Source organism: Myxococcus sp. AM010 (assembly GCF_013372585.1).
In the GTDB taxonomy this organism is placed as follows: domain Bacteria; phylum Myxococcota; class Myxococcia; order Myxococcales; family Myxococcaceae; genus Myxococcus; species Myxococcus vastator.
Genome location: NZ_JABXEO010000054.1, coordinates 1 through 56747 on the forward strand (window position 1 = coordinate 1; position 56747 = coordinate 56747).

Consider the following 56747-nt stretch of genomic DNA (forward strand, 5'->3'; position numbering starts at 1 on the left):
GGACGGTTGGGGCTCGAAAGAGGTGCCTCCCCGCCGGCGGGCTTGGGCAGGGGCACCTTGCTGCGCAGGGCGGACTCCACGTCCGCAGGGCGCCAGCCGAAGTGCTCGGCCACCGCGCTGAAGAGGGTGGCGCGCACCAGGCCCACGGGGACCTGGCCCACCACCGGCTTGAGCCGCTCGAGCGCTGCCATCTTCTCCTCGAAGCTCGCGGCCTTGCCCTCTGGGAGGAGCGAGGCGAACAGGTGGCTGGTGAGCGGGTGGGCGCCTTCCAGCAGCCGCTCCACGCCCTCCTGGCCCTCTCGACGCGCGAAGGTGTCGGGATCATCCCCTTGTGGCAGCAGGGCCACTCGCGCGGTCGCCCCCGCGGCGAGCAGGGGACCGGAGAGCCGTTCGACCGCGGCGAGGCCGGCCGAGTCTCCGTCCAGCAGCAGAATCAGCTCGCGGGCCTCGGCGCGCTTGAGCACCTGCATGTGCCCGGCGGTGAGGTTGGTGGAGCACAGCGCCACCGCGTGCCGCACGCCCACCTGGTGCAGGCCAATGGCGTCGAAGTAGCCCTCCACGAGCACGGCGGCCTTGCGCTTGCGCATCTCGTCGCGCGCCTGGTCCATGCCGAAGAGCGTCTCGCTCTTGTTGTAGAGCCGCGACTCGCGCGAGTTGAGGTACTTGGGCCCTTCGTCCGCGCCGACCAGCCGGCCACCGAAGGCGATGGGGCGGCCCTCCGGCGCGCGGATGGGCACCATCAGCCGGCTGCGGAAGAAGTCGTAGTAGCCGTCACCGCTGTTGCGCTTGAGGACCAGGCCGGCCTTCGCCGCCCACTCCAGCATGCCCAGCTTCTGGAAGCGCTCCGTCAGCGTGGCCCATTCGTGGGGCGCCCAGCCCAGGCCGAACGCCATGGCCGTCTCCTCGGAGACGCCGCGGCTGGCGACGTAGGCGCGGGCGGAGCGGCCCTCGTCCTGCTGCCACAGCATGGCGCGGAAGTGCTCGGCGGCCTGGTCCGTGGCCTCCTTGATTTGCTGCCGCTCCCGCATGCCGGGGTCCTGCTCGGCCTCCAGGTCCACGCCGAGCTCGCGGGCCAGATCCCGCACCGCGTCCAGGAACGTCTTGCCCAGGTAGCGCTGGACGAAGGACACCGCGTCACCGCTCGCGCGGCAGCCATGGCAGAAATAGAAGCGCTTCTCCGGCACCACGTAGAAGGAGGGCGTCTTCTCCTGATGGAAGGGACAGCAGGCCTTCCATTCGCGCCCGGCCTTCTTCAGGTCCACATGCCGGGAGATGAGCCCGACGAGGTCCACCCGGTCGAGGACCTCCTGGATCTTGTGCTCAGGAATCACGACGCCCACCCCCTGGCCCACCCCTGGGCGGGCCCAGCCCCTACATCCTGCCGGACAGGGCTGACGTCGCCTGCCCGCCGGCCGACCTGGCGGATCATCCCCAGGGGGGCGGAAGCCGGAGCGCTCGCGAGGGCAGGGGGTGGTTGCGGCATGGGGTGGACTCCTGAGGCCCCTGCGCGCGATTTTCCGCTGGGGTGAGCGGGCGCCGCGGCGGGACTGACCCAGGCACTTAATGACGGGGGGCCGAGGGAGCAAGTTTCCGCATCCCTGTCCAGCCCTTCAATGCAAAGGCGCCGCCGGTTTCCCGACAGCGCCAGCGCTGACCTCAAAACGGTGAATGGCTCAAGACAGCTTCGCGAGCTCCGCCTTCACGGCGTCGGAGATGGCGCGGCCTTCCGCCTTGCCGTGAATCCTGGCGTTGAGGTTCTTCATCACCGCGCCCATGTCCTTGGGACCCTTGGCGCCCGTCTCGGCGATGGCGGTGCGGACCTCGGCGGACAGCTCGTCGGCGGTCAGCTGCTTGGGCAGGTAGTTCTGGAGGATGCTGATTTCAGCCTCTTCCTTCTCCGCCAGCTCCGGGCGGCCGCCCGTCTTGAACTGCTCCACGGAGTCACGGCGCTGCTTGATGAGGCCGGCGATGACGGTGAGGATTCCCGCGTCATCCAGGGCGGAGGCGCCGGGCTCCACTTCCTTGTACTTCACCGCGCTCTTGAGCATCCGCAGCACGCTGAGCGTCAGCTCGTTCTTGGACCGCATCGCGTCCTTCAGGTCCGCGTCGATCCGCTCCTTCAGGGTGGCCATGGTCGCGACTCCGGAGGGTGAGACGTTGTTCAGGGGGACTTCGACGGCGGGAGCCAGGGCACCTGACAGCGGTGGGGCCCCGGCTCCTCGCGCGAGGCACGCGCCTAGAACGACTTGCGGGCCTTCTTCACAGCGCGCTTCTTGGCGGCGAGGGCCTTCTTCTTCCGCTTCACGGAAGGCTTCTCGTAGTGCTCGCGCTTACGGATCTCGGAAAGGATTCCAGCCTTCTCGGTGGCCTTCTTGAAACGCTTGAGAGCGCTCTCGATGGACTCTCCTTCCTTCACTCGGATACCGGGCATGCAGTCACCTCCTTCCGCCGTACGTAGATGTGGGTGTAGATCAAAAGGGGCAGCGGGTATGACCCACTGAGACGGAAAACGCAAGGCCGCTGGACGAAAACGCCAGGTCGGATGGACTACACTGTCCGCCTCGTGAGCCCGGCCCTCCTCCTGATGGTACTCCTGATGACTGGCCAGCAGCAGGGGGGGACGCCAACCCGTGAGTGCTGGATGTCCTGCCAGCGGCACGTGACGGACCCGGCCTTGCGCGCTCGGACCTGTCGCAGCTGCCTGCCGGGCGGCCAGGTGGATTCCTGGGTGCAGGGCCTGGCGGGGCAGCGGCCCATTCCCCGTGCGCCGCTCGTCTCCGCCATGAAGGATCCGGACTGGCGGGTGCGGTGGGCGGCGGTGCGCGCGGAGGCCAGGCGTCAGGGCGTCACGGAGCGCCGGGCGCTGGTGGATTGGGTCCTGGCGGAGCCGGTGTCGTCCAACCTGGACGCGTGTCTGACGGCGGCTCGCGCCGCGGCGGCCGCCGGGGCTTCCTCCGCGAGGTTCCTGCGGGAGGCGGGACCTCGGGGCGCCAACGCCGCGGCGCGTGTGTGGAGGCGCCGGGAGGCCATTCGCGAGGCGCTGGAGCTGGAGCTGTACGCGGAGGACCTGGCGGTTCGGAGTTCGGCGCTGGCCCACCTGGCCGGGTTCCTGGGCCGCAAGCCCGCACGCGTCGTCCTGGACGTCATGGCGACGCGGCCAGCGAGCTTGGATGCGGTCAGCGCCAGCGCGCTCAAGGTGGTGGCCGGGCGCAGCCGGTCGTCGGTGGGGCGGATGCTGCTGGACGAGGCGAAGCCCGCGGAGGAGGCGCGCATCAACCGGCTCTTCGCCGTGTATTCGGAGGAATTGGAGGGGATGCAGCCGGCGCTGACCGTGGCGGACCCCCTCCAGCGCCGGCGCGCGGTGGAGTCGCTGCGGGTGTACGGGCCGCTGGCGACGCGGGAGCTGGAGCGGGCGCTCGGGGATCCGGACCGGTGGGTGCGCCGGGACGCCGCGCGGGCGCTGGCCGAGGCGGAAGGCGTCCCGCTGCGAACGGTGGCGGAGCGGCACATCGAGTCGCGTGACGCGACCCACGCGCGGCCGTGGCTGGAGGCCATGGCGCGGGAGAAGGGGTGTGCGGCCTTCTTCCTGGGGACGGCCCGGGACAAGGCGCTGTCCGCGTCCGTCCGAGGGGCCGCGCTGGCACAGCTGGCGGACTGTAGCGAGGGGGCTCGGGACCGGGTGTCATCGGTGGAGTCGTTCCTGACAGATGCGCAGCCGCTGCTTCGCGCGGGGGCCGTGCGGGCCTTGAGCGGTTTGACGACGCGGCAACCGGGCGTGCCGGAGGCCACCTCGCGTGCGCTGAGGGACGGGGCTCCCGAGGTGGTGAGCGCCGCGCTGGAGTTGCTGACGCTTCAGCGGCAGACGTCCCGGGGCGATGACGCCGCGATGCTGCTGGAGTCGGACCATGCGGCGGTGCGCACCGCCGCCGCCGAGGCGCTCGAGCAGATCGGCCGCGCGTCCCATGTGAAGGCGCTGGCCGGGTGCCTGCGGGAGGACGCGGAGGCCGCGGTGCGGGTGGCCGCGGCCATGGCCCTGGGCCGGATCGGTGGCGCGCAGGCGGCGGCGGCGCTGTCGGACGCAGCGGCGCGCGACCCGGACTCCCATGTGAAGCACGTGTCGCGCGAGGCGCTGCGGCGGCTGGGCTTCGGCCCGTAGGCGCCGCGCCCGAAGCTCAGAGCCCGCTGACGGCCTTCGCGTCCACGCGGTTGCGGCCCGCGCGCTTGGCCCGGTACAGGTACTTGTCCGCCGCGGCGATGAGGTCCTCGGGCTGGGAGAAGTCCGAGTCCAGCAGCGTGGCCACGCCCAGGCTGATGGTCACCTTGATGGGCGTGCCACTGAAGACGAAGTCCGCCTTGTCCACGGCGTACCGGCAGCGCTCCGCGCACGCCAGGGCCTGGTCCTCGGCGGACTCGCGCAGCATCAGCGCGAACTCCTCGCCGCCGTAGCGCGCGAGCAGGTCCTCGGTGCGCACCGTGTCGCTCACCCGCTGGGCGATGCGCGTCAGCACGTAGTCACCGGCCGGGTGGCCATACGCGTCGTTGATCTTCTTGAAGTGGTCCACGTCGAAGAGGACCAGCGACAGCGGCACCCGGTGGCGCAGGCAGTAGCTGAACTCCTTGCGCACCGTCTCCAGGAAGTACTTCTTGTTGTAGACGCGGGTGAGGCCGTCACGCGTGGCGGACTCGTAGATGCTGCGCTGGTACTGCTCCTCCAGCGCGTCCTGGATGGAGAACTTGAGGACGGTGTTGGAGCCGATCTGGATCTTGTCGCCGTCGTAGAGCGGGGCGGCGTTGACCTTCAGGCCGTTGAGGTACGTCCCGTTGGTGCTGGCCAGGTCCACCAGCTGGAACCGGCCGTCTCCCAGCGCCACCACCTTGGCGTGCTTGCGGGAGATGCCGTCATCCTCGACCTGGAACTGCGCCTCGGAGCTGCGCCCCAGGACGACCTCGGAGCGGTCCAGCTTGAACATCCGCCCGATGCCCGCCGCGGACTTGGCGCTGATGACGATCAGATAGGCGCTCTGCTGCTGGGCGCTGCCCAGCAGGTCCGAAATCGAATGGACGGAAGTTTTCTCCTCGGACATCGCAGCACCCATCTTACGGGCCGCCTTTTCGCGGCGGCAAGCATACTGCCCGACTCTCCACTACTCTCCTCGGGGCCGCCGGGTGGCCGGGGACCTCCGGGGGGCCTCCGGGGCCACTGTCGGCCTCCCGACGGTCAACTCTCCGGCCACCGGCCCCTGGATGTAGCGCGCCAGGGCCCCGGACGCCCCGGAGTGGTAGGCCAGCCCCTGCATCAGCTTCACCAGGGCCGCCGACGGCGTCATGTCCGCGCCGCCCATCGCCCCGGCCTCCAGCGCCTCCGCTCCGGACTCATACAAGGAGAGGTCCACGCCATTCCGGTGCGCCTGGCTCACCACCACCACCGGGACGCCTCGCTCCCGCGCCTGGAGGAAGAGGGGCCTGAGCGAGCGCCCCTGCTCCGGATCGATGGGGAAGTTGCCTGCCCCATAGGCCTCCAGGACCAGTCCTCGGACGTGCGGCAGCAGCTGGAGCGGCAACGCCGGGTCCAGTCCCGGGTACACCTTGAGGAGGAAGACCTTGGGGTCCAGCCGCTCATGGAGGCGGAAGGCGCCGCGGGGCTTGAGGCCCGGCTCGAAGGTGGCGTCCACGCCCAGGGTGCCCAGCACGGGGAAGTTGGGGCTGTCGAAGGCGTCGTACTCGGAGACCTTCACCTTGCGCGCCCGGTTGCCCCGGTACAGGCGCGAGTCGAAGCAGATGGTGACCTCGCGAGGGCCGTGCAGCGCGGACAGCACCGCGTCGATGAGGTTGAGCCGCGCGTCCGAGCGAATCTTGCCCAACGGGCGCTGGGAGCCCGTCAACACCACGGGGCAGGGCGGGTTGCGCAGCATGAAGGAGAGGGCGCTCGCGGTGTAGGCGAGCGTGTCCGTGCCATGGGTCACCACGGCCCCGTCGAAGTGGGGAAGGCGCGCGTGGAGGTGCGCGGCCATCCGGCTCCAGAGCTCCGGCTGCATCTCCGAGCTGTCCAGGTTGCTGAACAGCTCCAGCTCGATGTCAGCCAGCTCGAACAGCTCCGGCGCGCGGGCCTTGAGCGTCTTGAAGAAGGCCGCGGGCTTCAGGGCGGACGGGCGGCCCCCGGCCATTCCGAGCGTACCCCCGGTATGCAGCAGCAGGACTCTGGGCATGATGAACAGGGGCTTCCCTGCCAAGGCTGGCGTTGCTTTACAAGCCCCGCGCGCGTCGCTAAGACCCGCCGCGTGCTCCTTTCCTGCTGGAAGCGTGTCGTTCCCCTGCTGGCCGCCGCGGTCCTGACGGCCCCGGGGTGCAAGAATCCCGAGAGCGCGGCCCCGACCGGAGGGCAGCCGGCGTCGTCCGCCCCGGCCCCGCAGGCTCCCGCCGCTCCGGCGCCTTCCGAGCCCGTCGCCGCGCCCGTGGACCCGGTCGCCGCGGTGTCGGGCATCCCGGGCATGGACTTCTCCTCGCTGTCGCCCACGGCGAAGCGGGAGCTGGCCACCGTCTTCAATGACGAGTTCTGCTACTGCGGCTGCCCCCACACGCTGGGCGCCTGTCTGAAGTCGCACACCCCCTGCAAGCACGCCCGGCGCATGGCGCAGCAGGCCGCGCGGATGGTGTCCGAGGGCAGCCCGGCCACCGAGGTCATCCTCTCCCTGTCGACGTACTACGCCGCCTTCCGCGACCCGCGGGCGCAGTTCAAGGTGGATGACCGGATGTGCATGGGCCCGCTCAGCGCGCCGGTGACGGTGGTGGAGTTCTCCGACTTCGAGTGCCCGTACTGCGCCAAGGCTCGCCCGGTGCTGGAGGCCTTCGCCAAGAAGCACGCGCAGCAGGTGCGCTTCTGCTACCTGCCGTTCCCCCTGTCCATGCACCCCAACGCGAGGCAGGCCGCCCAGGCGGCGCTGTGGGCGAGGGACCAGGGCAAGTTCTGGCAGATGCACGACGCCCTCTTCGAGCACCAGTCCAACCTCAAGCCGGAGGCAATTGCCGCCCTGGCGACGTCGCTGGGCCTGGACGGCGCGAAGCTGGCGGCGCTGCTGAAGACGGACGCGTACAAGGAGGAGCTGGACGGCTACCGCGGCCAGGGCCGCGCGGCGGGCATCAGCGGCACGCCCGCCGTGTACTTCAACGGACGCGCGCTGGACCTGTCCTTCGTGGAGGCGCAGATGCTGACGCACAGCCTGGAAGACGAGCTGGAGTGGTCCGCCAACAAGAACGCCTGGGCGGCTGACTGACGCCGCCATGACACCCCGCTTCCGCATCGACGCGTCGGCGCAGCTCGTCCCCGAGGACCGGCACGTGCCCTCACCGCTGGCGGGGCGCTCGGGGACGTACGCGCTGATGGCGACGGCGCCCGACCTGCTGGTGTTCTCCCGCACGCCCGCGGAGGGCGGCTCCATCCCGGTGCCGCGCGTGGTGCTGGCGGGGGACGCGGGCGGCTTCCCGCTGTCGGACCTCATCGCCTTCCTCAGCCAGTCGCGCTGGAGCGGCGTGGTGCGCGTCCACTCGCCGGGCGGAGAGCGCTCGGTCACCCTGCGCGAGGGCGAGGTGCGCGGCGCCTCCTCCGACGACCCGGCCGACCGGCTGGGCGAGGTGCTGGTGCGGATGGGCTACGTGGAGCGCGCCCAGGTGGAGGCGGCGCTGCGCGAGCAACCGCCCTCCAAGGTGGGGCGCTCACTGGTGGAGAAGGGGCTGCTCAAGTCGCACGACCTCTTCAAGTGCGTCACCCACCAGGTGAGCGAAATCTTCCACGCCATCGTCCTGTGCCGGGAGGGGAACTTCTTCCTCATCGACCAGTCAGTGGAGGACAAGTCCGGTCACATCATCCAGCTGTCCACGCAGAGCCTGCTGATGGACAGCATCCGGAAGATTGACGAGATGGCGCACTTCCGCAAGCGCATCCCCCACGGTCGGCTGTACGTGACGCGCAAGCGCGCCTCGGACGGCAAGCTGGAGGAGGACGAGGACCGGGTGCTGGGCCTGCTCGACGGCCGGCGCACCATCCTGGAGCTGGGGCACGCCGCGCGCCTGTCGGAGTTCGACGTCACCAAGGTCGTCTTCCGCCTGCTGGAGGGCGGCTTCGCCTCGGTGACGGACAAGCCGCTGATGGTGCCGGGCCCGGGCGTCCCGACGCCGATTCCCCAGCCGCCCGAGCGCACGACGCAGGCCGCGGCGCCGGCCCGCACGCCCGCGCGCGCGGTGGTGACGGTGGACCCGCGCCCGGTGGCCCGCGTCTTCAACTTCATCTTCCGGGAGATTCGCGACGAGGTGGCCAAGCAGGGCATGGACCGCGAGTTCATCGCCGCGGCCAACGCGGCCCTCTCCGGTCAGGGCCTGACGTCGTCGCCGGTGCTGGAGGGGCTGGCCTTCGCTCCGGACGGCAGCCTCCCGGAGAGCAAGCTCATGGAGAGCTTCGAGCGCCACCGCGCCCAGCTGGGCAGCGAGCCCCTGGCGACCTTCCGGCAGGCGCTCAGCGACATGATGTTCTTCCTGCTCTTCCAGGCCGGTGAGTTGCTGGAGTCACGCGCGGACGAGGACCTGGCCCGCCGCGTGAAAGAACTGCTGTCCACGCTCGAGGCATCGTGACGGATTCAGGTTGGCCGCGTCTGACGGCGGAGGTGCCCGGCTGTGGGGGCGCCTTCAAGCTGGTGCCCGAGGACTTCGAGGTGGAGGAGGTCCCCGCCTACCTGCCTTCCGGCGAGGGCGAGCACCTCTACCTCTGGGTGGAGAAGCGGGGCCGTGACACGCGCGAGCTGGTGCGCGCGCTGGCCGCGTCGCTGGGCGTGTCCGAGGACGACATCGGCGTGGCGGGGATGAAGGACCGGCACGCCATCACCCGTCAGCTGGTGTCCGTGCCCGCGCGCGCCGAGCCGAAGGTGCCGGAGTTCGCCCTGGACGGCGTCCAGGTGCTGTGGACGAAGCGCCACGGCAACAAGCTCCGCACCGGGCACCTGCGGGGCAACCGGTTCCGCCTGCGCCTGCGCGGCGTGAAGGACTCCGGCGCGGCGCGGGAGAGTTTCTCCCGGCTGGTGGCGCAGGGCGTGCCCAACTACTTCGGCGAGCAGCGCTTCGGCCGGGCAGGGGACAACGCCGACCTGGGCCGGCTGCTGGTGCTGGGCCAGCGGTTGCCGAAGCGGCCGGACCGTTTCCAGCGCAAGCTGTACCTGTCCGCCTTCCAGTCGCGCCTGTTCAACCAGGCGCTGGCGGCGCGGCTGCGCGCGGGGACGCTGGCCACCGCGCTCGCTGGCGACGTGCTGCGCAAGGAGGAGACAGGTGGCCTCTTCGTGTGCGAGTCACCCGAGGTGGACGGGCCCCGCGTGGACGCCTTCGAGGTGAGCCCGGCCGGGCCGCTCTTCGGACCGAAGATGACGGCGTCCGCCGGCGCCGTGGCCGAGCTCGAGGCGCGGCTGCTGACGGAAGCGGGCGTCACGCCGGACGACTTCAAGCGCGGTGGTGGTGAGACGGAAGGCAGCCGCCGGCCCTACCGCGTCCGCCTGGGCTCGCCCGAGCTGACCGCGGAGCAGACGGCGGACGGCGAGGACCTCTGGCTCACCTTCGAGCTGGCTCGGGGCGCGTATGCCACCGAGGTCCTCCACGAGCTGCTCAAGGACGGCTGAGCCCCCGAAACGACGACGCCCCCGTGGGCGCGAGGCCCCGGAGGCGTCGGGTGCGTCGGGCCCCGGCCAGGTGCGGCCGGGGCAGGGCGGCTGTTATTCCGCCACCTTGAACTCGGTCCGGCGGTTCATCGCGCGGCCCGTCTTGGTGCTGTTGGGGGCAATGGGCTGCGTCTCGCCAAAGCCCACGGCCTTGATGCGGCCCGGGTCGATGCCGCGGCGGATGAGCTGCGCCATGACCGAGTCCGCGCGGCGCTGGGACAGGCGCAGGTTGGACGCGTCGTTGCCCAGCGAGTCGGTGTGGCCTTCGATGCGGATGCGCTTGATCCACGGCGCGTCGCGCAGGGCCTGCGCCACGTCGTCGAGCACCGCGGTGCTCTGCTTGCCGTAGATTTTGTGCGAGCCGGAGCTGAAGAGGATCTGCTTCTTGATTTCAATCCGGTCGCGCTTGATGACGACCATCTTGTACTGCTTGGCGCAGCCGCGCTCCTCCTGGACGCCCGGCTCCTCGGGGCACGCATCCAGCCGGTCCACGATGCCGTCTCCGTCGGTGTCCTTGTCCGCGCAGCCGCCATTCTCCGCCGGGCCGGCCTCGCCCGGGCACTTGTCCTGGACGTCCGGCGTGCCGTCGCCGTCGTTGTCCAGGTCGGGGCAGCCGTCCTCGTCCTGGAAGCCGTCCTTGTCCTCCGGCTCGTCCGGGCACTTGTCGTCCACGTCGAGGACGCCGTCACCGTCCTTGTCGACGATGGGGCAGCCCAGGTTCTGCATGGGGCCGGCCTCGTCGGGGCACTTGTCGGCCGTGTCGACGATGCCGTCGTTGTCGTTGTCCAGGTCGGGGCAGCCGTCCTCGTCCTGGAAGCCGTCCTTGTCCTCGGCCTGGTCGGCGCACTTGTCCTCGTTGTCGGGGATGCCGTCGCCGTCGCGGTCCTTGGGCGCCTCGGCCGGGCAGCCCTGGTTCTCCGGCACGCCGGGGGTGAGCGGGCACTTGTCGTTGCCGTCCAGCACGCCGTCGTTGTCGTTGTCCGGGTCGGGGCAGCCGTCCTCGTCCTGGAACCCGTCCATGTCCTCGGTCTGGTCGGGGCAGGGGTCGTCCTTGTCCAGGATGCCGTCGCCGTCGCTGTCCGTCTCCTCGATGCGGACCACCACCTGCGGCTGTTGCGGTTGCTGGGGTTGCTGCGGCTGCGGGGCCTCCGGCCGCTCGCGGACCAGCACCTGGCGCGGGCCACAGCTCTTGGAGCGTTCCAGCGCGCGGTTCACCGCGGCGTCGGCGGTGCGCGCGTGGGTGTCGGCGCGGCCGCTGTTGCCCTGGCTCAGCTCGCCACGGGCGAAGTCGAGGTGGGCCTCCGCGGTGGCCAGCTCCACGGGCGCGCAGCGCAGGGCGCCGCTACGGCGGGCGCGCTCCACGTTGGCCGCGAGCACCTCCGTGTCCGCGCGAATCTTGCTGCCGCTGACACAGGAGAGGGAGAAGAGGAGGGGAAGCAGCGTGACGAGGAAAGGACGCGTCATCGGGGAGCGCTCGGTCATCACGGGTTCGGAGTGCGGCCGCCGGGCTCGTTGCCGCCGGCCACGGCCATGGCCTTCTCGCGGGCCTCGTTGGCGTAGCGGGAGGCCTTCACGGCGAAGTCAACGCCCGCTTGATAGTCGGAGTACCCCACCTCCTCGCGGGCCTTGCCGATGTACAGGTTGGCGGCGGTCCACTCGTAGGGAGCGAGCTTCTCCGCCCCGGCGGTGCGCGCGGCCTGAATCTGCACTTCAGCGTCGAGGATGTTCGCGGTGGACTTCACGGGGCCGCACGCGGTGAGCGTCCCCGACACCGCCACCAACGCCATCAGCTTCTTCATAGGGTGGCGCCTTGAGAGAGAGGTGAAACCTGACGGTCGTATCAATCGCCCTCGGGAGGGTCAAGAATCGGGCAGACGCGCCGGCCGGGGGGCCGGGCATGTGGTGGGACTTTGACGGCTGGCTCCGCCCTTGCCATCGTCGGGGGCCCGTGCCTTCGTCCGTCCGCCTCGTCCTCCTCCTCTCGCTGCTCCTCCCCTGGACCGCCCTGTCTGGACCGGCGTCCGCCGCCAAGCGGAACTCCCGGCGCGCGGACACGGACGCGGTCATCCAGACCGTGGTGCGGGGTGGCGCCGTCCCCGCGGCCATCTCCCGCCTGCGCTTCCTGCGCGAGGAGGCCTACGCGGCCCGGGAAATCGCCTCCACGCTGCGCACCGTCCACGAGGAGCGGCTGCGCCGCAACCTCGCCGCGGTGCTGGCGGGGCTGGGAACGCGCGCCGCCGAGCCCACCCTGGCGGGCCTGGCGTCGGACGAGGACAGCGCGGTGCGGATGTACGCGGCGCAGGGTCTGGCGAAGCTCCACAGCCGGCTCACCCAGGTGCTGGTGCCGCTGCTGGAGGACAAGAGCAGCGGGGTGCGCCGCGAGGCGGCGCGGGCCCTGGGCGCCTCGCGCAATCCGAAGATGGGCGCCTTGCTGGTGAAGACCGCCCGGAAGGAGCCGGAGCTGGAGGTGCGCGCGGCCCTGCTCGCCGCCGTGGGGGAGGCGGGGGACGCCAAACAGGGGCCGGCCCTCAAGGAGTTCCTCGCCAGCGATTCGGAGAGCACCCGCTTCGCGGCGGCGCGAGGCCTGTGCCGGCTGGGCTCTCCGGACGGCTTCGCCTTCGCGGGCAAGCTGCTGGGCTCCGACGACCGCTTCGTGCGCCGGCAGGGCCTGGAGCTCTACGAAGGTGTCAGCGCGAAGAAGGCCGCGCCCGCGCTCAAGCCGCTGCTGGAGGACAAGGACCGCGTGCTGGCCGCCAGCGCCGCCCGCATCCTCCACGAGGGCGGGGACGCGTCGATGCTGGAGTGGCTGGTGCTGGCGTCGTGGAACGCGAAGTCCGACGAGAAGCTCGCGTACGAGCGGGAGCTGGAGACGCTCCAGCTGCGTGACGACCGGCGCAAGGCCATCCTCCGCAAGGCGGGTGTCGCGCAATGAAGGTCGCCGCGGTCCTGGCCGCGGCCCTGCTGTCGCAGGCGCCCGCGGTCTCCACGCCCTCGGAGGACGTGGGCGCCCGGCCGGTGAAGCCCAATGGCTGGGTGGGGCTGGGCGCACAGGCGCGCGCCGCGCTCGTGTCGGAGGACGCGGACGCGCCGCTGGCCGGGCGGCTGCTGCGGATGAGCGAGCGCTTCATCAACACGCCCTATGTCCTGTCGCCGCTGGGCGAGGGCCAGGGCGTGGACCCCGACCCCACCTTCCGGCTGGACGCGGTGGACTGCCTCACCTTCGTGGAGCAGTCGATGGCGCTGAGCCTCGCGGGCAGCGAGGACGAGGTGGCGCCGCTGCTCGAGCGCATCCGCTACGCGAGCGCGCCCACCTATGAGGACCGCAACCACCTCATGGAGGCGCAGTGGCTGCCCAACAACATCCGAAAGGGCTTCCTGTCGGACGTGACGCGGCGCTACGCGGGCAATGACGCCGTCAAGGTGACGAAGTCGCTGACGGAGCGCACCTGGCAGTCGCGCTCGTCGCAGGCGCTGGGCCTGCCCAAGGCGCGGCAGGTGGTGGGCACGTACTCCTTGAACATGCTGCCCCTGGAGCGGGTGATGGCGCACGCGCGCGACATCCCCTCGGGCACCATCCTGGTGGTGCTGCGGGAGGACCTGCCGCTGAAGGCCACCCGCATCACCCACCTGGGCTTCGTGGTGCAGCGCAAGAAGCGCACGTACCTGCGCCACGCCTCGCGCGGGGGCTACAACCGCGTGGTGGACGAGGACCTGGAGACGTTCCTGGCCCGCAACGGCCGCTATTCGAAGTGGAGGGTGACGGGCGTCAGCCTCTTCGAGCCCCGCCGCCCCGCTGTGCCGAGCGGCGGCTCGGTGTCGCGCCCGGTGCCCTGAGCGCCGTTCAGGAGGCCGGTGGCGGCGCGGCGGCGGGGGACTCGCTCTCCCGCTCCTCGGCCTCCGCGGCGGCCGCGGCCTCGTCGTTCGTGGCCAGCTCCCGCAGGCGCTCCTGCTCAATCAGCGTCGCGGCCCGGACCTGCAGGTCGGCGGGGACGTGGATTTCCCACCAGGGCAGCACGTTGCCGGTGGTCAGCTTGTCCACGACGCCCGAGCGGCCAGCGCGCACCAGGACGGGGATGTTCGCGTCCTGGAGGAGCTGCGCGTAGGCCTCTGCGGTGAAGGGGTCCTCCGCGGAGCCGGCCCGGACGAAGACGCGGGTATCCAGCTCATGCGGGAGCGGCAGCCCCCTGCTGCGCATCTCCTCCGCGCTCACGAGGAGCGGGTTGCCTGGACAGTCAGCGCACGCGTTGACGCCGTCCTGATACTCGGAGCCGCACCTGGCACAGTATTTCATCGCCGTCCCTCCAGCCCGTGGGTGTCTGGAGGAAAATAGTAGGTCCGCGACGCGTGGACGGCACCCGGGGCCCGTCACTTCGTTCAGTGCCGCGCCTCGTCGCCCAGCCTGCACACCGCGGCGCTGAGGCGCTCCACGTCGATGGGCTTGCGCAGCACCACGTCACAGTGTTCAGAGCCCTGCACCTGGGTGTAACCGGACACGAGGATGACGCGGGCCCGGGGTTCGCGCTCCTTGACCTTCTGCGCGAGCTCGGTGCCGCACATGCCCGGGAGCGATTCGTCCGTGACGACCACGTCGGGGTGCTCGGCCTCGAACATCTCGAGGCCGGCCAGGCCATCGGTGGCCGTCTTCACGTCGAACTCCGACTCCAGGAGCTCCGCCAGCAGCTCCCGGCTGTCCCCGTCGTCCTCGACCAGCAAGATCTTGATTCGCTCGGCGCCCATGCCCTTGAGAAACCCGCGCCGCGGCGGGATTCGTCCTCCCCGGGTACGGGCGCTCCGCTGCCCAGCCGCCCGGGGAGCAGGGGGGCGTCACGGGGGCTCCACGAATGGACAGGGGGTGGCTCACCACCGGGCGTCAGGCTGCCCATCTTTGGGCTCGGAGGAAATGCCATGAAGGTGTTGCTGCGTGGAGTGCACCTGGACCTGTCGGATGCTCTCAAGTCGTATGTCGACGAACACCTGGTGCGCCATATCGAACGGTTCGCGGATGACGAGGCGGCGGAAATCGACATCTCGCTGGTGGACACCAACGGGCCCAAGGGGGGCGTGGACAAGGAGTGCCGGGTCACGGTGCGAATGCCCGGGCTCTCCTCGGTGCATGTGACGGAGACGGCGGACTCGTTGTTCCCCGCCATCGACGCAACGCGTGACCGGTTGGAGAAGAGCCTCAAGCGCATGCTGGGGAAGCGGCGCGATGTCCACACCAACGGCCTGCCCGAGGACGTGGCGGCCGACGTTCCCACCTACTAGTCGCGGTTGGCGGCGGCATGAGCCCGGCCTCCCAGGTTGTACACCTGGCGGCCGGGCTTGTCTTGTCCAGTGCCCGAATCTTGCTGGGGCCGAACGGTGAACGCTATAAGCGGAACCCTTCAACCTCGGGCTAAAAGGACGGCGATGGTCCGCCTCAAGTTCCTCGTCTTCGCATTCCTGGTCATCGGACTGGGCGTTGCTCATCTGCCGATGCTGTCGGGACCGCTGCGCGAGCGCGCCGTCGCCGGTGCATCGGCCCAATCTTCCGCGGGCGCCGCCGAGGTGGCGCGCCGTGTGGATTCTCGTCGTGCCGAGGTGCAGTCGCTGGCGCTGAAGCTCGCGGCCATGCCGGAAGTGGTGTCCGCCGCCGCGCCGCCGCTTCCTGAACAGCCCGCGCCGCGCAGCCAGCGCGAGCGTGAGCGCGCCGAGGCGGAAGCCGCCGCCGCCCGCGTCTTCACCGCCGAGCGCTTCGCCGCGGTGCGCGGCGCCGTCGAGGCCTTGGTGCCCCCGGAGCTCAAGGGCGCGGTGGTGGCCGTGGTCTCCCAGGACACGCAGTTCCACGCGGTGGCCGGGGCCGAGCCGTCCTCGGACGCGGCGAAGCTGGACGTGGTGAGCCTCGTCAAGTCCGGGGCCAGCGTGGTGGATGCCTTCGGTGCGCCGCATGCGTTCGCCGCGGTGCCGCTGTCGTGGCACGCCGGGGCGCCCGCGGTGACGCTGGTGCTGGGCGCGCCGCTGCTGGACGAGGGCGGGCTGGAGGCCGCCGTCCAGGCGTCGGGCGTGGCCGCGCTGGCGCTGGTGAAGGGCGACGCGCTGGCGGGCGTCGCCGGTCCGCAGAAGCTGCTGGCGGAGGGCTCGCTGTCGAAGGTCGCCGCGGAGGCCTCGGGGGTGGTGCTGAGCACCGGCAAGCTCCTGGAGCTGGGCCCGGTGGCGCTGCCCGTCTTCACCCAGGGTGACCCCCTGGGCGGGAGCGCGCCGTTGATGGTGGGCTCGCGCCGCGCGCTGGCCAGCACGCCGCTGGAGGTGCTCGCCATCGCCAGCACGGAGCCGGTGCTGGGCGCGCTGGCCGCGTATCAGCAGAACGCGCTGTTCTCCCTGGCGGGCCTGCTGGGCCTGAGCCTCCTCTGGACGCTGATGATGGGCTCCGGCCGCAAGGCGGGTGACGCGGAGACGTCCAGTGGCAGCTCCGACACGCTGAGCCTGTCGGCCGCCATGGCCTCGGCGCCCGCTCCGGCCGCCGTCACGCAGCCTCCGGCCCCCGCGCCCGCGGCGGACCCGTTCGCCTTCGCGCCGCCGCCGGCCGCTCCGGCGCCCGCGGCGGACCCGTTCGCCTTCGCGCCGCCGCCGGCCGCTCCGGCGCCCGAGGCGGACCCGTTCGCCTTCGCGCCACCTCCCGCGGCTCCGGCGCCCGCCGCCGACCCGTTCGCCTTTGCTCCTCCGGCCCCCGTGCCCGCGGCGGACCCGTTCGCGCAGCAGGCGCCGCCGCCTTCGGGAGACCCGTTCGCGATGTCGCCCCCGGCGCAGGCGCCCGTGGGAGACCCGTTCGCGTTCGCCCCGCCGGCTCCGCCTCCTGCTCCCGCGGCGGCCCCGTTCGCCTTTGCCCCTCCGGCGCCCGCGCCCGCGGCGGACCCCTTCGGCTCGGCCGAGGCGTTCCCGTTCCCCGCGCCGCCGCAGCAGCCGCCCGCGCACGCGGGGGCGATGCCGTTTGAGCCCTCGCCCGAGGCCTTTGGTGGCCCCGAGGCGCTGTCGCCCGCGTCCCCTCGCCGGGGTGCGTTCGCCTTCGAGGACCAGCCCACGGCGGCGTACTCGCTGCAGCAGGCGGCGGACCCCTTCGCCCTGGCGGCCTCGCAGGCCGCGCCGGACAGCCCGGAGACGACGCGCGTGGCGGCGATTCCGCGCGAGCTGCTCCAGGCCAGCGCGCGGCCTTCGACGTCGGACGCCATCCCCATGCCGCCGCCGCGCTCCGCCCCTCAGCCCGCCGCGATTCCGCTGCCGGGCCTGGGCAACTCCGCGGTGGCGCTCACCGACGAGCAGCACTTCCAGGATGTCTTCCGCGAGTTCCTCACCACCCGTGAGCGGTGTGGCGAGGCGGCGGACGGCCTGACGTACGACAAGTTCGTGCAGAAGCTCCGCAAGAACAAGGAGCAGCTCGTCCAGAAGTACGCGTGCAAGACGGTGCGCTTCCAGGTCTACGTGAAGGAAGGCAAGGCGGCCCTCAAGGCCACGCCCGTCAAGGACTGAGCCCGCGCGCGGCCCTGGCCGCTGCTGAAGCGCGGAAGGCCCGTGGTCTCCTCGAGAGGCCGCGGGCCTTCTCGTTTCGGACGTTCGCGTTGGCCGCCTTCGGAGCCAGTGGTTATAGAGGCCCGCGGAGGCGGTTCATGCACAACGCGGTCTATCTGGGGATTGCCATCGTCGCCGAGGTGGTGGCGACCTCGGCGCTCAAGAGCTCCAATGGCTTCACGCGGCTGGGTCCGTCCCTCCTCGTGGTGCTGGGCTATGGCGTGGCCTTCTTCTGCCTGTCCTTCGCGTTGAGGACCATCCCCACGGGCATCGCCTACGCCATCTGGTCCGGGGCGGGAATCGTCCTCGTCTCCGGCGTGGCGTGGCTCCTTCACGGCCAGCGTTTGGACGTCCCCGCGCTCGTGGGCATCGGGCTCATCCTGGCGGGCGTCATCGTCATCAACACCTTCTCCAGGTCGGCGGCGCACTGAGGCGCCTGGCGGAGTTCGCCCGGGAGACGTCGTTGATGTCAGGAGGGGACGATGCAGACGCGGTACGTACCGAACCTGACGGGGATTCCGGAGACGATGCTCTGGACGCTGCACTGCCGGGCAGGGGAGGCGAAGCGGCCGGACGGCGTCCTGAAGGACGCGGAGGCGCTGCGCATCTACGGCGCCATCGACTACGACTTCGAGAAGTCCTTTGGCCGCGCGGAGCCGTCCCTCGCGATTCGCGCGGTGGCGATGGACCGGTGCATCCGCGCGTGGCTGGCCACGCACCCTGACGGCTTCGTGGTGTCGCTGGGAGAAGGGTTGGAGACGCAGGCGCAGCGGCTGGACAACGGGCAGCTGCGCTGGCTGAGCGTGGACCTTCCGGAAGCCGTGGCCATCCGGGAGCGCTTCCTCACGCCGAACGAGCGGCTGATGCACTTCCCGGTGAGCGCGCTGGACCGCGCATGGATGGACCGCGTGGACGCCAGCAAGGGCGTGTTCATCGTCGCGCAGGGCCTCTTCATGTACTTCGAGGAAGACGACGTCCGTCGGCTCATCGTGGACATCGCAGAGCGCTTCCCGGGCGCCGAGCTCCTCTTCGACACGATTCCCCGCTGGTTCTCGCGGTGCACGCTCAAGGGGCTGCGTCGCACTCGCGCGTACCAGGTGCCACCCATGCCCTGGGGCATCAACCGTGACGTGCTGGAGGCGACGCTGCGGCGGTGGGCGCCGCGAATCCGCCAGGTGGAATTGAAGCCCTACAGCTTCCCGCGGGGCTTCTTCCGGTACGGTTACAGCGGTCTCAACATGCTGCCCTGGGTGAAGGAACGGTTGCCCGCGCTGGTCCACGTCCGCTTCGCGGAGCGCAGCGTCTGAGTCAGGCCGTGCGCGGCAGCACGAGGCTGAAGCGCGCGCCGTGGCCGGGCTCTCCGCCCACCTCCAGCTTGCCGCCGTGCTCCTGGAGGATGCGCGAGGCGATGGCCAACCCCAGGCCGGTGCCGCCGTCCTTGGTGGTGAAGTAGGGCTCGAAGATCCGGGCGCGGTGCTCCAGGGGGATGCCGGGGCCGGTGTCCTCCACCTCGACGATGGCGTCGGCTTCGGTGGAGCGTACGCGCACGCGCAGGGTGCCGCCCGTGGACGTCATGGCCTCCTCGGCGTTCTTCACCAGGTTCACCAGCACCTGGGTGAGCTGGTCGCGGTCCGCCCGCGCCACCACGCCCGTCTGGAGCGTGGGCAGAATCTGGATGCCGGCTGGAGGCGTGGCGTACAGCGCCAGCACGCTCTGCGCCAGCTCGCCCAGGTCCACCGGCGCCAGCTGCGGCTTGGGCATCCGCGCGAAGTGGCTGAACTCGTCGACGATGCGGCGCAGCCGGTCCACTTCCTCCAGCACCACGCCCGCGCTCTCCTTGAACATGTCCGGGAAGCGCGGGTGCTTCGCCTCCTGCGCGGCCTGGAGCGTCTCCAGCGACATGCGGATGGGCGTCAGCGGGTTCTTGATTTCGTGCGCCAGCCGCCGCGCCACTTCCTGCCACGCGGCGATGCGCTCGCTGGCCATCAGCCGCTCGGTGGTGGCCTTCAGCTCGGACGTCATGCGGTTGAACGTCCGCACCAGCTCGCCCACCTCGCCGCTGGCCTTCACCGTCACCTGGGACTCCAGCGCGCCTTCGGCCACGCGGCGGGCGCCCTCGGTGAGGGCCTCCACGGGCCGCGTCATCCACCGCGACACCAGCAGCCCCAGCAGCACCGCGAAGGTGCCGCCCAGCGCCGCCAGCAGGAGAAAGGCGCGCATGACGCCCTGCTCCGCTTCCCGCGCCGCCGCGCGGCTGAAGACGAGCCGCACCGTGGCCGCTTCCCCCAGCGGCAGCGACTTCGTCACCGTCGGCGGTTCGGCGGTGCCCGCGCTGGCCAGGGGCGTGTCACCCACCAGCAGCGCCACCTGCGTCTGGGTGAGGCGGGCCAGGTGCTGCGCCAGGCCCTCATCGAGCAGCACGCCGCCCACGGCCCACAGCCGCAGGTCCCCGAAGTCCACCGGGCGCGCGGTGACGAGCGCTGGGAGCTGACGCAAGCCGGAGGCCGTGCGCACCTCCACGCGCACCGGCACGGGCCGGGGGGACTTCTCCCGCGTGACGGCGAAGAGGGCCGGGTCCGGGTCTCCCCGGCGCGCGGGCAGGTGGCCGGAGGAGAGCACCCGGCCGTCGCGGTCGAAGAGAGCCAGCACGCTCAGGCCGCGGCTCTTCATCAGGCCCTCGGCGGTGCCGGCCTGGATGGCGCGGGTGGGGCGCTCCCGGGCCTCGCGGGCCAGGTCCTCCATGATGGTGCTGTCCACCAGCTCCTCCACCGCGCGGCGGGCGGTGGCACCGGAGCGCTCCAGGGACTCCTGCGCGGAGGCGGTGGCGGCCTCCATGCGCGCGTCCAGCTCGCGCGACAACGTGTCGCGCAAGCGCGTGAGGGTGAGCGGCACGACGACCGCGAGTGGAACCAGGGCCAGCAGGGCGAAGGCGAGCGCCAGCCGCGTCCTCAAACGCATGCCGTTCTCCTCAAGGACGTCCTCCCATCGCCGTCCCCTCCGCTGGAAGCACGTGCAGTCCGTCCAGCGAGGGCAGGCCTTGTGCGTCCATCATCACCCCGCCCACGTCTGGCGCGAAGCGCATTCCCAGCCCCTGCGCGTACAGGGGGACCAGGGGCACGGACGCGGCCAGGGCCAGGGCCCGCTCGCGCGCCCGCGCGTCCCGCGCCGCGGAGGACGCAAGCGCGCCGATGGCGGGCAGCTCCACGCCCAGCAAGTCCTTGCGCCCACCCGCGTCCAGCACCACCGCCAGCGCGGGCCCGGGGATGGGCGGCAGCAGCAGCGCGTGCAGCATCAGCTCGAAGTCGCCCTGGGCCCAGCGGGCGCGCAGGGCCGCGCGGGGGAGCGCCTCCAGCGCCACGGTGTAGCCGCGCTCGTGCAGCTTCACCTGGATGCGCTCCGCCACCGCGCGCTGGTCCTCCACCGAGGCGTCGTAGCGCAGCGTCACCGTCCTCGCGGGCCTCGCCGACGGCGCGGCAGGCCGAGGGCGCGCGGGCGCGTCCAGCATCGCTGGCGGGAGCAGGTGCGGCATGGGCTGCGCGGGCGCCTGGACGAAGAGGCGGGTCAGGTCCTCGCGGTCGATGGCGCTCTCCACGGCCTGCCGGAAGTCCGGGGGCAGCCGCCGCGGGGAGAAGGCCAGGAAGGTGGCGTAGAGCGGCGCGCCGGCCGTGGTGTCCGTCTCCGCCGCGACGCCCAGCTCCACCTGGACCTGCCGGGACGACCACAGCCGGGAGAGGCCGCGCTGGTCCGTGGCGGTGAGCAGCAGCCGGTCCAGGTACGGGCGCCCCTGGGGCCAGGCCGTCTGCGCTTCCAGGGCTCCGCGCCCCGCGGCGGTGAAGGGGCCCAGGGCGTTGGCGGAGGCGGGCGGCGCCAGCGCCGGGTGGCACAACGCGCGCTCGAGGTCCGGCCAGGGGTAGGCCAGCGTCAGCTCCAGGGTGGCGCCCCGCGGCGTCACCTGCCGCGCCTCACCGCGCAGCGGATGGAGGAGGGCCCGGTACGGGGATGCGCCGTCGCTGCTCGCCAGCCGCATCCATGCCCGCGCGAGTGCGGTGGCGGACGCGGGGTCAGGCAGGGCGATGCGCAGGGACTGGGGTGTGGGGCGCGACAGCTCCCGCGCGAGCGCGGGCTCGAAGCCGCCGTCCCGCGTGGCCCGGCACACCGGGGGGGACAGCAGCCCCAGCAGGGTGGCTTCCAGGGGCGTGTCGGCCAGCGCGGGCTCGGCCACTTCCGGCGGGCCGTCATGGGCGACGCGCAGCTCGCCCCCGAAACGAGGACGGCCGGCCGCCTGCGCGGACGCGGACGCGAGCAACGCCAGGCAGGCCAGGGTGGAGCGGAGTCTCATGGCGCCCCCTGGCGCAGGAGGAACAGCTCGCTGGTGCCGTCCGGCTTCCAGAGGCCCACGATGACGTCGCGGCGCTGGTCGCCGTCCAGCCGGGCCGTCACCACGTACAGCGCGCGGCCCGTGGGCAGGGCGCCCTGCCACAGCGGTTCCTGCGTGCCGGGGTCGTCCCTGGAGGCGCCGTGCACGCGCAGCACGTCGGGGGAGGGCGCGAGCTGGGTCGAGGTGGTGATGAGCTCCGGCACGCCGTCCCCATCCAGGTCTCCCAGTGCGCTGCCGGCGCCCAGGTTTGTCCATCGTGCGGGGGCCGCGCCGGCGTGCGCGTAGAAAGCCGCGGTGCCATCCGGGTGGACGAACAGCATCCGCTGGCCATCCAGGCTCGCGGTGGTGAAGGGCGCGGGCACCGTCAGCGGGCGGCCCTCCGCCAGCTTCACGGTGGGCGCGAAGGCCGTCTGTCCCGGAACGAAGGTGCCTCGCTCGGTCGCGCCCAGCGGCGCCGTGTCCAGCGTCCCCACGGCGCGCAGGGTGGCGCGGGCCTTGTCCAGCGCCAGCAGCTCGCCGTGCGCATGGCGGGTGCTCCACGCGGCCAGCCGGGGGGGCCCCGGCAGGAACGCCAACGCGCCAAAGGGCTCCCGGGTGGTGGCGCTTCCAGCGGGCAGGGTGTCCAGCGCCTTGCGCGCGACGAGCCGCCCCTCCGCGTCGAAGACGGAGACGTCATGCTCCGTGAGGGCCACCACTTCATCGCGGCCATCGCCGTCCAGGTCCCCGGCGGCGAGCGCCGCCAGGGGATTCTCCAGCCGCGCCAGCGCCGCGCCCAGCAGCCGGATGCCGCGAGGGCCCGTTTCCGGGGGGGAGGTGGGCGGAGCGCCTCCACTCTCCAACGCGAGCGCCAACACGGTCGGGTCCGCGGGCACCGTCTCCACCAACGTGGCGGCGGGCTTGGGCGAACGCGTGGGCGTGCGGCCGGACCAGAAGTTCACCCAGGTGCCAATCAAATCCCCCCGGGCGCGCAGCTCGCCACCCTCCACGTCCAGCGAGAGCCGCACTAGCGTCCGGGCACCGCCCGCGCGCGCCAGCGTCTCGGCGGCCTCGGCCGTGGGCGCATCCAGCACCACGGGCGACAGGCCCGCGGAGGCGAGCTGCGAGGCGAGCACCGTGCTCACCGCGCGGCGAAGCTCGGCCGAGCCGCCCGTGACATTCACGGCCACCGGCGCCTCCACGCCACGCTGCGCACGCACGGCCCCCGTCACCTGCCGGGCGAGCCGGGGAATGGCGGCGGTGGTGTCGGCCGCGGGCGCCGCGAGCGCGGCCAGCGCGGGGGCGAGCAGCAGGGCTCGGGCAGGGCTCACAATCCCCGCCTGTTGCCTTCGTCGAGGAAGAACTGGTCGGTGGTCACCTGCCCCGGCGGTGGCGCCTCCGCGGTGGGCTGCGTGCCTTCGAGGAATGGCTCCAGCCGGCCCGGGACGGAGTTGCCCGCCAGCAGTCCGCTGATGGGGTCGATGCGCACCTGCACGACGCCAGGGGGCACCTCGAACTCCCGCGTGGGCAGCCCTTCGTGGGCCACGCGCATGAACTGGAGCCAGATGGGCAGCGCGGCGCGGCCACCCGTCTCACTGCCGCCCAGCGGCGCGTTGTTGTCGAAGCCCACCCACGCGCTGGCCACCCAGTCCGCCGTGTAGCCGGAGAACCACGTGTCACGGGACTGCTGCGTGGTGCCCGTCTTGCCAGCGGCGGGGCGCTCCAGCGCGAGCACGGCCCGGCCCGAGCCGTCCTCCACCACGCTGCGCATCAGCGACGTGGTGAGGTAGGCCACCGCGGGCGGCAGCGTCTCCTCGAAGGCCGGCTGGTGCTCCTCCAGCACCTTTCCGCGCGCGTCGCGCACGCGCAGCAGCATCAAGGGCTCCGCGTAGCGGCCACTGGCCTGGAGCGTGGCGTAGGCGTTGGCGGCCTCCAGCATCGTCACCTCGCCGGTGCCCAGGGCCAGCGTGAGGTTCTCCGGCAGCGGGGAGTGGATGCCCGCCCGGCGCGCGAAGTCGATGGTGGTGGCCGGGGTGAGCGCCTCGATGAGGCGCACGGACACCGTGTTCTTCGACTTGGTGAGCGCCTCGCGCAGCGTCATCGGCCCCTGGAACTGACGGTCGTAGTTCTGCGGCTTCCACGTCTTGCCCGTGTACGGGTCGCGGACGGCTTCGGGGGCGTCATTGACCTTGGACAGCGGCGTGTAGCGGCCACTGCCCATGGCGGCGGCGTAGAGGAACGGCTTGAACGACGAGCCCGGCTGCCGCTTCGCCTGTGTGGCGCGGTTGAAGGACGAGCGCTCCGCGTCATAGCCGCCCACCAGCGCCACCACGTGCCGGTTCTCCGGGCGAATGACGACCAGCCCGCCCTGCACCTCGGGCACCTGGTCCAGCGTCGCTTCCACGAAGGCCGGCGCGGGCGGCGCCTTGAGCACGCGCACGAAGACGAGCTCTCCCTCCGTGAAGACGTCGGAAATCTTCTTCGGCGCGCCCTTGCCCTTCCGCCGCGCCCAGGTGACGGACGCGAAGGAGACCTCGGCGGTGCGGCCCACCAGGTCCACGCGCGCCACCTTGCGCTTGTCGTCCACCTGCATGACGTAGCCCGTGAGGCGCAGGCCTTCCTCCATGGGCTTGAGGCGCACCGACTGCGCCAGGAGCTGGTCCGCGGAGAGCGGCGCCTCGTCCTCGGGCGTCAGGTCCGGCCGCTGCTCCTCGGTGCCTTCCTCTTCCAGCGGGTCCAGGGGCGCTCCCGCAAGCTCGGGCGCCTTCGGTGCTTCCTTCTCCACCTTCGCCAGCGAGGACAGGTCCGCGACGTAGCCCTGGTCCTTCTGCCGGCGGCCCGCCTCCTCGATGCGCGTGGCGATGAGGGCCCGGTAGCGCTCCCACTGGCCCTGCTCCAGCGCGCCACGGGGGCCGCGGTAGCCCTGGCGCCGGTCCACCGCCTCCAGCCCGTCGCGCACCGACTGCTCCGCCGCGAGCTGGAGCTTGGGCACCATGGCGATGTCCACGCGCAGCCCGCCCTCCATCACCACCTGCTCTCCGTAGCGCGCGATGAGCGTGCGGCGAATCTCCTCCGTGTAATACGGCCCCGCCACCTTGCCCCGCCGGGGCGCCAGGACAATGGGCTTCTCCTTCTCCGCCTCCACCACGTCCGCGGACACGAAGCCGTTGCGCGCCATCTGGTCCAGCACGTAGCGCTGACGCGACTTCGCCCGCGTCATGTTCGTCACCGGGTTGATGCGGTGCGGGAGCTGCACCGTGCCCGCGAGCACGGCGGCCTCGCCCACGTTCAAGTCCTTGGCGTGCTTGCCGAAGTAGAAGAGGGCCGCCTCCTCCATGCCGTAGCGGCGCTGCCCGTAATAGGACTGGTTGATGTAGAGCGAGAGAATCTGGTCCTTGGTGAGCGCCTCCTCCACGCGCGGCGTGAGAATCCATTCGCGCGCCTTGCGGGAGAACGTGCGTTCGGGGGACAGCAGCAGGTTCTTCACCACCTGCTGGGTGATGGTGGACGCGCCGGACTTGCGGCTGTTGGGGATGAGGTTCTTGATGGCCGCGCGGGTGATGCCGAAGAAGTCCAGGCCCTCGTGCTTGTAGAAGTCCGCGTCCTCGGCGGCCAGGAAGGCGTTGCGGACGTGGGGCGGCAGGTCCTCCACGCGAATCAACGTGCGCCGCTCGCGCGCGAACTCGGCGCAGAGCGTGCCGTCACCGCACGTCACCTTCGTCACCTGCGGCGGCTGGTAGTTGCGCAGCGCGTCCACGGAGGGCAGGTCCTGGCTGTAGTACGCGTAGCCGCCCGCCACGGTGATGGCGCCGAGCACCAGGCACACGACGCCGGTGATGAGCAGCCGCTTCGTCCAGCGCCACAGCCGGGCACCGAACCCCGGTCGCGGAGGCGGCGCGGGGGGAGTGGGTGTGGAGGAATCGGGCGAAGAGGGCATCTGGGGAGCCGTGCTCATTGCGTTGGAAGGAAAGTCCGCAGGTTAGACCGGGGGACACTGAACGGGAACCGCGCTGGAGGCCCGCCCGGCGCAGGGCCTCCAGGCAGGAAGGCGCTACCGGGGAGCAGGCGCCTCACCCTGGGTGGGGCGCGCCTGCCGACGCTCCGTCCGGGCGCCGGCCAGGTCCGCGTGGGCCGTGCGGCGCATCCGGTCCGCGTTGACGCGGGCCTGGACGTAGCGCGGGGACAGGTGCATGGCGGCGGCGTAGGCGGCCCGGGCCTCCTCCACCTGTCCGAGCCGCTCGTGGGCCACGCCCAGGTTGTTGTGCACATAGGCGACGTGCGGGAGCAGCGCCGCCGCCCGGACGAGCACGTCCGTGGCCTTCCGGGCCTCCCCGGCACGCAGATAGGTGAGGCCCAGGTTGTTGAGCGCGTAGCCATGCTCCGGGTGGAGGTGGACGGCCTGCTCGAAGCGCAGCATCGCTTTCGCCAGCGCGTCCTGCGCCAGGTGGGCGCGCCCGAGCACTTGATAGGCCTCCACGTACTCGGGATTGCGCAGCACGGCCTCCTCGCCCACGGACACCGCTTCGGCGTGGCGGCCCAGGGACACCAGCAGCCGCGCCTGACGCACCAAGGGGCGGGCATCCAGGGGCAGCAGGCGGCCGAGCTGGGCATGGGCACGCACGGCCAGGTCCGTTCGGCCCGTGCGCCCGGCGAGCTCCGCCGCCAGCGCCAGGGCGGCCACGTCGTCAGGGGCGTCATGAATCGCCCGGCGGCACTCCGTGAGCGCGCCCGCGAGGTCGTCCCAGTCGCGCAACAGGTGGGCCCGGCTCAGGTGGTCCACGCGCCGCCCATGGCCGTGTGGCAACGCGAGCTCGGCGTCCGGCGTGATGTCCGAACCCTCCAACGCGGCGCCGACGTGCGCGATGCCGAGGTCTCCACGCGTCGCGCGCCGCTCGAAGGCAGGCGGGAACCCAGCGGCGTCACCCCGAGGGCTGGCTGCATCCGGTGCCGCGGCGTCCGCGTTGGACGTGGACTGCTCCTCCGTGGCCAGCCACGCGCGCAGCACCGGTGGCAACGGCACCTCCGCCCACGCCAGGGTCAGTCCGAGCGTCACGAGGCTTGCCAGCACCAGCGCGCGCCGCACCGAGGTCGTCGGGCGGAAGCCGGTGGGGGACGTGGGCTTCGTGTGGTTGCGGCGCATGGCGGCGACCTCGGCTGCTGGCGGAGCGCCCGGGACGGGGGCTCCGGGGCGCCGTGTGCCGGGCTCCCACCCGGCGTCTTTGCGACTGGCGTGCCACGCGTCCTCCCAGAGGGACGGAGGGGGCTGTGTGGCCCTGTGGCCACAGGGCTCGGGAAAAGCATGGCGGGGGGCGCGGGCGGCATGCGACGGTCCGCGCGATGAAGATCGCCACCTGGAACGTGAACTCGGTGCGGGCCCGTCAGGAACGGCTGCTCGCCTGGTTGAAGAAGGCCCAGCCGGACGTCCTCTGCCTGCAGGAGCTCAAGTGCGTGGACGAGGACTTCCCCATGGAGGCCGTGCGCGAGCTGGGCTACCACGCCGCCGTCCACGGGCAGAAGACGTACAACGGCGTCGCCATCCTCGCGAAGGAGGAGCCGAAGGACGTCGTGAAGGGCCTGTCCGACGGCGTGGATGACTCGCATGCGCGCCTCATCGCGGCGACCGTGGGCGGCATCCGCGTGGTGAGCGCGTACGTGCCCAATGGCCAGTCGGTGGACTCGCCGCAGTACCAGTACAAGCTGGAGTGGTACGGCCGGCTGCGGCGCTACCTGGACACCCGGCACAAGCCCGACGAGCCCCTGGTGCTGGGCGGGGACTGGAACGTGGCGCCCGACGACATCGACACCTATGACGCGAAGCTTTGGGAGGGCCAGACGCTCTTCACGCTGAAGGAGCGGGACGCCCTGCGGCACCTGGGCGCCTTCGGGCTCGCGGATGCCTTCCGCAAGCTGCACCCCGGCGTGCAGAAGTTCACCTGGTGGGACTACCGCATGCTCGGCTTCCCGAAGAACCTGGGCCTGCGCATCGACCACCTCTACGTGACGGCGCCCGTGGCCGAGCGGCTGGCCGTCGTGGACGTGGACCGCGAGGAGCGCAAGGGCAAGCAGCCCTCGGACCACGCTCCGGTGTGGCTCGAGCTGCGCGATTGACGCCCCCGCCCGAAGCGCCGCCGTTCCCCGACAGCCTCTGTCACCGCTGCGCCGCGCCGCCTCGCTACGTCCAGTCGAGGACGACGACCTTCATCCTCTGCCCGTTGCTGCCCGGGAAGTACCCGCCGCAGCCGGTCCGTGCGTGCGCGCTCTTCACGCCGAAGCCGCCGCAGACGCCCCCGGTGCCACGTTGAGAATGGGCCTGATATCCAGAGATTGTTGGGTTCATCCCGAATGCCGGGCGCCTCGACTCCCGGCAGGGTAGATTCCGCGCCGTGTCCGAGGAGAAAGACCGGAGTTCGCCACCCGAGGGGACCGATGCGACGGTGCTGTCGCCGCTCCCGCGTCCCGCCATCACCGACGTGACGGAGCGCGCGCTGTTCGCCGGGCGCTACCTCCTGGAGGAGCTGGCCGGGCGCGGTGGAATGGGCGCGGTGTACCGGGCGCGAGACACGCTGGTGGGCGACGTGGTGGCGTTGAAGCTTTTGGAGCTGGGCGCTTCGCCGGCGCCGGAGTGGCTGGAGCGCTTCCGCCGCGAGGTCCGCTTGGCCCGGCGCATCACCCACCGGCACGTGGCGCGGACCTTCGACCTGGGCGAGCACTCCGGCCGCCTCTACCTGACCATGGAGTACGTGGAGGGGGAGAGCCTGCAGTCGCTGATGGAGCGCGAGCACGCGGTGCCTCCCGCGCGGGCGGCGCGGCTGGTCCTGGCGCTCTGTGAGGGCCTGGCGGCGGCGCACGCCGCGGGCGTCGTGCACCGGGACCTGAAGCCGGCCAACGTGCTGGTGGAGGCCCGTGGCCGCGTGGTGCTCACCGACTTCGGCATCGCCCGGGCCATGGCGGGCGAGGGGGCCTCGCGCACGCAGGGCCTGGTGGGCACGCCCATGTACATGGCGCCCGAGCAGCTGGAGAGCGGCGAGGTGGACGCGCGCGCCGACCTCTACGCCACGGGCCTGGTGCTCTATCAGTTGCTCACCGGCGCGCCTCCGTTCGCCGGTGATTCGCCCATGGCCGTGGCCGTGGCCCGCTTGAGGCAGCCGCCGCCCGACCCGCGCCTGCTGGCGGCGGTGCCGGATGCGCTGGCGGAGCTGGTGCTCGCGTGCTTGTCGCGTGAGCCCTCCGGACGTCCGCGGGACGCGGCCTGTGTGGCGGAGGCGCTGAGGCAGTGGCTCGGCTCCGTCGGCGAACCCATCGAGCCCGAACATGCCCATGGCGCGCACCTCGGGACGAGAGGACCCGCCGCGGGCGGCGACAGGGGGCCTCCGGGGTGGGCGCTCACGGCACGTCCACGCCGCGGCCTGGCGGCTTCGGCCATGACGCGGTGTCCTCGGGCGCGCTGGCCTCCCGGACGCCGTTGCGCCCGGGCGAGCAGTCGTTGGCGGTGCTTCCGCTGCGCTTCCTGGGCGCTTCGGACCAGGCGTTCCTGGGCGACGGCGTGACGGAGGCGCTCATCGATGTGCTGTCCAGGACGCGCGGCCTCCGGGTGCAGAGCAGCGGGGCCACGGAGCGGTTCCGGCAGGAGCGGGACCCGCGCGCCGCGGCGCGGGAGCTGGGCGTGGAGCTGCTGGTGGATGGGACGCTCCAGGCCGCCGGCAAGTCGGTGCGCGTGACGCTCCGGGTGGTGGAGGGCGCGTCGGGCACGCAACTATGGAGCGGCCGCTTCGACGACGCGGATGACGACCCGTTCCAGCTCCAGGACCGGCTGGGACAGCGGCTGGCGGAGGCCCTGCGCGGCGAGCTGGCCATCCTGGCCTACCGCGCCACGGTGCCCGCGGAGGCCCTGGCCCTCTACCGGCAGGTGGTCTCCCGGATGCTCGCGCACTCGATGACGCGGGAGCTGAAGGAGGAGGTCATCACGCCGCTCGAACAGCTTCGCGACTCGGTGCCTGGCTTCTCGCACGCGGCGGCGCAGCATGCGGTGGCGACGCTCCGGGCGGGCTTCCTCCGCACCATGGCGGACGAGGTCGACTGGGAGGCCCTGGCGCGGACGAGCCTGGAGCGTGCCCGGCAGTTGGCGCCGGAGCTCGTGGAGACGAGGCTGGCACAGGCCATCCTGGCCACCCGGGAAGGCCGGTGGCGGGACGCGGTGGTGGCCTTGCGCACGGCGCTCGATGCGGCCCCCACGTTCGCGCCCGCGCTCCAGCTCCTCGGCAATCTCCAGTGTGAGGCCGGCCGCGCGGACGAAGGCATGCCGCGCTTGAAGCTGGCCTATGCGCTGGAGCCGGGCATGGCCATCTGCCTGGTCGAAGTGGCGCGTTGCAGCGCCCTGCGCGGCGACGAGGCGACCTATCAGTGGTGCATGGCTCGCCTGAGCAGTCAGCCCCTGTTCGGCATGGTGGTCCTCATCCTCCGCATGCGTGTCGCGGCCTGGAAGGGCGACCTGGACGACCTCCGCCAGTGCCGGGCCGCGCTGTTCGAAGACCCGAACCACATGGCCTCCCACGTGGCCACCTATTGCTCGGCGGCGCTGGGTGAGCTGACGGTGGCGGAGACGGGGGCCAGCCTGGACGGCATGCTCACCTGGCAGGTGAACTCGCGCTTCGCGTCGATGGTGTGTCAGCTCGCGGCGGAGCTGATGTGCCTCCGGGGCGCGTCCGCCGAGGCGATGCGTTATCTCCAGCAGGCGGCGGACCTGGCGCTCATCGACCTGGAGTGGATGGACCGCTGCCCGGCGCTGGCGCCCCTGCGCGCGCAGCCCGGGTTCGCGGAGGCGCGGCGCAAGGTGCGCTCCCGCGTGGAGGCCATCTGGTCCGCGTGAGGCGCCCCATGACGCCGCGCGCACGTTGAACGGCCAATCCCGCGCAAGGCCGGCTAAAGCTGCATTTTGCGCTTAGTCTGCCTTATTTGTTATGTCTGTTCTCGGTGAGGCGCTTGTCCGTGCTGCCCGAAGCCGCCGCCTCGCCAGGAGAACGTCCCCCATGATTCGACGCCTCACCCTAGCCATCGCCGTGTGCGCGACCGCGTGCGCACCGGAAGACAGTCCCCCGGAGGTCGTGGAGAGCGAAGTGCTCGGCCAGCAGTCGCAGGCCGCCGAGCCACTGGACACTCCCTCCGAGGCGAATGCCGTCCGCTTCCTCGAACAGGCCACCTTCGGACCGAAGCTCGCGGCCGGAGCGAGCCCCCTGCCCATCGACTCGGTGGAGTATGTGGTGGCGCAGGGCATCACCGACGCCATCAGCGCGCAGCTCAGCGCCCCCCGCTCCACCTACAGCGGCGCGCTGGGGACGCGGGACATCGGCTCCCAGTTCTTCACGAACGCCATCCAGGGGAGTGACCAGCTGCGGCAGCGCGTGGCGTTCGCGCTGAGCCAGATTTTCGTCGTCTCGCAGTCGGGCATCCCCAACCTGATGTCCACGCCGGAGTCGGAGCCGAAGCTGGCCATGGCCGGCTATCTCAACCGGCTGTCCACGAATGCCTTCGGCAACTTCCGCACGCTGCTGGAGGCGATGACGCTGGACCCCGCCATGGGCACGTACCTGGACATGGCGAACAACAAGGCCTTCAAGACGAACGGCGAGCCCGTCGCGCCCAACGAGAACTACGCGCGGGAGATGCTCCAGCTCTTCACGCTGGGCCTCCACAAGCTCAACGATGACGGCACGGAGAAGGTGGACGCGCAGGGCGCGCCGATTCCCGCGTACACGGAGGCGCACGTCCAGGCCTTCGCCCATGCGCTCTCCGGGTGGACGTATGCCAGCGACACCGGCTGCCCGACGGTGGGGCGCTCGAACCCGGCCAGCTACGCGCAGAAGATGATTGGCTGCAACGTGAATCACGACTCGACGTCACGCGTGCTGCTGCGCGGCGTGTCCACCACGGCCGGCGGGGGCGCGGCGGCGCACCTGAAGCAGGCGCTGGACAACGTCTTCGCGGACCCGAACGTGCCGCCGTTCATCTGCAAGCAGCTCATCCAGCACCTGGTCACCAGCAACCCGCGTCCGGCCTATGTCCGGCGCGTGGTGAACGTCTTCAAGGACAACGGCAGCGGCGTCCGGGGCGACTTGCGCGCCGTGGTCCGCGCGATTCTGGAGGACGTCGACGCGCGCGGTCCGCAGGTCCCGCTGGCGCAGTACGCCAGCTACGGCCACCTGCGCCCGCCGGCGCTGTTCGTCACCACCCTGGTTCGCTGGCTCAACGGCACGCTGGACACGGTGGGCGGCACCAAGGACCCGGGCGCGAAGCTGGCTTCCTGGAGCAGCGCCATGGGCCAGTCCGTGCCCCGTCCGCCGTCCGTCTTCAGCTACTACCCACCCAACGCGCCTGTGCCTGGGGGCAACGGCCTGCTCGGCCCCGAGTTCGCCATCCTCGACACGGCCACCGTCACGGCGCGCGCCAACTTCGTGCATGAGCTGCTGTTTTCGACCGCGCCGGCCAACGCGGGCGTCCTGGTGGACGTGAGCGCGCTCCCGGCCGACTCGAATGACCTGACGGTGTGGCTGGGCCGCTACTGGCTCCACCACACGATGTCCTCGGACCTCCAGCTCACCGTCTTCAACGCCATCACCGATTCACGCGTGGGGAACTCGACGCGCAAGCGGAAGCTGGCCGTCTATCTCACGTCGCTCTCCCCCGAGTTCCAGGTCCAGAGGTAGCCCATGTCCTTCTCGAGACGACAGTTCCTTCGTGGTACGTCCAGCGGACTGGGCCTGCTCGCCGCGTCGTCCGCGCTGCCGCGCTGGCTGGTGGGCGAGGCCGAAGCCGCCACCCTCGGCGGTTACGCGGGCTACCGCGCCGCCGTCAGCGTGTTCCTGCTGGGAGGCAATGACGCCAACAACCTCCTGGTGCCGCGCGGCGCCACGCCCTATGCGCAGTACAGCGCGGCGCGGCCGAACATCGGCATCCCCCTGGCGGACCTGCTGCCCATCAGCCCGGCGGGGCAGGCCGCCAACGCCTACGGGCTGCACCCCGCGCTCAAGAAGGTGCAGGCGCTGTTCGGCCAGCAGCGCGCCGCGCTCGTGTGCAACGTGGGGCCGCTGGTGGTCCCCATGCGCAAGGCGGACTACACCAGCGGCGCCACCGCCCGGCCTGACAACCTGTACTCCCACAGCGACCAGCAGGACGCGTGGGCCAGCGCCATCGCCAATCCCTCCACCGCGCCGGTGCCCTTCGAGCTGGTCGGCAAGACGACGGGGTGGGGCGGGCGGACGGCGGACAAGCTCCATGGCCTCAACCCGGGCGGGTATCCAGAGGTGGTCTCCTTCGGAGGCAAGCCGCTGTTCGCCGCGGGGGCCGTGCGCCAGCCGATGATGGTGTCGCCCAGCGGCACGCTCGCGTTCCGCCAGACGTCCGACGCCGACTTCAACGCGCTCCAGACGCAGGCGCTCGCCGACGTGATGGAGCACACGAACGGCGTCACGCTGGAGGCCTCCTACGGCGGCATCTTCACGCAGGCGCAGACCTTCGCCACGGCCCGCGCCGAGGCGCGAGAGGCGGCGTGGCTCGCGCTCCCGGCGGCCACGCGTGTCGCCATCGACGCGCTGTTCGTCCCGCCCACCGGCATCACCAACTGGACGCTGCACACGCAGCTCTACCAGGTGCTGCGGGACCTCGTCGCGGGGGCGACGGCCACGGCCCAGGGAGGCCTGGGCCTGAGGCGCCAGGAGTTCTCGGTGGGCCTGGGCGGCTTCGACACACACGTGGGACAGTTGCCCACGCACAACGCGCTGCTCACCCAGCTCGACTTCGCGCTGGACGCCTTCTACCAGGCGTTGGCGTTGCTGCGCGCGTCGGGGGCGTTTGGCGCCGCCCCACCGCAGGCCACGCTCTTCACCATGAGCGACTTCAGCCGGACGCTGGTGGAGAACTCGGATAGGGGCACGGACCACGCCTGGGGCGGCCACGCCATTGTCATTGGGGAGCGCGTCCAGGGCGGCCGACTCTACGGCACGTACCCGGACCTGGACCTGGCCGCCAACGGCGTGAACAACCTGGACACCACGGACTCGCGGGGCCGCTGGATTCCCACCCTGTCGGTGGACCAGTACGCCCATTCGCTGGCGCACTGGCTGGGCCTGTCGACCGCCGCCGAGCGCGAGTACGTGTTCCCCAACCTCGCCGGCTACATCACCGCGGCGACGGCGGGCGGCTTCCCCTCCTCCGCGCGCTCGAATCGCATCGCGTTCATGCTGGCGGACGCGTAGTCCCGCCGGGAGCCCCGGTGCGTGTCTCGCGCCGGGGCTTCGGCCCTTCGCTGCCGGGTGGAGGAGGTGGCGCCGCGAGTGTATCAGTTCGCCATGTTTACACGGAGTGGGGGTCTAAATTGATTTCATCCGTTTACATGGAGAGGTGATTGCCCTGCGCTTCACGCTCGGGCACGCTTTGCGTTCATTCGCCAGCGTCGCTCGGAGGAAGCCCGTGTCTGTTCAGATTCCAGGAGCGCCGATCCGGCCCACGGCACAGATGCTGGAGGGCGCGATTGGCGCGGCGGTCGCCGCACTGGAACAGCTTCCCGGCGCGGAGCTGCTGGCCGCCACGGGCGCGGGTGTTCATCCGGTAGACTCCCCGGCGGCGGCGACGTTGGCCCTCCTCGCGTTGGCCGAGTGTGAGGCCCATGGGCGTGCGCAGGTGGAGGCCTGTGTGCGGCGGCTGCGCTCCAGCCGTGATGCGACGGGCTGCTGGCGCTTCTCCCCTGAGTTGAAGCTGCCGGGGGCGGGGGAGTCGGCCCGGGCGCTGGTGGCCTTGACGCAATGGAACATCCCGCTGGAGCCGTCCTCGGCGCTCGATGCGCTCCTGGCCCGCGACGCGGCGCGAGGGCATGGCCAGACAGGGCGCGAGCCGGGAGCTGTCTCCAGCGAGGGTGTCCCTCCTGACGTGGACGTCGTCACCCACGCGGACCTCCTGCTCCTGGCGGCGCACGAAGGGCGGTCGCTTCCGGGCCGTGCCGCGTTTGTCGCCGAGCAACTCCGTACCCGGGGGCTCCTGTCGTGCGTGCGCGGTCCGCCCGCTGCCGAGGCCTCTCCGCTCCTGTTGGGCTACCTGCTGACGCGCTGGGTTCGACGCGCGGGTGACCACTGGCAGCTCGCGGTCCCCCTTCGGGATGAGCTCATTTCGCTCTGGGAGAAGGGGGAGGTGCGGGGAGCGGTGAATGTCGCACTCGCCATGAGCGCCCTGATGAACCTGGGGCGGCCTACGGACGTCAACCTCTTCGAGCGGACGTTGGACTCCATGGCGTCCCTGCTGCTGAGCGGGCAGAGCGAGGAAGGCCTCTGGCCGGTGGCCCCGCTGTACGAGGCCGGGGACGTCGTCCATGGCTCGCTGGAAGCATCGGCGGCGCTGTGTGTCGAAGCGCTCGTCCGTTACCTCCGAATCGCCCGCATCGCGGCGGACCGGACCGACAACTTCCTCCCCGGTGCGCTCCCGTCCCGGCCGGGCACCTGGAAGGAGACGCTGGCCGCCTTCGATGATGACTATCCGCCCGCGTTGTTTGCTCCCGAGTCGCGGGCCCGCCTGCGCGAGCTGGGTGAATGGCTGCCGGCGGCGCTGGAGGGCGATGGGGGCTTCGAGGTCCGGCTGCTGGACGGGGCGCCGCGGGTGGACTTCATCCTGGGCATCAAACACGACGGACAGGCGCTGCTTGCTGGCAGGCATCCCCACGCCGAGCTCCCAGCGCCATTGTTCGCCGCGCCCGAGTGGCGGCGCATTCGCGACTTCGCGCGAGGGTGGTCCGAGCCGGGCGGGCTGCTCGACAGGGAGGTCGACGCGTTCTGGCTGGAGTTCGACCTGGATGCGCCAGTCGCCTCGCCGCCGCTGCCCATCGTGTTTCTCTGCACGCGGGACCAGCCCGTCGCCATCAACGAAGCGCTGCATCGACGGAAGTCGGACACCTACCGCGCGACGCTCCACGCGGGGCTCCCGCTCTTGCGTGGGGACGAGGCGCCGCTCACGCCGGAGCTCCAGCGGGAGATGGACGTCTGCATCGAGGCGCTGCCTCCTGGCGCCCACCTCTATGCGGCCTGTGTGATGATGTCGCGGCGCAGCAAGAACCTGCGCTTCACGCTCAAGAACGTGCCGCCAGAGCGCATCGTGGCCTACCTGGAGGCCGTGGCGTGGCCAGGGGACTTCCAGCAGCTTCGGGACACCCTCGCGTGGGTCCTCCCGCTCGGCGTCAATCGCTTCATGCTCAACCTGGACCTGGCGCCCCGGTTGTTGCCGACGCTGGGGCTTGAATGCTCGTTTCAAGGGCGTGCGCAGCCCGCCGAGGAGCCCCGGTGGCAATTGCTGCTCGACGAGCTCGTGAAGCGGGGGCTCTGCGCGCCCTCACGGCGTGACGCGCTGCTTGCCTGGCCCGGGCGGACGCAAGTCAGCCTGCCCGACGGCGCGGCCGTGCGGGAGAGCGTCTTCGATAAGCGGCTCGCGCACGTCAAGCTGGGCTTGACGGGGGCTCCGCTGATTGAAGCCAAGGCCTATCTGGCCACGCACCGTACGTCCGAGCTCCTCAGCCCACGCTGAGCCATCATTCCCGGGGCATGGATTGACGCTCGGGGATGTGAGTTGATACGTTGAATTCTGAATATTCAGAACAGGCATGCTGTGCAGACTTTTATCGAGCACCTGGGCCACACTTCTTTTGTCATTCACCGCGGTCCTCTGAGGGTTCTCATCGATCCGGTGCTCGTGCTGCGGGAGCTGGAGTTCCGGCAGCCCGCGTGCCCCGCGTGGTTCTTCGATGACCTGTCGTCGGTGGACGCGGTCTTCTTCTCCCACGCGCACGACGACCATCTCCATCCCCCCAGCCTGTTGGGGCTGCGCGAGGACGTCGCGCTCTACTTCCTCGACAAGCCGAAGCCGGGCGCGGCGCCCGAGTCGAGCGCTCGCGCGATTCTCACGGCGCTGGGCTTCCGCAATCTCCACCCCTTCCTGGAGGGGGACGTCGTCGAGCTGGCCCAGGACGTGCGTATCCACATCCTGCCCGCGCAGTGTTCCGGGGAGGGCGAGGAGCAATGTGCCCTGCTGGTGGAGACGCCGGAGGTGCTGGCGCTGGACGCGGTGGACGTGACGGATTCGCCCCGGACTCGCGAAGCGCTGGAGGCCTTCCGGGGCCGGATTGATGTCGCCTTCGTTCCCACGGGGGCCTCGGTCCAGTGGCAGGGCTTCTGGAATCAGATGGACGCCGTGGGCGCGCTCGCGTTCTGCGACTGGTTGAAGCCCGCGCGGATCGCGACCTGTGGGGGCACGCTGTCCATGGCGGGGCGGCCGCGGGAAGACCGCCTGGAGCGCTATCCGGTCGACCGGGCGCATTGGATGGCCGCCGCGGTGACGCGCGCGCATGACTCCGTGCTCCTGCCCTGGAAGCCCCCGTACCGGCTCGTCTACGACAAGCACGACCTGGAGCGCTGCTCGCTGCTGCAGCCCGGCCGTCGCTTCGAGCCGGCGCGGGGGCCGCAGCGTCCTCAGGCCCTGCTGACGACCTTCTTCACGGGCTATCACCCGAGCAAGCCCATTCAGCGTTGGGGATGGGGAGACAACAACGACCTCGCGCGGTGGCTGGAGCCGTTCGAGGCCATCCGGGAGGTGGTGCGCGCCTCCACTCGCGACCTGCGCTACCTGCTGGAGCGTTGCCAGTCGTCCGTCAACAAGACCCCCGCGGCGGTCCTGGTGCCCCGGACGCTCCGCTGCCTCGTGGAGGCCAGGGCCTTCGAGCTCGCGGCGCGGCTGGTCTCGCTCCTCCCGTCGAAGATTGCGGAGCCCGCCGACATGGACGCTGGTTACTTCGCCGCTGTCGAGGCCCTGCTCCAAGGCGAGCCAGCGCTCGCGGCGCCGCTGCGGGAGGACCTGGCGGCCTGCCAGTGGATGGACCGGGGTCTGTTCCACCTTCAGTGCATGTCCCGCCGGATGAAGGAGCTGGTCCGCCGGGACGAGCGCACCGAGGCGCTTCGCTCGAGCCACCTGTCCGTGCTTCGTGACAGCCTCCTCCAGCGCCGCCCGGTGTTGGGGCCCTACCACCTGCGCGTCACTCAGGAGTTGGCGCGGCTGCTGGACGCGCGCCCGCTGTCGCCGGAGACGTCCGAGGTGCTCTGTTACGCGAGCCCGGGGGGCATCCGCTACCAGCCGCTGTCGACGCTCGAGTCGCTCCTGCTGGAGCAATGTGACGGACGCACGGTCGCCGAGATGGTCGGCGACGTGAGCGCGGCCCTCTCCCTGCCTCAAGACGACGTCCGGTCGGCCCTCTTCACGTTCCTGTCCCACCTGACGCACGAGTCGCCGTTGGTGCTCGACTGGAGTCACTGATGCAATTCCAAGAGGCCTTCACCTTCCCGACGCCGTTGTCCCCCGACGCGGAAGCCTCGGCGCGGGAGCTGCTGCGGGCGCAGCAGATGGGGCAGCTCGACTTGCTCATGGGCTGGCTCCAGCAGCCGGAGCGGCTCGGGAAGCTGGGGGACTGTGCCGCGGAGCTCCAGTCCCTCCTCTCCGAGGCGTTCGAGCTCGTCGAGCGCGCGCCTGCGCTGGCGCGTGAGTTCCTGGAGCACTGGAGCACGACGGTGCTGCTCGGCCGCTTGCTGGGGCCCGCCGTCGTCGGGCCCGGATTGACCCAGCGCTTGCTGGGCAACCTCGCGTCGCTGCTCATCGTCCAGCGGCTGCGAGGAGAGGTCACCCACGGCGAAGCCCTCTTCGTGACGCCGCGGACCCTCTACTGCCTGCCTCGGGGTGAGCGGCTCGACGTGCGCGGCCCCGGCGAGGGGCGCCTCTTTTGGCGCTTCTCTGGCGCGGAGTGCCTGCTCTCCGCGGAGGGGCACGCCGGCCCCCAGCTTCGCATCCCGCTGCCGTTGGCGGGCGATGCGCCCGTGAGCCTCCAGCCGCTGCCCTGGTCCGAGACGTGGAACGTTCCGGTGCTGGACGACAGCGAGATGCTCGGCATCACCGGCCGGAGAGAGCGCGCGGGCATCCCGGATGATGGGAGCACGGGCACCTGGCGGCCCATGCCCCTGCTGCGCAGCGCGGAGGAGGCCTTCCACATTCTTGGGGAGCTGTGGCCCGAGGTGCTCGACTGGGCCCGCGTGTTGCTCCCCGCGCTCGTCGACATGGGGGGCCCGGAGAACCGGAGCGTGCGTTGCTCGTCCTCCTATGGGGCGGGCACGCCCATCTTCCTCACGCGCGTGGCCCACGGCCTGGAGCATGCGGAGGACCTGGTCCATGAGCTGCAACACGAGCGCATGTACCTGCTGCTCGACTCGCGCGCCTTCGGGCGGTGGGACGACGCACGTCCCGAGTTCGTCTCCGCCTACCGCACCGACCCGCGCCCCCTCCGGGGCTTGCATCTGGGCCTGCACTCCTTCCTGGCGGTGAACCGGCTCCGGCTGCTGGCGCTGGACAGGCCCGAGTTCAAGCAGCGGGAGTGGCGCTTCCAGTTGCTCAAATCTCACCGCTGCAACCTGCTCTCCTTCCGGACCCTCATGGACTTCGAGCGCCCCACGCCCGAAGGGCGCGTGCTCCTGGCGCAGATGGCCCAGGCCCTGAGTGAGCAGCACCCGCTCATCGAGCGGGTCGCGGATGCGGACATGGACCAGGCCTTCGAGGCATGGATGAAGCAGCACTTCTCGCGGGTGGCCGCCAGCGGCCCCGTGGTGAATGACGCAGAGACATACATGGACTGGCGCGAGGCGGCAGTGCTCGCGGCCCACTATTCCCAGCACGCCGGAGGTGCGTCATGAGGGTTCCAGGGTTGCGCTATCGCGACGAGTGGCTGCCCAACTTCTTCCCCGCGAAGCAGGTGGGCCCCGACCACTTCGTGCGGCTGTCCCGGACGGGCGCCATGCAGCTGCTGTCCAGCGCGGAGAACGCCCAGCTCGACGAAATCTCCATGGATGAGGCCCTGTTCGCGCGGCTCGAGCAGACCAGCCACCTCATCACCGCGCAGAACTCCTCGCGCGTGCTGGAGGACCTCAAGCGCTGGCATGACCGGACCTACGCGGGGCCGGGGCTCCATATCGTCGTGCTGTCCAAGCGGTGCAACCTCAACTGCACCTACTGCCACATGAACCCGGAGAGCATCTCCGCGGACTCCAAGCACTTCGACATGCAGCCAGACGTCGCGGATGCCATCATCCGCTTCGCGCTCGGCTCTCCGGCCCCCTTCCTGGGCTTCGAGTTCCAGGGCGGCGAGCCCTTCTTGAACTTCGAGGGCATGAAGTACTTCGTCGCGGAGGCGCGCAGGCAGAACGAAGCCGTGGGCAAGCGGCTCCGCTTCTCCGTGGTGAGCAACCTCATGGTCGCCACCGATGAGCACATCGCGTACTGCATGGAGAACCGCATCAACGTGTCGTATTCGTTGAACGGTCCCGAGGACATCCACGACTCATTCCGAGTCACGCGGAGCGGGGCGGGCAGCTTCCGCAAGGTCATGGAGCGGCTGAACCACTTCCGCGACCGGTTTCCCAGGGTGCTCAGCGCGTCACCCCTGTGCGTGGTGGGGGCCTCCAACGCCAAGGAGCTGAAGCGCACCATCGACTTCTATCACGCGGAGGGCTTCAAGGACCTCGCCATCCTGAAGCTCAAGGCCCTGGGCAACGCCCGCAAGGAGAAGCTGCCCTTCGACATCCAGGACTTCCTCCACTACTACCTGGACGCGCTCGACTACATCTACGAGAAGAACCGCCGGGAGAACGAGAACTACTCCGAGCGCGTGGTGCGTGTCGTCCTGGCCAAGATTCTCCAGACAACGGACACGGGCTTCGTGGACTGGCGCAACCCGGTCGGGGACTTCGGCTCGGCCATCACCTATGACCATGACGGCGAAATCCTGCCGTCGGACGAAGCCCGCTCGATGCGCTCGGAGTTCGGGTTGGGCAACGTCAAGGGGACGACCTACGACGCGCTCATCCGCGACAAGGCCACGTTCCGGTCCATGAACCTGTCGCTGCGGGATCGCGACCCGCAGTGCCGCGAGTGCGCCTTCAACCCCTACTGCGGCGTGCTGCCGGTGCTCGACTACGCCCGGACCGGGGACGCGACGCCGCGCCCGCATGCGTCCGAGGAGTGCCTGCAGACGTTGGCGGTCGTGGAGTGGGTCTTGCGCAAGCTCGTGGAGGACCCCATCCCCCTGTTGCGGATGATGCCTGGCATGGACGCCGCCCTGGTGGAGATGGCCAACGGCCTGCCCGCGGAGCCCTCCGCGCAGGCCGCGCCGCCGTTGATGAGCGTGCAGAGCGGCTGAAGCGCGGGGTGGGGGCGGCCCCGCTCAGGCGGGCCGCAGCCGGCCCGCCGCGAGGTCCGTGAGCGCGCCGAGGACCGCGTCCTCGGTGAGGTCGTCCATGCTCCCGTTCCCCGTGAGCTCGCGGAAGGCCGGGGTGAGCCGGAACCCCCACTGGCGGGGAGACGTCGGTCCGAACAGGCCCACCGAGGGGAGCCGGAAGAAGTCCGCCGCGTGCAGCATGCAGGAGTCGATTCCGAGGAAGCCATCACACGCGCCGAGCAGCGCCATGGCCACGTCGAGTGAGGCGCCCTGGGCGGCCAGCACCCGGCCTCCATGGACCATGGGCTCCAGCTCCGTGGCGCCGTAGTCCACGTTGAGGACCAGCCATTCGGGGTGACGTTCGAGGAAGGCATCCAGCACGGCGCGGTAGCGGGCGACGGGCCACTGTTTCCGGGAGCCTGTCTCCGTGTGGAGCGCGAGCAGCCGGGCCCCCGCGGGGACGCTGTCGCGAAAGCTCCTGGCCGCCGCGGTGGCCTCGGCCGTCAGCGCGGGGGCCTGGGCGAAGTCCTCCAGCCGCAGGGTGGGGACCAGCCGCTGGGCCAGCGCGAAGAGCCGGTCCAAGGCGTGTTGGGTCTCCTCACCCCGGACCCATTGCTTGTAACGGCGATACAGGCCCACTGTCTCAGTGGTCGCCGGAAACCCCTCGAGCAGCTCCGAGACACCCGCCGCGTGCCAGGTGTTGAAACAGAGAAACAAGTCGCAGCTCCCAACGGCCTGCCGGAGCGCCTCCGCGTCGATGCTCCGCTCCGTGCCCTGCGTCGTCGCGCGCACCTCGTGAATCTTCATGAGCCCGAGCTCTTGATAAAAGAACAGGCTTGAATCACCTGGTGCTCCCACCAGTCTGATTTGACCCGGGTACAGCTGACTCAGGGCTCGCAGCGCGGGGAGGGCGAGGAGTCGGTCTCCAATCCCATTCAGGTGAAACACGACGGGGGCTTGGGCAGAACGAAGTTCCTGCTGCATGGAGGGGAGTCCTTGCGTCAAGACAACCTGCTAGAACCAGCCGTCAGACGTATGGCTGGTGTGATCCTGCGGCTCCTTGATGACCGCACGCGCGGACATCATGGGGAACTCGCCACGACCCAGGATCATGCTCAGCTGGCCGCGGAGCGCGTCAACCTTCGCGGGGTCCAGCTGCTTGAACGTCACCACCTCGGGCTTCAGAACGATGTTGCTCTCAACCATGAGGGACTCCAGGGGGTGAATCAAACCACACGCGTGGCACGGATTTATCGCCGCACGTGCCGAGCCTGACGCCAGATGGTGCCTGCGGCTCGGACCTCCAAGAGTACGGCGAACCTGGAACGAATGTCCAGGCTCAGACATGGTTTTAACGAAATGTCTGCCAGCTTTGAAATTTCACGGACTTGGGTGTTCTCACGGGCCTTGCCGGACCTACGTTGTGATGCGCGTCGCCGGGGCACACGCCGCGTGGCATGCTGTGGCGTGAGAGGGTCATGGATACAATTCGTCAGGACATCCGGTTCGGCGTCAGGCTGTTGCTCAAGAGCCCGACGTTCACCCTGGTCGCGGTGTTGACGCTGGCGCTGGGGATTGGCGCGAGCACGACGATATTCAGTGTCGTCAACTCCATCTGGCTCCAGCCCATGCGTTTTCCGCACGAGGAGCGTCTGGTGATGGTGTGGGACTCGCTCCCCAAGGCGGGGGTCGAGCGGAGCGAGACGTCCCTGGCGACGCTGGCGGATTGGACCGAGCAGGCGGCGGTTTTCGAGCACGTGGCGGGGATAGTCCCGCGGAGCTTGAACCTGGGCGGCGCGCTGCAGCCGGAGCGGCTTCAGGCGTTTCGGGTGGGCGCCGCGCTGTTCCCCGCGCTGGAGGCGAGGCCCTCGCTGGGCAGGGCGTTCTCCGCGGAGGAAGACCGCGTGGGGGGCGAGGCGGTGGTGGTGCTGTCGGACGGGTTGTGGCGGCGCCGGTTTGGTGGCGCGCCCTCCGTGCTGGGTGAGTCCGTGACGCTGGATGGTGCGCCCTACACCGTCGTGGGCGTGATGCCGAAGAGCTTCGACTTCCCGCCTGGCGCCGAAGCCTGGGTGCCGCTCGCGCCGACGCAGGCGGAGCTGGACGAACGCGGGGACCGGAAGGTGCGGGTGGTGGGCCGCCTCAAGCCTGGCTTCTCCGTGGCGATGGCGGAGGACGCCCTGCGGGTGCTCGCGGGGCGGCTGGCCGAACGGTACCCCGACACGGATTCGGAGCGCACCGTGCGGCTGACGTCCGTGCGCGAAGCCTATCTGGGGCCCTTGAGGCCGCTGCTCATCACCCTGGCGGGCGCGGTGGGCTTCGTGTTGCTCATCGGCTGCGCGAATGTCGCGAGCCTGCTGCTGGCGCGCGCGGCGGCCCGGCGCAAGGAGCTGGCCATTCGCGGGGCGCTCGGGGCGAGCCCGACTCGCCTGATGGTCCAGGCCCTGACCGAAAGCGTCCTGCTGTCGCTCCTGGGAGGAGGCTTGGGTGTCCTGGGCGCGCTGTGGGGCACGCACATGATCGCCACCCTGCTGCCGCCCGGGTTGGCGGAGCGCCTGCCCGGGTGGCAATCCATCCAGGTGGACGGCGGGGCGCTGCTGTTCTGTGTCGGGCTGTCGGCTGTCTCCGGGGTGCTGTTCGGCCTGGCGCCCGCGTTCCAGATGTCGCGGCAGAACCCGCTGGAGGCGATGCGGGAGGGGGCGGGCGCCACGGTGGGGCGAAAGAGCATCCGGTCGGCCCTGGTGACGGCGGAGGTGGCCCTGGCCTTGATGCTGGTCGTCGGCGCCGGCCTGATGCTCCGCAGCCTCTACCAGCTGCAGGGGACCTCACCGGGCTTCGCCGCCGAGCGCGTGTTCTACTTCGACGTGACGCTGCCGGAGACCCGGTATCCGACGGATGCCGACCGGGTGCGCTTCTTCCAGGAGCTGCAGGAGCGGTTGTCCTCCATGCCGGGCGCCCAGGCCGTCTCGGCGGCCAGCCTGCCGCCCATCAGCCGTCGCAGCCAGAGCTCGAACCTCTATCCGGCGGGGCAGCCGAAGCCGCCGCCCGGGCAGCTGCCCGAGGCCAGCCAGCGCGTCGTCTCCCCAGGCTACTTCCGGACCATGGGCATCCCCTTGCACGAGGGGCGCGACTTCAGCGCGTTGGACGTGGAGGAGGCGCCCCGGGTCGCGATGATCAACTCGGCCCTGGCGCGGCGCTTCTGGCCCGGTGAGTCGCCGCTGGGCAAGCGCTTCTTCGCGGGCGGCGCGGAGCCGTGGGAGGTCATTGGCGTGGTGGGCGATGTCCGGGCGCTGTGGCGCGGGCAGGTGCGCTCCTCCGTGCCGGAGTTCTACCTGCCGCTGGCCCAGGCCCCGCGTGACGCCATGGTGGTGATGGTGGCGGTGGGCGGAGCGGCAACCGCGGCGTCGTCGCTGGGGCTGTCCTTGCGTGAGGGGATGGCCTCGCTGGACCCCGAGCAACCACCGCCGTCACCACGGCCCTTGGAAGCGCTCATCGCGGAGTCGTTCGGCTCCCGGCACCTGCTCGCCGCGCTGCTGGGGCTCTTCGCGGGTGTGGCGCTGCTGCTGGCCGCAGGGGGCGTCTACGGCATCATGGCCTACTCCGTCACCCAGCGGCGGACGGAGATTGGCGTGCGCATGGCGCTGGGCGCGCGGGAGGTGAGCATCTTCTGGTTGATTTTGAGCCAGGCGCTGCGGCTCGCCGGGCTGGGGGTCATCATCGGCTCCGTGCTGGCGCTGCTCCTGGCGCGTGGCCTGTCGAAGCTGCTCTTCGAGGTCAGCCCCGCGGACCCGCTCATCTTCGCCGGGACGGCTTTCGTGCTGCTCTTCGTGGCGCTGGTGGCGGGTTATGTGCCCGCCTGGCGCGCCGCGCGCGTCCCACCCAGCATGGCCATGCGCGAGCAGTGAGGCTCAGGCGGCGATGAACTGCCGCTCCACGAGGCGCTTGTAGAGTCCGTCCTGGGTGATGAGCGCCTCGTGGTTTCCGTGCTGGACGACGCGGCCCTGGTCCAGCACGAAGATGCGGTCGACGCCCGCCACGGTGGACAGGCGGTGGGCGATGATGAGGGTGGTGCGCCCCACCATGAGCCGGTCCAGCGCCTCCTTGACCAGGTGCTCGCTTTCGGAGTCCAGCGCGCTGGTGGCCTCGTCCAGGATGAGCAGCCGCGGATCCTTGAGGACCGCGCGGGCAATGGCGACGCGCTGCTTCTGCCCACCCGACAGCTGGATGCCCCGCTCGCCGACGCGCGTGCGGTAGCCCTCTGGAAACCGGCTCACGAAGTCGTGGGCGTTGGCGATGCGGGCCGCGGCTTCCACTTCCTCATCGGTGGCGTCGGTGCGGCCGTAGCGGATGTTGTCGGCGATGCTGCCCGAGAAGAGCGTGGGTTCCTGCGACACGATGCCGATGTTCTGACGGAGCCAGCGGACGTCGAGCGTTCGCAGGTCCGCCCCGTCAACGAGGAGGGCCCCCTGGTCCGGGTCGTAGAAGCGCATCAGCAGCGAGGCGATGGTCGACTTGCCCGCGCCCGAGTGTCCCACCAGCGCCACGACTTCACCGGGGGCGACGTCCAGGTCCAGGCCCTTGAGGACAGGCACGTCCCGGCGCGTGGGGTAGCTGAAGCTGACGTCGCGGAAGCGCAGGTGGCCTTCCATGTGCGCGGGCCGCTCGCCGCCGCTGACGGAGATGGCGGGCGTGCGGTCGATGAGCTCGAAGACGCGCTCGGTGGCGCCGCCGGCCTTCATGAACTCCGCCCACAGCTCGCTCAGGGCGCTGACGGCCATGACGACCATCAGCGTGTACATCAGGAAGGAGGTCAGTCCGCCCACCGTGATGTCGCCCGAAACGACCATGTGCGTGCCATACCAGAAGACGAGCAGTGTCGAAGCCAGGCCGGTGAAGCCCGTCCCGCCCATGAAGTAGCCCGAGGAGACGATTCTCGTGCGCGCCAGCGCCAGGGCCTTGTTGATGGCGCGGCCATAGCTCCGGCGCTCCGCGTCTTCGGCGACGAAGGCCTGGACCGTCTGGATGCCATAGAGGGACTCGGCGGCGACTTCATTGGCCTCGGCCACCGCGGCCTGGGCGTCTCGTGAGAGCTGCCGGGCCTTGCGGCCGTAGAAGAGCGCCCCCAGCGTCACGGGGGGGACGACCGCCAGCATGACGAGCGTCAACCGGGGCGAGGTGTAGAACAGCAGCGCCAGCCCGCCAAACAACGTGGTCGCGTTGCGGAGCATGATGGCGATGTGCGTACTGACGGCGCCCTGGATGAGGGCGGTGTCCGTGGACAGCCGGCTGGTGAGCCCGCCCGTGCGGTGCTGGTCGAAGAACGCGAGCTCCTGCTCCAGCAAGCTGCGATACAGCCGCTCCCGCAGGTTGCTGACAATGCGCTCACCCGCGAGGTTGAAGAAGGCGAAGCGCAGCCCGATGGCCACCGACTGGATGAGACACACCCCCAGCATCCACAGGGTGGTGTCATTCACCCGGTCAATCGTGGCGGTCGTCAAGGCTTCATCAAGGATGACCCGGATGGCCTGTGGAAAGAGCAGGCCTCCCGCGCTCCCGATGAAGAGGAAGCACGTCCCGAGCAAGAGCAGCCTCCACTCGGGACGAGCCAGTGCCAGGACGCGACGAAGGGATACGTGGCTCAGCGGTGGATTCTGAATCAAGCCCATTGCGCGCAGGCTAGTCCAGATGCGACCAAAGTTGTAATCCCGCTAAAACTGGCGATGCAGGTGTGGGGCCCCGAAGCATGTCTCGCGCCGGGGCCCCTGGGCTTTCAGGTGCTACGGCATGCCGCCCTTGGCCAGCTCGGCGACGTAGGCGGCGGCAATCTTGGAGAACTTGAGCGCATGCGCGGCGGTGGTGTCGGAGTTCGCCAGGGTGTCCCGCGAGGTGTGGATGTTGGGGTTCTTCTGGACGACGGTCCCCTCGAAGGGGATGGAGGCCGCGAAGCCCTGGTTGTGCCAGGAGGCGTGGTCCGAGCACCCGTAGCCGCACGTCGTATTGGTGAACGGCACGCCGACGTACGTCGTTATCAGGTTTCGGATGAACTGGTTCTGGGCGGAGTTGGTGTTGTCGGTGACGATGCCCACATCCGAGGTGGCGTTGGGGTGCTTGAAGTTCGTCATGTCGAGCTGCATCACCCCCACGACGTTGATGTTGTTGTTCTTGTGCCAGAGGGCGATTTCACGTGAGCCGCGCAGGCCTGTCTCCTCCGCGGCGTAGGCCATGAACTTCACCGTGCGCTGGGGCCGGTAGCCGCGGGCCATGGCGGCGCGGATGACCTCGGTGAACGTCGCGATGCCGGACGCGTCGTCATCGGCGCCGGGCGCGGCGCTGGTGGAGCTGATGGAGTCCAGGTGGCCGCCCACCACGACGACCTCGTTGGGCAGCGTGGTGCCGGGGATGGTGAGGATGACCGAGGGCTGCCGCCAGCCCGTGTGCGGGTAGTACGCCACGGTGACGTCCGTGCGCCCCGCGCCGGTGACGTAGCCCCGCCACTTCGTCAGGAGCATGGCCGCGGCGTCCACGCCCCCTTGCGACGTCTGGCTGCGCGTGGGGAAGGCGGACAGCTCGGCGATGGTGGTGCGGATGTTCGCGGCAGAGAGCGCACCCATCAGCGAGTTCACGGTCGCCGCGTTGGTCAGGGTGTAGCTGACGGCCTTCTGGGTCGCCTTGGGGGACACGGGCGCCAGGGACGCCAGGGCCTCCTCCTGCGTCTCATAGGTGATGAAGCCCGCGCACCGGTCGAACTTCTCGTGCATCATCACCGCCAGCCGCGACAGCTGGGACTCCTTCAGCTGGAACACGCCCGCGTGCTCCTGCTGCTTGAGGGCGGTGGGCACGCTCCAGCCTTCGTCCGCGAAGGTCTCCTGCATGGGCGCGATGGCGTCCGTGCCAATCGCAATCCAGACAGTCTTGTCGTCTGGCTTTGCCTTGAGCGGCTCGGCAAGGGCCAGCGGGGCACTCAGCAGCAACAGCGAGACCGGCATCCAGGTCTTCATCCGCATTGCTCCTCCAGGGGCACGACATTGCGTTGCAGCACGGGGGTCGGGCTGCGGGGAGGAGCCTCTGCTTTTCGAGAAATAAAGGCTTTCTGCGGGTGGCTTGGAGTGTTGGAAAGAAGACAGACCCGGGGTGAAGGTGTGCTGGGCGGGCAGGCGCTTCGTTCCCCGCACCGCCTGAATCTCCGCGCCGGGCTGACGCATCCCTTTGTCGTAGAGTGGTGCCCAAGGGGAGGCAGGACGGCCATGGACTGCGACTGGCTCATCATCGGCTCGGGGTTCGGCGGCAGCGTCAGCGCGCTGCGGCTGACCGAGAAGGGCTACCGCGTCGTGGTGCTGGAGAAGGGGCGGCGCTTGCGCGCCCCGGACTTCCCGAAGACGAACTGGGAGCTGAAGCGCTGGTTCTGGAAGCCCACGCTGGGGTGGCGGGGCCTGTTCGAGATGACGTTCTTCCGCCACGTCACCGTGCTGTCGGGCGTGGGCGTGGGCGGCGGCTCGCTCGTGTACGCCAACACGCTCCCCATCCCCCGGGACGACTTCTTCCAGGCCACCTCGTGGGGCCACCTCGCCGCGTGGAAGGAGGAGCTGGCGCCGCACTACACCACCGCGCGGAGGATGCTGGGCGCCACGCCGAATCCACTGCGCACCGTGCCAGACCAGGTGCTCCAGGACGTGGGCGCGGACCTGGGCCGCACGGACTTCCAGCCCACCACCGTGGCCGTCTACTTCGGCGAGCCGGGTGTCACCGTGAAGGACCCGTACTTCAACGGTGAGGGACCGGACCGGACGGGCTGCAACGCGTGTGGCGGGTGCATGCTGGGGTGCCGCTTCAACGCCAAGAACACGCTCGACAAGAACTACCTCCACCTGGCGGAGTGGCGCGGCCTCACGCTGCACGCGGACACCGAAGTCACCTGGGTGCGACCGCTGCCGGAGGGAGGCTACGAAGTCGAAGCGCTCCAGGGGGCGCGGCGCTTCTTCCGGAAGAAGGTGCGCTTCACCGCGAAGCAGGTCGTCTTCGCGGGGGGCGTGCTGGGCACCCTGGACCTGCTGCTCAAGTTGAAGGCGAGCCCGGACGGACTGCCGCGTTTGTCGGACCGGCTGGGGGACGGCGTGCGCACCAACTCCGAGGCGCTCGTGGGGGTGGTGAGCGGCCGCAAGGAGCAGGATTTGTCACGGGGCATCGCCATCGGCTCCATCCTGCACACCGATGCCCAGTCCCACCTGGAGCCGGTGCGTTACTCGGCGGGCTCGGGCTTCTTCCGGTTGCTGATGGCGCCGCAGGTGTCTGGCGCCACGATGCTCCAGCGCTTCGCGCGGCTGGTGGGCCTGCTGGTCCGGCATCCGCTGCGCTTCCTCAAGGCGTGGTTCGTCCCGGACTTCGCGCGGCGGACGATGATTCTGCTCTACATGCGCACCCTGGAGGGGCACCTGCGCATGAAGCGCTCGCGGCGGCTGGGATTGAGCACGGCGCTCCAGGAGGGCCCGGCGCCGAGCGCCAACATGCCGGAGGCCTTCGACCTGGCCCGGCGCGTGGCGGACAAGCTGGACGGCTATCCGATGACCATCATCAGTGAGACGTTGCTGGGCATCCCGACGACGGCGCACATCCTGGGCGGCTGCTGCATGGGTGACTCGGCGGAGACGGGTGTCATCGACTCGCGGCACCGCGTGTTTGGCCATGAGGGGTTGTACGTGGTGGACGGCTCCGCCATCTCCGCCAACCCGGGCGTCAATCCATCACTCACGATTACAGCGCTGGCCGAGCGCGCGATGACCTTCATTCCCGCGGCCCGGACCGCGCCGCGGGATGTGGTGGACGCGCCCGCGGTGCCCGTGGCCGCGGGGACCCGCGCGAGCTGAGCGCTACAGCCGGACCTGGAGCTCGTAGCGGCGGTTCTTCGCCTTCTTGGCGGCGGTGTCGTCGGGCTTCACCAGCGGCTTCTCGGAGCCGAAGCCCACGGCGATGATTTCGTTCCGGGGGATGCCGCGCGCGATGAGCTCCTTGACGATGGTCTCCGCGCGCTGCTCGCTGAGCTTCTTGTTCTTGGCCGCGTCACCGGTGGAGTCGGTGTGGCCGGAGACCTCGAACTTGTAGGACTTCAGGCCGGCGGCGACGAGCTGCTTCTTGGCGTCGACGAGGGCGTTGGTCAGCTTCTTGAGCTTGGCGTCGCAGCCAGCTTCGAGCGTGGCGGTGCCCGTCTTGAAGCTGCACTGGTTCTGCCGGCCCTCGTCCATCAGCTTGGTGTTGACGCGCTTCTCCACGGCGGACTTGCCGGCGTTGCCCGCGGCCTTGGTGAGGGAGCCGAACCCTCCCTGGGCGGAGGCCACGCCGGGAAGGGTGAGTAGCGACACGGTGATGCACAGGGCCTTGAGCTTCATACGTGAGGACGCCTCCGTTGGCTTGGCGGTGTTCGCCGGGCGGGAGGCTGCCCGGGGGCCGCGCCTTCGTCCAGCGGCGCGGTGTCTCATGGGAGGGTTGACGGGGGCCTGTCCGCCCGGCTGGTAAAACTTGCCTCGGTGCGTGAGGGGAGCAGCATGCCACCCCGGGTCCCTTCGCACAGCGAGGCAGGCGTGAGCAGCAGCAGGCGAACCGAGTGTTGGCGGCGGCTTCTTTCAGGTTACCGGGTGGGCTCGGAGAAGAAGCAGGTGGAGGCGCCGGCGACGGTCCCGAGTGACATGGACGCGCTGCTCCAGGACGAGCGTACCGACTACGACCGGGACTATGACCGCATCGTCTTCTCCGCGGAGTTCCGCTGCCTGCACGACAAGACGCAGGTGTTCCCGCTGTCCACGAGCGACTACACGCGCACTCGGCTGACCCACAGCATCGAGGCTTCGTGTGTCGGGCGCTCGCTGGGCGCGCTCGCGGGGCGCGGGTTGCTGGCGCGTGACGTGAAGGTGAATCCCTCCCATCTGGGCACCATCGTCGCGGCGGCCTGCCTGGCGCATGACATTGGCAATCCGCCCTTCGGCCACTCGGGCGAGGCGGCCATCCAGCATTGGGTGTCACAGCGACTGGTGCCTCCAGGTGGCCAGCCGAGCCCGTTCGAGACGCTGGCGCAGTGGAAGGACCTGGAGTCCTTCGAGGGCAATGCGCAGGGGTTTCGCATCCTCAACCGGCTCCAGTCGCGGGAGCGGCGGGGGGGCCTGCGCTACACGGCGGCGACGCTGGGGGCCATGAGCAAGTACCCGCGCGCGTCGGTGCTGCCGGGTGGGCGGGCGCGGGACAAGGCGCGCGTATCGGAGAAGAAGTTCGGTTACTTCCAGGACGATGAGGCCCTGGCGCTGGAGGCGTACCAGGCCATGGGGCTGGTGGAGCGGGAGCCCGGCGTGTTCTCTCGCCATCCGCTGGCGTTCCTCGTCGAGGCGGCGGATGACATCTGCTACGCGGTCATCGACCTGGAGGACTCGGCGAAGCTGGGGCTGATTCCCATCAAGGATGCGTGTGAGTTGCTGGACGCGGTGTTGCCGAAGCCGGTGAATGGCCCCGTGCGCCCACCGCCGTCGCATCCAGAGACGCGGCTGGCGCAGGCGCGAGCGCGGGCGATTGGCGAGCTCATCCAGGCGTGCGTGAAGGTGTTCCTGGAGAACGTGGAGGCGATGGAGGAGGGGACGTGGGAGACGCCGTTGGCCGCTGCGTATGACGACGTGGCGAAGCCGTTGAAGGCCATCCGCCACCTCACGCGGCGCTGCGGCTATGAGAGCGAGCGCGTGCTCCAGATTGAGAGCGCGGGCTTCAAGACGCTGGGCGGGCTGCTGGACATGTTCGCGATGGCGGTCATCACCGACACGCCGAACCGCGAGGAGAAGAAGCTGCGGCAATTGCTGCCATTGGACCTCTTCCAGCGTCCGGAGCACGCCCGGGACACGGCGGAAGCGCCCGCGTCCCGGGATGAGGCCATCACCGAGGCGGTGGCCCGGCTGTCGAAGTACCAGCGGCTGCTGTGCGTGACGGACTACATCTCCGGCATGACGGACGGCTTCGCCGTGGAGCTGTTCCAGCGGCTGTCTGGCATCAAGCTGCCGACATGATTCGCGTGGCTTGATTCAGTCTCCCGCGACGGCGATCTGCCAGTCGCCTTCGGGGGTGATGCCCACGCGCAGGCCGAGGTAGCTGCCCTGGTCCTTCATCCCCGCGATTTCCTCGTCCGGGTAGACGCCCTTGAGCGCGCCCCAATCCTTGTCGGACGTCGCGCCAGTGACGTGGACGGCAGGCCAGAAGTAGAGGTTGCCCTGCTTCGCGTACGGCAGGTTCAGGACCTGGACGATGCGCGCCAGCTCCGGGTTGCCCAGCTTCTCCGCTGCACGCCAGTACTCGCCCGCGTCGGTGCCGTCGCCGAAGGTGAACCGCACGGCCTTGCCATTCTCGTCCGCCAGGGTGTTGAGCGCCGTGTAATCACAGGCCACCGACGCGGCGATGATGCGCTGACGCATCGACTCCACGGGCGCTGGCAACGCCGGAGCGGCTGGCGCCACGCGCGGAGACAAGCTCGCCGCTGAGCAGGTGCCCTTCTCCGCGGCTGGCGCTCCCGTGTACTCGCCGACGCCCGAGTCGGCATTGGCGGCACCCGCCGTTGCCTCGCCCGGCACGGCTGCATCCGAGCTCCCCGCGCCCTGGGGCTCCGTGCTCGGGGCGGAGGGTTGTCCCTTGTCCGGTGCGGCAGGAACGACAGGCGCGGCGGCGACACCGGAGTCGACTCCGGCGGCGGGGCTGGAGGTCCGCTCGGTGCAAGCGACGAGCGAGGCGGCGACACAGAGAGAAAGCAGTGAAGTCCGGTTCATGGCCCGCCCGTTGTAGTCCAGTGGACAGGCGGCAGGCTCCGGATTCCGCTGCTCAGCCGCCGCCTTTGGGTGAATCGATGACGACGGCGAAGGGGTCGAAGGGCTTGTCATCCTTCTTCTTCGCGGTCGGCATCCCGAACTCGCCGGTGGGGTGTTCGGGCCGGACCGACGTGTACGGGTCAATCTTCACCGGAACGCCAAACACCTTCGGGTTCTTTTTGGGTCCGTCGCTCATGCCGCCCATGCTACCGCAGCGGCCACCCGCCTGTTTGGCTGCACCGGCAAGGCGTCTTCTTGGGCATTCGGCCCGCCAGGGCGATACTTCCTGCCCATGTGTGGCCGTGTCACCGTTCGAACCTCTCCAGAGCAGATTGTCACCGGGCTGGGCCTCGCGGGCATCCGTACCGCCGTGGAGCGTCCGCGCTTCAATCTCTGTCCCACGCAGTTGATGCCCGTGGTGACCAATGATGGCGCGCGGATGCTGGACGCCTTCCGCTGGGGCCTCGTGCCGTCCTGGGCGAAGGACCCCGCCATTGGCAACAAGCTCATCAACGCCCGAGGCGAAACGGTGGCGGAGAAGCCCAGCTTCCGCTCCGCGCTCAAGCGGCGCCGGTGCCTCGTCGTGGTGGATGGCTGGTATGAGTGGAAGCAGTCCACGAAGCCGAAGACGCCGTTCCACTTCCACCGCAAGGACGGGCAACTCCTGACGCTCGCGGGGCTGTGGGAGGAGTGGACCGCGCCCGACACGGGCGAGGTGCTCAACACCTGCACTCTCATCACCACCGGCCCCAACGCGCTGATGGCGCCAATCCACGACCGGATGCCCGTCATCCTCGCGCCGGAGGCCCAGGAGGTGTGGCTGCGTCCGGAGCCGCAAGAGTCCTCGGTGCTGCTCCCGCTGCTGGTGCCCTGCGCCGAGGATTCACTGGAGGCCTACGAGGTGTCGCGCGTGGTGAACTCCCCCGCGAACGACACCCCTGCCTGTGTGGAGCGCGTGGCCGCCTGAGCCGCGCGCCTCAGCCGCGGCGGCGGACCTTCGCGTCGAGGCTCCACGGCCCCGCGCCGATGAGCGCGATGGCCGCCATGACGGTGAGGTAGAGCAGCGCCAGCTCCATGCGGCCGAAGGGGTCCGCGCGGTGCCGGTAGAGCGCCACCACCATGGTGAAGCCCGCCATCGCCGCCGCCGGGCGCGTGAAGAGGCCCACGGCCACCAGCAGCCCGCCCAGGAACTCCGCCAGCGTGGCGCACCAGGCGAAGAACGTCGGGAACGGGAAGCCGAGCTGCGCCACGCCCGCCGCGAACCTGCTCATGTCGCCAGTGAGCTTGGACAGGCCGTGTCCCAGCGCCAGCGAGAGACCGAACACCACGCGAATCAACGTCAAACCCACCGCGGACTTGCCCACCATGCCATGGACCTCCCAGGTCGCCCGCGCATCCTCGCACGGCGGCGTGCGTCACGCTGCGTTACGCGGAGCGCTTGGGCGCGCGCATATCGCTGATGGTCAGCGGATGCCGGGCGCCCTGCGGCGAGACGAGCGCGGCGCCTAGGACGAAGTCCTGGCCCATGCGGAGCTCCAGCGTGGTGGGGCCCTTGTGGGTGGTGCGCCAGTCCAGCTCGACGCGGACGGTGCCCAGCAGCTCGCGGTCCACGGTGGTGGTGTCCAGCGCCTCGAACAGGGCGATGGAGAGCGGCCCGGGAATCATCGGCAGCTCCAGCGTCACGGACTTCGTCGCGGGCACGGGGGTGTTGGCGGGGATGACCTCGTGCTGCGCGCCGCCGGGGACCATGATGCTGATGGGCATGGGCACCACGTCCGCCAGGCCCGAGATTCCGCGCGCCAGGTTCCGGCCGAGGATGGCCGCGCCCACCGCCACGCCGAGCTCCGGGTGGACCTCCTTGTCGGAGGACAGGCGCTTGAAGTGGGAGAAGCGCTGACGGATGGCGGGCATGCGCGTCTGGCCGCCGACCAGGACGAGCTCGTCAATCTGGTCGGGCTTCAGCTGCGCGCGCTCCAGCACATCGTCGCAGGCGGAGGCGGTGCGCTCGATGAGCTGGAAGACCATCTCCTCCAGGCGCTTGCGGGTGAGCGTGTAGTCGAAGTCGATGAAGCCGCCGTCCTTCTGGGCGATGCACGGCACGCGGAGCACCGTGGCGTCGCGCTGGCTCAGCGACATCTTCGCGGACTCGGCGGCGAAGACGAGCCGCTGCATCACGACCTTGTTCCCGCGCAGGTCGATGCCGTGCTTCTGCTGGAAGTCGTCCACCAGCATCTCGACGATGCGCTCGTCGAAGTTGGCGCCGCCCAGGAAGGCGTCACCGCCGGTGGCCAGCACCTTCACCACCTTGTTCTGCACCGCGAGCAGGGTGGCGTCGAAGGTGCCGCCGCCCAGGTCGAACACCATCACCGTCTGCTCGGGGTTGCGCAGGTTGGCGTAGTAGAGCGCCGCCGCCGTCGGCTCGTTGACGATGGCGCGCACCTGGAGCCCGGCCTGCTCCGCGGCGTGGCGGACCGCCGCGCGCTGGCGGCTGCTGGCGTGCGCGGGCACGGTGAGCACGCACTCGCGGAAGGGCGCTCCGGCGGCGTGGTTCGCCAGCGTGAGAATCTGCTGGATGATGAGGTGCGCCACGTCCGTCAGCGACGTCTGCTTCCCGTACATCGTCACGGCCGTGTAGCCGTCCTCGGCCTCCACGAGCTCGAAGGCGTACTTGTCCTTGTGCTGCGTGACGTACTCGGACTGGAAGCGGCGGCCCAGGAAGCGCTTGGCGCCGAAGACGGTGTGGCGCGGGTCGTCAATGATTTGCCGGCGCGCGGCGTGGCCGACGATGGCCTTGTCCGCCGCGTGGAACCAGACGACGGAAGGCAGCGTGACGCTCTTGTCCGTCACCGGAACGACGCGAAGCTTGCCGGCCTTGTCGAAGAAGGCCGCGGCGGTGTTGGTGGTCCCGAAGTCGATGCCAAGGATGGAGCCCGTACTCATCACCGCGGACTCTCCCACGTCCCGTCGGCTTGTTCAGCCCCTGAAAGCGCCCCCGAGCACAACGTGGGTGGGTCACTTGAAGCCCGGTTGCCCTTCGTTTCACGCCGTGGCGGCGGTCGAGGCGACGGGCAGTAGAAATGTGCCGCTGGGTGGGCGCAGCGCGCACGCGAGGGCTCGTCGGCTTGACGGCCGGGAGCGCGAGGTCCGCGCCGGTGTTCGTCGTTGACCGGCCCGTGCCTTCGTTTCATGGATGCGCGCCATGGCCATGGGGCATGTGGAGCGAAGTCTTGTTCGGGATGTCGCGGCGATTGCCGCCGCGTCTGGCGTCATCGGAGCTTCGTTCGGTGCCATCGCGGTGGCGTCGGGATTGTCGGTGTGGGTCGCGTCGGCCATGTCCCTGCTCGTCTTCGCGGGCGGTGCGCAGTTCATGGCAGTGGGGGTGGTGGCGGGCGGTGGCAGCCCCGTGGCCGCGGTCATCGCGGGGCTGCTGCTCAACGCGAGGCACCTGCCGTTCGGCCTGGCGATTCCGGACGTGCTTGGAAAGCACTGGCCCGTGCGGCTGATTGGCACGCACCTGATGGTGGACGAGTCCGTGGCGTTCGCGCTCGCGCAGCCCACGCCGGAGCGTCGCAAGGCGGCGTACTGGCTGTGCGGCGGGGCGCTGTTCACTGCCTGGAACGTGGGCGTCATCGCCGGCGCCCTGGCGGGAACGGCGCTGGGCAGCCCGGAGGCGATGGGGCTCGATGCCGCGTTTCCCGCCGGGTTGCTGGCGCTGCTGCTGCCGTCACTGACCGCCCCCGCCAAACCTCCGAGCGCCGAACCCGGTCCCGCGGAGGGTGGAGTCGAGACAGCCCGTGCTCATGAAGCCCGCGCGGCGGCTGCCCGGGCACGCTGGGTGGCGGGAGGCGCGGCACTCATCGCGCTCGCCACCACGCCCTTCCTTCCCGCGGGGGTTCCCGTGCTGCTCTCGCTGCTGGCGCTCGGGCTGGTGCTGCGATGACGCTGCTCCCCATCCTGGTTCTGGCCGCGGGCACCTATGCCTTCCGGCTCGCGGGCCCGCTGCTGAGCCAGCGCCTGCGGGTGTCCGCGCGGGTCCAGGGCCTGCTGTCCCTCTCCGCGGTCGC

At 70.6% G+C, this 56747-nt stretch carries 48 protein-coding genes (1 of these 48 running past the window's edge); 25 read left to right on the top strand and 23 right to left on the bottom strand.

The annotated features are described in order from the left end of the window. The 3 genes from dnaG to rpsU all read right to left on the bottom strand — a co-directional run. The coding region (dnaG, locus tag HV826_RS23055; RefSeq protein ID WP_176419169.1) for a DNA primase at positions 1-1340 on the bottom strand (1340 nt) is incomplete at its 3' end. Between the two features lie 333 nt (positions 1341-1673). Next, positions 1674-2132, bottom strand: a complete 459-nt coding sequence (locus HV826_RS23060; RefSeq protein ID WP_176419170.1) for a GatB/YqeY domain-containing protein — start codon at positions 2130-2132, stop codon at positions 1674-1676. Between the two features lie 104 nt (positions 2133-2236). After that, positions 2237-2431 carry a 30S ribosomal protein S21 gene (gene rpsU, locus HV826_RS23065; protein ID WP_002614080.1) on the bottom strand — a complete coding sequence of 65 codons (195 nt, stop codon included), beginning with the start codon at positions 2429-2431 and terminating at the stop codon, positions 2237-2239. A gap of 111 nt (positions 2432-2542) precedes the next feature. On the opposite strand from rpsU, the gene HV826_RS23070 reads away from it, so the two are divergent. Next, entirely contained in the window at positions 2543-4156 is a 1614-nt protein-coding gene (locus HV826_RS23070) for a HEAT repeat domain-containing protein (RefSeq protein WP_176419171.1), read from the top strand. Between the two features lie 16 nt (positions 4157-4172). On the opposite strand, the gene HV826_RS23075 is transcribed toward HV826_RS23070, so the two are convergent. Together HV826_RS23075 and HV826_RS23080 are read right to left on the bottom strand one after the other, a co-directional pair. Next, complete coding sequence (locus HV826_RS23075) at positions 4173-5084, bottom strand: GGDEF domain-containing protein (RefSeq protein ID WP_044891111.1); 912 nt, start codon at positions 5082-5084, stop codon at positions 4173-4175. A gap of 60 nt (positions 5085-5144) precedes the next feature. After that, complete coding sequence (locus tag HV826_RS23080; RefSeq protein WP_176419172.1) at positions 5145-6206, bottom strand: asparaginase; 1062 nt, start codon at positions 6204-6206, stop codon at positions 5145-5147. 72 nt (positions 6207-6278) lie between these two features. On the opposite strand from HV826_RS23080, the gene HV826_RS23085 reads away from it, so the two are divergent. Genes HV826_RS23085 through truD form a run of 3 tightly spaced genes read left to right on the top strand, consistent with a single transcriptional unit; the run spans position 6279 to position 9653 of the window. Beyond that, complete coding sequence (locus HV826_RS23085; RefSeq protein ID WP_176419173.1) at positions 6279-7271, top strand: DsbA family protein; 993 nt, start codon at positions 6279-6281, stop codon at positions 7269-7271. 7 nt (positions 7272-7278) lie between these two features. Further along, positions 7279-8622 (top strand): DUF4388 domain-containing protein, encoded by a 1344-nt coding sequence (locus HV826_RS23090; RefSeq protein ID WP_176419174.1) that lies wholly within the window; start codon positions 7279-7281, stop codon positions 8620-8622. After that, complete coding sequence (truD, locus tag HV826_RS23095; protein ID WP_176419175.1) at positions 8619-9653, top strand: tRNA pseudouridine(13) synthase TruD; 1035 nt, start codon at positions 8619-8621, stop codon at positions 9651-9653. The genes HV826_RS23090 and truD overlap by 4 nt, the downstream gene beginning before the upstream one ends. A 93-nt stretch (positions 9654-9746) precedes the next feature. Here truD and HV826_RS23100 read toward each other — a convergent pair whose 3' ends face one another. Both HV826_RS23100 and HV826_RS23105 read right to left on the bottom strand, forming a co-directional pair. After that, the gene (locus tag HV826_RS23100) at positions 9747-11156 is read right to left on the bottom strand and encodes an OmpA family protein (protein ID WP_176419176.1); all 1410 of its coding nucleotides are present in this window, start codon (positions 11154-11156) and stop codon (positions 9747-9749) included. A gap of 17 nt (positions 11157-11173) precedes the next feature. Next, positions 11174-11491, bottom strand: a complete 318-nt coding sequence (locus tag HV826_RS23105; RefSeq protein WP_163785162.1) for a DUF4398 domain-containing protein — start codon at positions 11489-11491, stop codon at positions 11174-11176. Positions 11492-11589: 98 nt separating this feature from the next. Here HV826_RS23105 and HV826_RS23110 point away from each other — a divergent pair, with 98 nt between their 5' ends. Together HV826_RS23110 and HV826_RS23115 are read left to right on the top strand one after the other, a co-directional pair. Then, positions 11590-12624: a HEAT repeat domain-containing protein gene (locus tag HV826_RS23110; protein WP_176419177.1), complete on the top strand. Its 1035-nt coding sequence runs from the start codon at positions 11590-11592 to the stop codon at positions 12622-12624. After that, the gene (locus HV826_RS23115; protein ID WP_176419178.1) at positions 12621-13526 is read left to right on the top strand and encodes an N-acetylmuramoyl-L-alanine amidase-like domain-containing protein; all 906 of its coding nucleotides are present in this window, start codon (positions 12621-12623) and stop codon (positions 13524-13526) included. Before HV826_RS23110 ends, HV826_RS23115 begins: the two co-directional genes overlap by 4 nt. Positions 13527-13533: 7 nt before the next feature. Here the strand turns inward: HV826_RS23115 and HV826_RS23120 are convergent, their stop codons facing one another. Together HV826_RS23120 and HV826_RS23125 are read right to left on the bottom strand one after the other, a co-directional pair. Further along, entirely contained in the window at positions 13534-13983 is a 450-nt protein-coding gene (locus tag HV826_RS23120) for a hypothetical protein (protein ID WP_176419179.1), read from the bottom strand. 83 nt (positions 13984-14066) lie between these two features. Continuing rightward, positions 14067-14429 (bottom strand): response regulator, encoded by a 363-nt coding sequence (locus tag HV826_RS23125; protein ID WP_176419180.1) that lies wholly within the window; start codon positions 14427-14429, stop codon positions 14067-14069. Positions 14430-14597: 168 nt separating this feature from the next. Here HV826_RS23125 and hpf point away from each other — a divergent pair, with 168 nt between their 5' ends. From hpf to HV826_RS23145, 4 genes are all read left to right on the top strand, one after another. After that, on the top strand, positions 14598-14957 hold the full coding sequence (hpf, locus tag HV826_RS23130) for a ribosome hibernation-promoting factor, HPF/YfiA family (RefSeq protein WP_176419181.1): 360 nt from the start codon (positions 14598-14600) through the stop codon (positions 14955-14957). Between the two features lie 144 nt (positions 14958-15101). Continuing rightward, positions 15102-17195 (top strand): MXAN_5187 family protein, encoded by a 2094-nt coding sequence (locus HV826_RS23135; RefSeq protein WP_176419182.1) that lies wholly within the window; start codon positions 15102-15104, stop codon positions 17193-17195. A 137-nt stretch (positions 17196-17332) separates the two neighbouring features. Continuing rightward, entirely contained in the window at positions 17333-17665 is a 333-nt protein-coding gene (locus HV826_RS23140; protein ID WP_176419183.1) for an SMR family transporter, read from the top strand. A gap of 51 nt (positions 17666-17716) precedes the next feature. Continuing rightward, positions 17717-18541: a class I SAM-dependent methyltransferase gene (locus HV826_RS23145; protein WP_176419184.1), complete on the top strand. Its 825-nt coding sequence runs from the start codon at positions 17717-17719 to the stop codon at positions 18539-18541. Between the two features lies 1 nt (position 18542). On the opposite strand, the gene HV826_RS23150 is transcribed toward HV826_RS23145, so the two are convergent. From HV826_RS23150 to HV826_RS23170, 5 genes are all read right to left on the bottom strand, one after another. Then, complete coding sequence (locus HV826_RS23150; protein WP_176419185.1) at positions 18543-20192, bottom strand: ATP-binding protein; 1650 nt, start codon at positions 20190-20192, stop codon at positions 18543-18545. A gap of 10 nt (positions 20193-20202) precedes the next feature. Continuing rightward, positions 20203-21573 carry a peptide ABC transporter substrate-binding protein gene (locus HV826_RS23155; protein ID WP_176419186.1) on the bottom strand — a complete coding sequence of 457 codons (1371 nt, stop codon included), beginning with the start codon at positions 21571-21573 and terminating at the stop codon, positions 20203-20205. Continuing rightward, positions 21570-22919 (bottom strand): VCBS repeat-containing protein, encoded by a 1350-nt coding sequence (locus tag HV826_RS23160; RefSeq protein WP_176419187.1) that lies wholly within the window; start codon positions 22917-22919, stop codon positions 21570-21572. The genes HV826_RS23155 and HV826_RS23160 overlap by 4 nt, the downstream gene beginning before the upstream one ends. Next, the gene (locus HV826_RS23165; RefSeq protein WP_217917399.1) at positions 22916-25543 is read right to left on the bottom strand and encodes a penicillin-binding protein 1A; all 2628 of its coding nucleotides are present in this window, start codon (positions 25541-25543) and stop codon (positions 22916-22918) included. Before HV826_RS23165 ends, HV826_RS23160 begins: the two co-directional genes overlap by 4 nt. Before the next feature lie 96 nt (positions 25544-25639). Beyond that, entirely contained in the window at positions 25640-26728 is a 1089-nt protein-coding gene (locus HV826_RS23170; RefSeq protein WP_176419188.1) for a tetratricopeptide repeat protein, read from the bottom strand. Between the two features lie 197 nt (positions 26729-26925). Here HV826_RS23170 and xth point away from each other — a divergent pair, with 197 nt between their 5' ends. From xth to HV826_RS23215, 9 genes are all read left to right on the top strand, one after another. Then, positions 26926-27696: an exodeoxyribonuclease III gene (xth, locus tag HV826_RS23175; protein WP_176419189.1), complete on the top strand. Its 771-nt coding sequence runs from the start codon at positions 26926-26928 to the stop codon at positions 27694-27696. Then, positions 27693-27890 (top strand): hypothetical protein, encoded by a 198-nt coding sequence (locus HV826_RS23180; RefSeq protein WP_176419190.1) that lies wholly within the window; start codon positions 27693-27695, stop codon positions 27888-27890. The genes xth and HV826_RS23180 overlap by 4 nt, the downstream gene beginning before the upstream one ends. Before the next feature lie 81 nt (positions 27891-27971). Then, positions 27972-29135, top strand: a complete 1164-nt coding sequence (locus HV826_RS37400) for a serine/threonine-protein kinase (RefSeq protein ID WP_368670975.1) — start codon at positions 27972-27974, stop codon at positions 29133-29135. 1479 nt (positions 29136-30614) lie between these two features. Further along, positions 30615-32288, top strand: a complete 1674-nt coding sequence (locus HV826_RS23190; protein ID WP_176419191.1) for a DUF1800 family protein — start codon at positions 30615-30617, stop codon at positions 32286-32288. A 3-nt stretch (positions 32289-32291) separates the two neighbouring features. Beyond that, positions 32292-33836 carry a DUF1501 domain-containing protein gene (locus HV826_RS23195; protein ID WP_176419192.1) on the top strand — a complete coding sequence of 515 codons (1545 nt, stop codon included), beginning with the start codon at positions 32292-32294 and terminating at the stop codon, positions 33834-33836. Between the two features lie 214 nt (positions 33837-34050). After that, the gene (locus HV826_RS23200; RefSeq protein ID WP_368670976.1) at positions 34051-36144 is read left to right on the top strand and encodes a hypothetical protein; all 2094 of its coding nucleotides are present in this window, start codon (positions 34051-34053) and stop codon (positions 36142-36144) included. An 81-nt stretch (positions 36145-36225) separates the two neighbouring features. Next, a complete protein-coding gene (locus HV826_RS23205; RefSeq protein ID WP_176419193.1) occupies positions 36226-37923 on the top strand; it encodes an MBL fold metallo-hydrolase in 1698 nt (565 codons plus the stop codon). Next, positions 37923-39344: an aKG-HExxH-type peptide beta-hydroxylase gene (locus HV826_RS23210; RefSeq protein ID WP_176419194.1), complete on the top strand. Its 1422-nt coding sequence runs from the start codon at positions 37923-37925 to the stop codon at positions 39342-39344. Before HV826_RS23205 ends, HV826_RS23210 begins: the two co-directional genes overlap by 1 nt. Next, complete coding sequence (locus tag HV826_RS23215; RefSeq protein WP_176419195.1) at positions 39341-40846, top strand: radical SAM protein; 1506 nt, start codon at positions 39341-39343, stop codon at positions 40844-40846. Before HV826_RS23210 ends, HV826_RS23215 begins: the two co-directional genes overlap by 4 nt. A gap of 24 nt (positions 40847-40870) precedes the next feature. On the opposite strand, the gene HV826_RS23220 is transcribed toward HV826_RS23215, so the two are convergent. Both HV826_RS23220 and HV826_RS23225 read right to left on the bottom strand, forming a co-directional pair. Then, positions 40871-41671, bottom strand: coding sequence for a glycosyltransferase family 9 protein (locus tag HV826_RS23220; protein ID WP_255217370.1), 801 nt, complete (start codon positions 41669-41671; stop codon positions 40871-40873). 207 nt (positions 41672-41878) lie between these two features. Further along, positions 41879-42070, bottom strand: coding sequence for a hypothetical protein (locus tag HV826_RS23225; protein ID WP_217917400.1), 192 nt, complete (start codon positions 42068-42070; stop codon positions 41879-41881). Positions 42071-42342: 272 nt separating this feature from the next. Between HV826_RS23225 and HV826_RS23230 the strand changes: the two genes are divergently transcribed. Next, entirely contained in the window at positions 42343-44766 is a 2424-nt protein-coding gene (locus HV826_RS23230; protein WP_176419197.1) for an ABC transporter permease, read from the top strand. 3 nt (positions 44767-44769) lie between these two features. On the opposite strand, the gene HV826_RS23235 is transcribed toward HV826_RS23230, so the two are convergent. Together HV826_RS23235 and HV826_RS23240 are read right to left on the bottom strand one after the other, a co-directional pair. After that, positions 44770-46527 carry an ABC transporter ATP-binding protein gene (locus tag HV826_RS23235; RefSeq protein ID WP_176419198.1) on the bottom strand — a complete coding sequence of 586 codons (1758 nt, stop codon included), beginning with the start codon at positions 46525-46527 and terminating at the stop codon, positions 44770-44772. 111 nt (positions 46528-46638) lie between these two features. Next, the gene (locus tag HV826_RS23240) at positions 46639-47859 is read right to left on the bottom strand and encodes a M20/M25/M40 family metallo-hydrolase (RefSeq protein WP_176419199.1); all 1221 of its coding nucleotides are present in this window, start codon (positions 47857-47859) and stop codon (positions 46639-46641) included. Positions 47860-48105: 246 nt separating this feature from the next. Between HV826_RS23240 and HV826_RS23245 the strand changes: the two genes are divergently transcribed. Continuing rightward, positions 48106-49722: a GMC family oxidoreductase gene (locus HV826_RS23245; protein WP_176419200.1), complete on the top strand. Its 1617-nt coding sequence runs from the start codon at positions 48106-48108 to the stop codon at positions 49720-49722. 3 nt (positions 49723-49725) lie between these two features. Here the strand turns inward: HV826_RS23245 and HV826_RS23250 are convergent, their stop codons facing one another. After that, positions 49726-50241 carry an OmpA family protein gene (locus HV826_RS23250; protein WP_176419201.1) on the bottom strand — a complete coding sequence of 172 codons (516 nt, stop codon included), beginning with the start codon at positions 50239-50241 and terminating at the stop codon, positions 49726-49728. A 246-nt stretch (positions 50242-50487) separates the two neighbouring features. Between HV826_RS23250 and dgt the strand changes: the two genes are divergently transcribed. Then, the gene (gene dgt / locus HV826_RS23255; RefSeq protein ID WP_176419202.1) at positions 50488-51894 is read left to right on the top strand and encodes a dGTP triphosphohydrolase; all 1407 of its coding nucleotides are present in this window, start codon (positions 50488-50490) and stop codon (positions 51892-51894) included. A gap of 15 nt (positions 51895-51909) precedes the next feature. Here the strand turns inward: dgt and HV826_RS37405 are convergent, their stop codons facing one another. Beyond that, positions 51910-52644, bottom strand: coding sequence for a hypothetical protein (locus tag HV826_RS37405; RefSeq protein WP_255208565.1), 735 nt, complete (start codon positions 52642-52644; stop codon positions 51910-51912). Positions 52645-52696: 52 nt separating this feature from the next. Then, positions 52697-52879, bottom strand: a complete 183-nt coding sequence (locus HV826_RS23265) for a hypothetical protein (RefSeq protein WP_176419203.1) — start codon at positions 52877-52879, stop codon at positions 52697-52699. 96 nt (positions 52880-52975) lie between these two features. On the opposite strand from HV826_RS23265, the gene HV826_RS23270 reads away from it, so the two are divergent. Further along, positions 52976-53650: an SOS response-associated peptidase gene (locus HV826_RS23270; RefSeq protein ID WP_176419204.1), complete on the top strand. Its 675-nt coding sequence runs from the start codon at positions 52976-52978 to the stop codon at positions 53648-53650. Positions 53651-53660: 10 nt separating this feature from the next. On the opposite strand, the gene HV826_RS23275 is transcribed toward HV826_RS23270, so the two are convergent. After that, complete coding sequence (locus HV826_RS23275; RefSeq protein ID WP_163786107.1) at positions 53661-54050, bottom strand: DoxX family protein; 390 nt, start codon at positions 54048-54050, stop codon at positions 53661-53663. Positions 54051-54108: 58 nt separating this feature from the next. Continuing rightward, positions 54109-55623 carry an Hsp70 family protein gene (locus HV826_RS23280; protein ID WP_176419205.1) on the bottom strand — a complete coding sequence of 505 codons (1515 nt, stop codon included), beginning with the start codon at positions 55621-55623 and terminating at the stop codon, positions 54109-54111. Between the two features lie 250 nt (positions 55624-55873). Here HV826_RS23280 and HV826_RS23285 point away from each other — a divergent pair, with 250 nt between their 5' ends. Further along, the gene (locus HV826_RS23285) at positions 55874-56623 is read left to right on the top strand and encodes an AzlC family ABC transporter permease (RefSeq protein WP_176419206.1); all 750 of its coding nucleotides are present in this window, start codon (positions 55874-55876) and stop codon (positions 56621-56623) included. Next, positions 56620-56747, top strand: partial view of an AzlD domain-containing protein gene (locus tag HV826_RS23290; protein WP_176419207.1) — the start only. It continues 181 nt past the right edge of the window; the window shows 128 of its 309 coding nt (coding positions 1-128); its start codon is at positions 56620-56622; the stop codon falls past the right edge of the window. Before HV826_RS23285 ends, HV826_RS23290 begins: the two co-directional genes overlap by 4 nt.

Excerpts from the sequence above, each read along its gene's own strand:
- HV826_RS23060 (WP_176419170.1), bottom strand. The coding sequence starts at position 2,132 with ATGGCCACCCTGAAGGAGCGGATCGACGCGGACCTGAAGGACGCGATG.
- rpsU (WP_002614080.1), bottom strand. The coding sequence starts at position 2,431 with ATGCCCGGTATCCGAGTGAAGGAAGGAGAGTCCATCGAGAGCGCTCTC.
- HV826_RS23070 (WP_176419171.1), top strand. The coding sequence starts at position 2,543 with ATGGACTACACTGTCCGCCTCGTGAGCCCGGCCCTCCTCCTGATGGTA.
- HV826_RS23075 (WP_044891111.1), bottom strand. The coding sequence starts at position 5,084 with ATGTCCGAGGAGAAAACTTCCGTCCATTCGATTTCGGACCTGCTGGGC.
- HV826_RS23080 (WP_176419172.1), bottom strand. The coding sequence starts at position 6,206 with ATGCCCAGAGTCCTGCTGCTGCATACCGGGGGTACGCTCGGAATGGCC.
- HV826_RS23090 (WP_176419174.1), top strand. The coding sequence starts at position 7,279 with ATGACACCCCGCTTCCGCATCGACGCGTCGGCGCAGCTCGTCCCCGAG.
- HV826_RS23100 (WP_176419176.1), bottom strand. The coding sequence starts at position 11,156 with ATGACGCGTCCTTTCCTCGTCACGCTGCTTCCCCTCCTCTTCTCCCTC.
- HV826_RS23105 (WP_163785162.1), bottom strand. The coding sequence starts at position 11,491 with ATGAAGAAGCTGATGGCGTTGGTGGCGGTGTCGGGGACGCTCACCGCG.
- HV826_RS23110 (WP_176419177.1), top strand. The coding sequence starts at position 11,590 with ATGTGGTGGGACTTTGACGGCTGGCTCCGCCCTTGCCATCGTCGGGGG.
- HV826_RS23115 (WP_176419178.1), top strand. The coding sequence starts at position 12,621 with ATGAAGGTCGCCGCGGTCCTGGCCGCGGCCCTGCTGTCGCAGGCGCCC.
- HV826_RS23120 (WP_176419179.1), bottom strand. The coding sequence starts at position 13,983 with ATGAAATACTGTGCCAGGTGCGGCTCCGAGTATCAGGACGGCGTCAAC.
- HV826_RS23125 (WP_176419180.1), bottom strand. The coding sequence starts at position 14,429 with ATGGGCGCCGAGCGAATCAAGATCTTGCTGGTCGAGGACGACGGGGAC.
- hpf (WP_176419181.1), top strand. The coding sequence starts at position 14,598 with ATGAAGGTGTTGCTGCGTGGAGTGCACCTGGACCTGTCGGATGCTCTC.
- HV826_RS23135 (WP_176419182.1), top strand. The coding sequence starts at position 15,102 with ATGGTCCGCCTCAAGTTCCTCGTCTTCGCATTCCTGGTCATCGGACTG.
- HV826_RS23140 (WP_176419183.1), top strand. The coding sequence starts at position 17,333 with ATGCACAACGCGGTCTATCTGGGGATTGCCATCGTCGCCGAGGTGGTG.
- HV826_RS23145 (WP_176419184.1), top strand. The coding sequence starts at position 17,717 with ATGCAGACGCGGTACGTACCGAACCTGACGGGGATTCCGGAGACGATG.
- HV826_RS23150 (WP_176419185.1), bottom strand. The coding sequence starts at position 20,192 with ATGCGTTTGAGGACGCGGCTGGCGCTCGCCTTCGCCCTGCTGGCCCTG.
- HV826_RS23155 (WP_176419186.1), bottom strand. The coding sequence starts at position 21,573 with ATGAGACTCCGCTCCACCCTGGCCTGCCTGGCGTTGCTCGCGTCCGCG.
- HV826_RS23165 (WP_217917399.1), bottom strand. The coding sequence starts at position 25,543 with ATGAGCACGGCTCCCCAGATGCCCTCTTCGCCCGATTCCTCCACACCC.
- HV826_RS23170 (WP_176419188.1), bottom strand. The coding sequence starts at position 26,728 with ATGCGCCGCAACCACACGAAGCCCACGTCCCCCACCGGCTTCCGCCCG.
- xth (WP_176419189.1), top strand. The coding sequence starts at position 26,926 with ATGAAGATCGCCACCTGGAACGTGAACTCGGTGCGGGCCCGTCAGGAA.
- HV826_RS23190 (WP_176419191.1), top strand. The coding sequence starts at position 30,615 with ATGATTCGACGCCTCACCCTAGCCATCGCCGTGTGCGCGACCGCGTGC.
- HV826_RS23195 (WP_176419192.1), top strand. The coding sequence starts at position 32,292 with ATGTCCTTCTCGAGACGACAGTTCCTTCGTGGTACGTCCAGCGGACTG.
- HV826_RS23210 (WP_176419194.1), top strand. The coding sequence starts at position 37,923 with ATGCAATTCCAAGAGGCCTTCACCTTCCCGACGCCGTTGTCCCCCGAC.
- HV826_RS23215 (WP_176419195.1), top strand. The coding sequence starts at position 39,341 with ATGAGGGTTCCAGGGTTGCGCTATCGCGACGAGTGGCTGCCCAACTTC.
- HV826_RS23220 (WP_255217370.1), bottom strand. The coding sequence starts at position 41,671 with ATGAAGATTCACGAGGTGCGCGCGACGACGCAGGGCACGGAGCGGAGC.
- HV826_RS23225 (WP_217917400.1), bottom strand. The coding sequence starts at position 42,070 with ATGGTTGAGAGCAACATCGTTCTGAAGCCCGAGGTGGTGACGTTCAAG.
- HV826_RS23230 (WP_176419197.1), top strand. The coding sequence starts at position 42,343 with ATGGATACAATTCGTCAGGACATCCGGTTCGGCGTCAGGCTGTTGCTC.
- HV826_RS23235 (WP_176419198.1), bottom strand. The coding sequence starts at position 46,527 with ATGGGCTTGATTCAGAATCCACCGCTGAGCCACGTATCCCTTCGTCGC.
- HV826_RS23240 (WP_176419199.1), bottom strand. The coding sequence starts at position 47,859 with ATGAAGACCTGGATGCCGGTCTCGCTGTTGCTGCTGAGTGCCCCGCTG.
- HV826_RS23245 (WP_176419200.1), top strand. The coding sequence starts at position 48,106 with ATGGACTGCGACTGGCTCATCATCGGCTCGGGGTTCGGCGGCAGCGTC.
- HV826_RS23250 (WP_176419201.1), bottom strand. The coding sequence starts at position 50,241 with ATGAAGCTCAAGGCCCTGTGCATCACCGTGTCGCTACTCACCCTTCCC.
- HV826_RS37405 (WP_255208565.1), bottom strand. The coding sequence starts at position 52,644 with ATGAACCGGACTTCACTGCTTTCTCTCTGTGTCGCCGCCTCGCTCGTC.
- HV826_RS23265 (WP_176419203.1), bottom strand. The coding sequence starts at position 52,879 with ATGAGCGACGGACCCAAAAAGAACCCGAAGGTGTTTGGCGTTCCGGTG.
- HV826_RS23270 (WP_176419204.1), top strand. The coding sequence starts at position 52,976 with ATGTGTGGCCGTGTCACCGTTCGAACCTCTCCAGAGCAGATTGTCACC.
- HV826_RS23275 (WP_163786107.1), bottom strand. The coding sequence starts at position 54,050 with ATGGTGGGCAAGTCCGCGGTGGGTTTGACGTTGATTCGCGTGGTGTTC.
- HV826_RS23280 (WP_176419205.1), bottom strand. The coding sequence starts at position 55,623 with ATGAGTACGGGCTCCATCCTTGGCATCGACTTCGGGACCACCAACACC.
- HV826_RS23285 (WP_176419206.1), top strand. The coding sequence starts at position 55,874 with ATGCGCGCCATGGCCATGGGGCATGTGGAGCGAAGTCTTGTTCGGGAT.